The 57671-nt window shown below is 31.9% G+C and carries 59 protein-coding genes, 1 pseudogene, 1 riboswitch and 3 other annotated features (2 of these 64 cut by a window edge); of the genes and pseudogenes, 56 read left to right on the forward strand and 4 right to left on the reverse strand.

The features are described from left to right. The 23 genes from coaE to SH09_RS04715 all read left to right on the forward strand — a co-directional run. A protein-coding gene (gene coaE, locus SH09_RS04605; protein WP_042738451.1) for a dephospho-CoA kinase crosses the window boundary here: on the forward strand, positions 1-538 show its 3' portion. Its footprint begins 83 nt before the window's first position; the window shows 538 of its 621 coding nt (coding positions 84-621); the start codon falls outside the window, past its left edge; its stop codon occupies positions 536-538. A 451-nt stretch (positions 539-989) separates the two neighbouring features. Further along, positions 990-2018 (forward strand): type I glyceraldehyde-3-phosphate dehydrogenase, encoded by a 1029-nt coding sequence (gene gap / locus SH09_RS04610; RefSeq protein WP_042738452.1) that lies wholly within the window; start codon positions 990-992, stop codon positions 2016-2018. A 423-nt stretch (positions 2019-2441) separates the two neighbouring features. After that, positions 2442-2912: a transcriptional regulator NrdR gene (gene nrdR / locus SH09_RS04615; protein ID WP_042738453.1), complete on the forward strand. Its 471-nt coding sequence runs from the start codon at positions 2442-2444 to the stop codon at positions 2910-2912. Further along, the gene (locus tag SH09_RS04620; protein WP_042738454.1) at positions 2913-4310 is read left to right on the forward strand and encodes a replication initiation and membrane attachment family protein; all 1398 of its coding nucleotides are present in this window, start codon (positions 2913-2915) and stop codon (positions 4308-4310) included. Positions 4311-4313: 3 nt separating this feature from the next. Next, the gene (gene dnaI / locus SH09_RS04625) at positions 4314-5237 is read left to right on the forward strand and encodes a primosomal protein DnaI (RefSeq protein ID WP_042738455.1); all 924 of its coding nucleotides are present in this window, start codon (positions 4314-4316) and stop codon (positions 5235-5237) included. 344 nt (positions 5238-5581) lie between these two features. Then, entirely contained in the window at positions 5582-7519 is a 1938-nt protein-coding gene (gene thrS / locus SH09_RS04630; protein WP_042738456.1) for a threonine--tRNA ligase, read from the forward strand. A gap of 62 nt (positions 7520-7581) precedes the next feature. Continuing rightward, a riboswitch (Lysine riboswitch) is annotated at positions 7582-7753 on the forward strand. Between the two features lie 209 nt (positions 7754-7962). Further along, on the forward strand, positions 7963-9450 hold the full coding sequence (locus tag SH09_RS04635; protein WP_042738457.1) for an amino acid permease: 1488 nt from the start codon (positions 7963-7965) through the stop codon (positions 9448-9450). A gap of 62 nt (positions 9451-9512) precedes the next feature. Then, positions 9513-9640 (forward strand) — a sequence feature (ribosomal protein L20 leader region). A gap of 23 nt (positions 9641-9663) precedes the next feature. Continuing rightward, the gene (gene infC / locus SH09_RS04640; protein WP_042739018.1) at positions 9664-10191 is read left to right on the forward strand and encodes a translation initiation factor IF-3; all 528 of its coding nucleotides are present in this window, start codon (positions 9664-9666) and stop codon (positions 10189-10191) included. A 27-nt stretch (positions 10192-10218) separates the two neighbouring features. Continuing rightward, positions 10219-10419: a 50S ribosomal protein L35 gene (gene rpmI, locus SH09_RS04645; protein WP_042738458.1), complete on the forward strand. Its 201-nt coding sequence runs from the start codon at positions 10219-10221 to the stop codon at positions 10417-10419. Positions 10420-10479: 60 nt separating this feature from the next. Then, the gene (gene rplT / locus SH09_RS04650) at positions 10480-10836 is read left to right on the forward strand and encodes a 50S ribosomal protein L20 (protein WP_042738459.1); all 357 of its coding nucleotides are present in this window, start codon (positions 10480-10482) and stop codon (positions 10834-10836) included. Between the two features lie 156 nt (positions 10837-10992). Further along, on the forward strand, positions 10993-11604 hold the full coding sequence (locus tag SH09_RS04655) for an NUDIX domain-containing protein (RefSeq protein WP_042738460.1): 612 nt from the start codon (positions 10993-10995) through the stop codon (positions 11602-11604). Positions 11605-11616: 12 nt separating this feature from the next. Next, positions 11617-12540 carry a hypothetical protein gene (locus SH09_RS04660; protein WP_042738461.1) on the forward strand — a complete coding sequence of 308 codons (924 nt, stop codon included), beginning with the start codon at positions 11617-11619 and terminating at the stop codon, positions 12538-12540. Between the two features lie 176 nt (positions 12541-12716). Next, positions 12717-14027 (forward strand): trigger factor, encoded by a 1311-nt coding sequence (tig, locus tag SH09_RS04665; protein ID WP_042738462.1) that lies wholly within the window; start codon positions 12717-12719, stop codon positions 14025-14027. Positions 14028-14211: 184 nt separating this feature from the next. Continuing rightward, positions 14212-15474 (forward strand): ATP-dependent Clp protease ATP-binding subunit ClpX, encoded by a 1263-nt coding sequence (gene clpX / locus SH09_RS04670; RefSeq protein WP_042738463.1) that lies wholly within the window; start codon positions 14212-14214, stop codon positions 15472-15474. Positions 15475-15684: 210 nt separating this feature from the next. Beyond that, a complete protein-coding gene (gene yihA, locus SH09_RS04675) occupies positions 15685-16272 on the forward strand; it encodes a ribosome biogenesis GTP-binding protein YihA/YsxC (protein ID WP_042738464.1) in 588 nt (195 codons plus the stop codon). A 171-nt stretch (positions 16273-16443) separates the two neighbouring features. Continuing rightward, complete coding sequence (gene hemA, locus SH09_RS04680) at positions 16444-17775, forward strand: glutamyl-tRNA reductase (RefSeq protein WP_042738465.1); 1332 nt, start codon at positions 16444-16446, stop codon at positions 17773-17775. 21 nt (positions 17776-17796) lie between these two features. Continuing rightward, positions 17797-18618 (forward strand): cytochrome C assembly family protein, encoded by an 822-nt coding sequence (locus SH09_RS04685; protein WP_042738466.1) that lies wholly within the window; start codon positions 17797-17799, stop codon positions 18616-18618. Positions 18619-18683: 65 nt separating this feature from the next. Continuing rightward, on the forward strand, positions 18684-19610 hold the full coding sequence (gene hemC, locus SH09_RS04690) for a hydroxymethylbilane synthase (protein WP_042738467.1): 927 nt from the start codon (positions 18684-18686) through the stop codon (positions 19608-19610). Positions 19611-19629: 19 nt separating this feature from the next. Then, positions 19630-20316 (forward strand): uroporphyrinogen-III synthase, encoded by a 687-nt coding sequence (locus tag SH09_RS04695; protein WP_042738468.1) that lies wholly within the window; start codon positions 19630-19632, stop codon positions 20314-20316. Next, entirely contained in the window at positions 20306-21283 is a 978-nt protein-coding gene (hemB, locus tag SH09_RS04700; protein WP_042738469.1) for a porphobilinogen synthase, read from the forward strand. The genes SH09_RS04695 and hemB overlap by 11 nt, the downstream gene beginning before the upstream one ends. Before the next feature lie 13 nt (positions 21284-21296). Next, positions 21297-22580: a glutamate-1-semialdehyde 2,1-aminomutase gene (hemL, locus tag SH09_RS04705; RefSeq protein WP_042738470.1), complete on the forward strand. Its 1284-nt coding sequence runs from the start codon at positions 21297-21299 to the stop codon at positions 22578-22580. A gap of 90 nt (positions 22581-22670) precedes the next feature. Then, positions 22671-23747: an AbrB family transcriptional regulator gene (locus tag SH09_RS04710; RefSeq protein ID WP_042738471.1), complete on the forward strand. Its 1077-nt coding sequence runs from the start codon at positions 22671-22673 to the stop codon at positions 23745-23747. Positions 23748-24098: 351 nt separating this feature from the next. Then, the gene (locus tag SH09_RS04715; RefSeq protein ID WP_042738472.1) at positions 24099-25493 is read left to right on the forward strand and encodes an MFS transporter; all 1395 of its coding nucleotides are present in this window, start codon (positions 24099-24101) and stop codon (positions 25491-25493) included. A 130-nt stretch (positions 25494-25623) separates the two neighbouring features. Here the strand turns inward: SH09_RS04715 and SH09_RS04720 are convergent, their stop codons facing one another. Beyond that, complete coding sequence (locus SH09_RS04720) at positions 25624-26184, reverse strand: DNA-3-methyladenine glycosylase I (RefSeq protein WP_042738473.1); 561 nt, start codon at positions 26182-26184, stop codon at positions 25624-25626. A 59-nt stretch (positions 26185-26243) separates the two neighbouring features. Then, positions 26244-26484: a binding site (T-box leader), on the forward strand. A 42-nt stretch (positions 26485-26526) separates the two neighbouring features. Between SH09_RS04720 and SH09_RS04725 the strand changes: the two genes are divergently transcribed. Both SH09_RS04725 and SH09_RS04730 read left to right on the forward strand, forming a co-directional pair. Beyond that, positions 26527-29157 carry a valine--tRNA ligase gene (locus SH09_RS04725; protein WP_042738474.1) on the forward strand — a complete coding sequence of 877 codons (2631 nt, stop codon included), beginning with the start codon at positions 26527-26529 and terminating at the stop codon, positions 29155-29157. A gap of 83 nt (positions 29158-29240) precedes the next feature. Then, entirely contained in the window at positions 29241-30431 is a 1191-nt protein-coding gene (locus tag SH09_RS04730; protein ID WP_371664061.1) for a bifunctional folylpolyglutamate synthase/dihydrofolate synthase, read from the forward strand. 594 nt (positions 30432-31025) lie between these two features. Here the strand turns inward: SH09_RS04730 and SH09_RS04735 are convergent. Next, positions 31026-31844: an alpha/beta fold hydrolase gene (locus SH09_RS04735; RefSeq protein ID WP_042738476.1), complete on the reverse strand. Its 819-nt coding sequence runs from the start codon at positions 31842-31844 to the stop codon at positions 31026-31028. A gap of 174 nt (positions 31845-32018) precedes the next feature. Here SH09_RS04735 and SH09_RS04740 point away from each other — a divergent pair, with 174 nt between their 5' ends. From SH09_RS04740 to SH09_RS17425, 9 genes are all read left to right on the forward strand, one after another. Beyond that, positions 32019-32999, forward strand: coding sequence for a ketoacyl-ACP synthase III (locus SH09_RS04740; protein ID WP_042738477.1), 981 nt, complete (start codon positions 32019-32021; stop codon positions 32997-32999). A gap of 400 nt (positions 33000-33399) precedes the next feature. Continuing rightward, positions 33400-35742, forward strand: coding sequence for a CDP-glycerol glycerophosphotransferase family protein (locus tag SH09_RS04745; protein WP_042738478.1), 2343 nt, complete (start codon positions 33400-33402; stop codon positions 35740-35742). 6 nt (positions 35743-35748) lie between these two features. After that, positions 35749-36711: an XcbB/CpsF family capsular polysaccharide biosynthesis protein gene (locus SH09_RS04750; protein ID WP_042738479.1), complete on the forward strand. Its 963-nt coding sequence runs from the start codon at positions 35749-35751 to the stop codon at positions 36709-36711. Positions 36712-36790: 79 nt separating this feature from the next. Next, positions 36791-37297, forward strand: a complete 507-nt coding sequence (locus SH09_RS04755) for a GNAT family N-acetyltransferase (RefSeq protein ID WP_042738480.1) — start codon at positions 36791-36793, stop codon at positions 37295-37297. A gap of 769 nt (positions 37298-38066) precedes the next feature. Beyond that, entirely contained in the window at positions 38067-38207 is a 141-nt protein-coding gene (locus SH09_RS16550) for a hypothetical protein (protein ID WP_158001719.1), read from the forward strand. 14 nt (positions 38208-38221) lie between these two features. Continuing rightward, complete coding sequence (locus SH09_RS04760; RefSeq protein ID WP_042738481.1) at positions 38222-38632, forward strand: GNAT family N-acetyltransferase; 411 nt, start codon at positions 38222-38224, stop codon at positions 38630-38632. Positions 38633-38719: 87 nt separating this feature from the next. Continuing rightward, entirely contained in the window at positions 38720-39205 is a 486-nt protein-coding gene (locus tag SH09_RS04765) for a DinB family protein (protein WP_042738482.1), read from the forward strand. Between the two features lie 29 nt (positions 39206-39234). Next, entirely contained in the window at positions 39235-39591 is a 357-nt protein-coding gene (locus SH09_RS04770; RefSeq protein ID WP_042738483.1) for an MmcQ/YjbR family DNA-binding protein, read from the forward strand. A gap of 123 nt (positions 39592-39714) precedes the next feature. Next, the gene (locus tag SH09_RS17425; RefSeq protein ID WP_158001720.1) at positions 39715-40413 is read left to right on the forward strand and encodes a prepilin peptidase; all 699 of its coding nucleotides are present in this window, start codon (positions 39715-39717) and stop codon (positions 40411-40413) included. Between the two features lie 40 nt (positions 40414-40453). Here the strand turns inward: SH09_RS17425 and SH09_RS04775 are convergent, their stop codons facing one another. Next, positions 40454-40933 (reverse strand): GNAT family N-acetyltransferase, encoded by a 480-nt coding sequence (locus SH09_RS04775; protein ID WP_042738484.1) that lies wholly within the window; start codon positions 40931-40933, stop codon positions 40454-40456. A gap of 314 nt (positions 40934-41247) precedes the next feature. Here SH09_RS04775 and SH09_RS04780 point away from each other — a divergent pair, with 314 nt between their 5' ends. The 7 genes and pseudogenes from SH09_RS04780 (at position 41248) to SH09_RS04810 (ending at position 46807) form a co-directional block, all read left to right on the forward strand. Then, entirely contained in the window at positions 41248-41757 is a 510-nt protein-coding gene (locus SH09_RS04780) for a MepB family protein (protein WP_042738485.1), read from the forward strand. A gap of 406 nt (positions 41758-42163) precedes the next feature. Next, positions 42164-42385, forward strand: a complete 222-nt coding sequence (locus SH09_RS04785) for a VraH family peptide resistance protein (protein ID WP_042738486.1) — start codon at positions 42164-42166, stop codon at positions 42383-42385. A gap of 5 nt (positions 42386-42390) precedes the next feature. Next, positions 42391-42618 (forward strand): annotated as a pseudogene (gene elxI1, locus SH09_RS04790) (epilancin biosynthesis-related protein ElxI1); the annotation flags it as partial. A 1181-nt stretch (positions 42619-43799) separates the two neighbouring features. Next, the gene (locus SH09_RS04795; protein ID WP_042738487.1) at positions 43800-44048 is read left to right on the forward strand and encodes a hypothetical protein; all 249 of its coding nucleotides are present in this window, start codon (positions 43800-43802) and stop codon (positions 44046-44048) included. 602 nt (positions 44049-44650) lie between these two features. Further along, positions 44651-44815, forward strand: coding sequence for a hypothetical protein (locus SH09_RS16560; protein ID WP_158001721.1), 165 nt, complete (start codon positions 44651-44653; stop codon positions 44813-44815). Positions 44816-45643: 828 nt separating this feature from the next. Beyond that, positions 45644-46321: a RadC family protein gene (radC, locus tag SH09_RS04805; protein WP_042738489.1), complete on the forward strand. Its 678-nt coding sequence runs from the start codon at positions 45644-45646 to the stop codon at positions 46319-46321. Between the two features lie 204 nt (positions 46322-46525). Beyond that, positions 46526-46807, forward strand: coding sequence for a hypothetical protein (locus SH09_RS04810; RefSeq protein ID WP_042738490.1), 282 nt, complete (start codon positions 46526-46528; stop codon positions 46805-46807). Between the two features lie 206 nt (positions 46808-47013). On the opposite strand, the gene SH09_RS16855 is transcribed toward SH09_RS04810, so the two are convergent. After that, positions 47014-47193 carry a hypothetical protein gene (locus SH09_RS16855; protein WP_082039180.1) on the reverse strand — a complete coding sequence of 60 codons (180 nt, stop codon included), beginning with the start codon at positions 47191-47193 and terminating at the stop codon, positions 47014-47016. Between the two features lie 150 nt (positions 47194-47343). Here SH09_RS16855 and SH09_RS04815 point away from each other — a divergent pair, with 150 nt between their 5' ends. The 15 genes from SH09_RS04815 to secDF all read left to right on the forward strand — a co-directional run. Then, positions 47344-47805, forward strand: coding sequence for a DUF4930 family protein (locus SH09_RS04815; RefSeq protein WP_042738491.1), 462 nt, complete (start codon positions 47344-47346; stop codon positions 47803-47805). A gap of 69 nt (positions 47806-47874) precedes the next feature. Then, positions 47875-48027, forward strand: a complete 153-nt coding sequence (locus SH09_RS16330; RefSeq protein WP_107527229.1) for a hypothetical protein — start codon at positions 47875-47877, stop codon at positions 48025-48027. 281 nt (positions 48028-48308) lie between these two features. Next, positions 48309-49151, forward strand: a complete 843-nt coding sequence (gene mreC, locus SH09_RS04820) for a rod shape-determining protein MreC (RefSeq protein ID WP_042738492.1) — start codon at positions 48309-48311, stop codon at positions 49149-49151. Further along, positions 49151-49669, forward strand: a complete 519-nt coding sequence (mreD, locus tag SH09_RS04825; RefSeq protein WP_042738493.1) for a rod shape-determining protein MreD — start codon at positions 49151-49153, stop codon at positions 49667-49669. The genes mreC and mreD overlap by 1 nt, the downstream gene beginning before the upstream one ends. 35 nt (positions 49670-49704) lie before the next feature. Then, positions 49705-49778 (forward strand) — a sequence feature (ribosomal protein L21 leader region). Between the two features lie 12 nt (positions 49779-49790). Continuing rightward, positions 49791-50099, forward strand: a complete 309-nt coding sequence (gene rplU / locus SH09_RS04830) for a 50S ribosomal protein L21 (protein WP_042738494.1) — start codon at positions 49791-49793, stop codon at positions 50097-50099. Between the two features lie 2 nt (positions 50100-50101). Then, positions 50102-50422: a ribosomal-processing cysteine protease Prp gene (locus SH09_RS04835; protein ID WP_042738495.1), complete on the forward strand. Its 321-nt coding sequence runs from the start codon at positions 50102-50104 to the stop codon at positions 50420-50422. Positions 50423-50433: 11 nt separating this feature from the next. Next, a complete protein-coding gene (gene rpmA / locus SH09_RS04840) occupies positions 50434-50718 on the forward strand; it encodes a 50S ribosomal protein L27 (protein WP_042738496.1) in 285 nt (94 codons plus the stop codon). 130 nt (positions 50719-50848) lie between these two features. Further along, on the forward strand, positions 50849-52141 hold the full coding sequence (gene obgE / locus SH09_RS04845) for a GTPase ObgE (RefSeq protein WP_042738497.1): 1293 nt from the start codon (positions 50849-50851) through the stop codon (positions 52139-52141). 11 nt (positions 52142-52152) lie between these two features. Then, on the forward strand, positions 52153-52608 hold the full coding sequence (locus SH09_RS04850) for an ACT domain-containing protein (protein ID WP_042738498.1): 456 nt from the start codon (positions 52153-52155) through the stop codon (positions 52606-52608). A gap of 12 nt (positions 52609-52620) precedes the next feature. Beyond that, a complete protein-coding gene (ruvA, locus tag SH09_RS04855) occupies positions 52621-53223 on the forward strand; it encodes a Holliday junction branch migration protein RuvA (protein WP_042738499.1) in 603 nt (200 codons plus the stop codon). A 33-nt stretch (positions 53224-53256) separates the two neighbouring features. Continuing rightward, on the forward strand, positions 53257-54258 hold the full coding sequence (gene ruvB / locus SH09_RS04860) for a Holliday junction branch migration DNA helicase RuvB (RefSeq protein ID WP_042738500.1): 1002 nt from the start codon (positions 53257-53259) through the stop codon (positions 54256-54258). A 1-nt stretch (position 54259) separates the two neighbouring features. After that, a complete protein-coding gene (queA, locus tag SH09_RS04865; protein ID WP_042738501.1) occupies positions 54260-55285 on the forward strand; it encodes a tRNA preQ1(34) S-adenosylmethionine ribosyltransferase-isomerase QueA in 1026 nt (341 codons plus the stop codon). Between the two features lie 21 nt (positions 55286-55306). Continuing rightward, positions 55307-56446 carry a tRNA guanosine(34) transglycosylase Tgt gene (tgt, locus tag SH09_RS04870; RefSeq protein WP_042738502.1) on the forward strand — a complete coding sequence of 380 codons (1140 nt, stop codon included), beginning with the start codon at positions 55307-55309 and terminating at the stop codon, positions 56444-56446. Positions 56447-56462: 16 nt separating this feature from the next. After that, entirely contained in the window at positions 56463-56723 is a 261-nt protein-coding gene (yajC, locus tag SH09_RS04875) for a preprotein translocase subunit YajC (RefSeq protein WP_042738503.1), read from the forward strand. 284 nt (positions 56724-57007) lie between these two features. Continuing rightward, positions 57008-57671: the 5' end (the start) of a protein translocase subunit SecDF gene (gene secDF / locus SH09_RS04880; protein WP_042738504.1), read on the forward strand. 1613 nt of this gene lie beyond the right edge of the window; 664 of the gene's 2277 nt are visible here — the first part of the coding sequence; it begins with the start codon at positions 57008-57010; the stop codon falls past the right edge of the window.

Genomic DNA, 57671 nt, shown 5'->3' on the forward strand with positions numbered 1-57671 from the left:
AATTGTCGACGCTGACGTTGCATCACGAAAGGCAGTAGAAAAAGGAACGACAGGTCTCGCTCAAATTCGTGAGCACTTTGGTGAGGAAGCGATTTTAGAGAATGGTGAGATGGATAGACAATATGTTGGAGAACTTATTTTTAATTATCCTGAAAAGAGATTAGAACTCAATGAAATCGTCCATCCAATCGTCCATGAAATTATGGAACAAGAAAAAGAGGCCTATTTAGAACAAGGTTATAATGTAATTATGGATATTCCATTACTTTATGAAAATGAATTGCAGGATACTGTCGATGAAGTTTGGTTGGTATATACATCTGAAAGTATACAAATCGAGCGTTTAATGGAACGTAATGATTTAAGTTTAGAGGATGCAAAAGCGCGTGTCTTAAGTCAAATTTCAATAGATAAAAAGCGTCGAATGGCAGATCATGTAATTGATAATAGAGATACCAAACTTGAATTAAAGCAAAATGTAGAAACATTATTGATTGAAGAGGGTTATATTGATAATGAAATAGAAGATGGACAGTAATTACTTTAGTCATATTAAATAGCATGTATGTAATTGTTATTATATAGGTGCTTAAGTTAATTTTTTTAGCATGTTTAACGAGGATAAAAACACTGATTTATTAAGGCGTTAGCTTCGAAATTTAACGTTTTGAAACGTAGCTAAGTTGTAACGCTTTTAACAATATATGCTAAATAATGAGAGTAACACATTGATACAAATAAAAAAAACGTCAATTCCTATGGCATAAGTTCATTAAATAGGAATTGACGTTTTTTTATCATTTAGTCTCATAAATTAAGATATATTTTGCATTAATAGCCTAATTATTACAGTATTTCGGGATAATAAAAGCTTTATATTACAGCATAAATAAAAAATTGGAATTTCTAAAAGAAAACGCTTTCTTATTCAAAGTTTTATGTTATACTATTTCCATAAAGTATAACACAAAGATGAGGGGTGCTTTTTAATGGCTACAAATATTGCAATTAACGGTATGGGCAGAATCGGAAGAATGGTATTAAGAATCGCATTAAAAAATAAGGACTTAAATGTGGTTGCAATTAATGCAAGTTACCCTCCGGAAACAATTGCTCACTTGATTAATTACGATACTACACATGGTGCATATGATTTAACTGTGGAACCAGTTGAAAATGGTATCAAAGTTGGTGATCATGAAATAACATTAGTTTCAGATAGAAATCCAGAAAATTTACCTTGGAAATCAATGAACATAGATATCGTAATAGAGGTTACTGGTAAATTTAATCATGGCGACAAAGCAGATGCACATATTAAAGCTGGGGCTAAAAAGGTATTATTAACAGGACCATCTAAAGGTGGAGACGTACAAATGATAGTTAAAGGCGTTAACGATGATCAATTGGATATCGATGCATATGATATCTTTAGTAATGCTTCATGTACTACAAATTGTATTGGTCCAGTTGCAAAGGTATTAAATGATCAGTTTGGTATCGAAAATGGCTTGATGACAACAGTACATGCGATTACAAACGATCAGAATAATATTGATAACCCTCATAAAGATTTGAGACGTGCAAGATCTTGCAATGAGAGTATCATACCAACTTCTACAGGTGCTGCGAAAGCATTAAAAGAAGTGTTGCCAGAATTAGAAGGTAAATTACATGGTATGGCCTTAAGAGTACCTACAAAAAATGTATCTTTAGTAGATTTAGTTGTAGATTTAGAGAAATCTGTTACAGTTGAAGAAGTTAACGAAGCATTCAAAGCACATACATTAGGTGGTGTGATTGATACAGAAGATGCACCATTAGTATCTATGGATTATAATACAAATCCACATTCTGCTATCATTGATACACAAAGTACGATGGTAATGGGTGATAAAAAGGTTAAAGTAATCGCTTGGTATGATAATGAATGGGGTTATTCTAATAGAGTTGTAGAAGTAGCGGCACAAATTGGTTCGTTAATTGCAAATCAGACATCTGCCGTGGTTAATTCTTAATATAAAATATAATAATCAATGTAGAGTAAACTATCTCTAATGAGTTAAAACGTCGATTTCTATTGTTAAAAATAGAGATTGGCGTTTTCTTAATTATGTGAAGTTGTTACTATTTAAGCGTATTTAGTATACCTCGGTCAGGAAAATGATAACACCATGTTGAATTGCAACAATAATATATTAACGTTTGAATCGTATTGTGATAAAATGACTTGCCAAATGAGATGGTCGAAATCATTACGCTTTTTCAATATTATATGGCGCATTTTTAATAGGAATCAAGAAAATGGGTGTAAATTATAAATTTTAATATAATAAAACAACTAAAAGTAAAGTGATTTCAGTTGAAGTGTTGCCATTCTTTTGTGGGACTCATATTTATAGTATAATGAAAATTAATCAAATTGAGAGGGTGATAAGACGATGAAATGCCCGAAATGTAATTCGACGCAATCACGTGTCGTCGACTCTAGACATGCTGATGAAGTTAATGCGATTCGTAGAAGAAGAGAATGTGAAAAGTGTGGGACACGTTTTACAACTTTTGAACATATAGAGAAGAGACCATTAATCGTCGTGAAAAAAGACGGAACAAGGGAACAATTTTTACGTGAGAAAATCTTAAACGGACTTGTGCGATCATGTGAGAAAAGACCTGTACGATATGAACAGTTAGAGGAAATTACAAATAATGTTGAATGGCAATTGCGTGATGCAGGTCAAGCTGAAATTTCTTCGCGAGAAATTGGGGAGTATGTAATGAACTTATTGATGCACGTGGATCAAGTATCTTATGTGAGATTTGCGTCTGTCTATAAAGAGTTTAAAGATGTCGATCAATTATTAGAATCGATGCAAGGTATTTTAGCAGAGAATAAACGGAGTGATTCTTAGATGGGATTACAGGCAAATGATTATGGATTGCGACCGCATGATAACTTTAATGTCATTCGTAATTTTGAAATCAATCACAGACATTTGCAAATACTAAATAGATTATTTACACCACTTATAGGTCCTGAGGCAATTGGTTTATACCATTATTTAAACCAATTTGTTGAGCAGTCAGCCGACACAATTGCTACACATTATATTATTATGAGTGAATTAAAGATTAATTTGCTAGAATTTCGAAAACAAATGGATTTGCTAGAAGGTATTGGGCTAATGAAATCCTTTGTAAAGCATGATGAACAACTTTCTTCATTTGTCTATCAATTGGTGCAACCACCATCTGCTAAACAATTTTTTAATGATCCAATGTTGTCAGTCTATCTTTACAGTGAAGTCAGTAAGCAGCGTTACCATCAATTAAAGCAGTATTTCGAAGCAGAACATACTGTAGCAATGCAACACTATCAAGAGGTCACGCGAACATTTACAGATGTATTTAAAGTACCTAATCATCAAGTTAAAGTGGATACGAGTAAAATTCCGAACGACCAACATTATAATGGCATCGAGCTTTCAGATGTAAAGTTTGATTTTGAGACATTATATGACCTATTGCAGACACATTTTATTAGTAAAAAGATTATCAATAAAGATGCAAAACAGTTAATCACACAGTTAGCTACTTTATATGGTTTGACACCAGAATCGATGAAACGCATTATCTTGAAATCGATTACTAGTGCCCAAGAACTTTCTTTTGAAGAGTTAAGAAAGCATGCTCGAACTTATTATTTAATTGAACATGAACAACAGTTACCTAAATTAAATAAAAAGGGTGACGCAGTTTCAAAATCTGCACCAACTCAACAAAGTGAACCAACTCAACAAAGTGCATCAACGGAAAGTAAACAACAACAATGGTTACAGCAACTAGAAGAAACGAGTCCGATTGACATGTTAGCTTCTTGGTCAGAATCTGAACCAACTGCACAACAAAAGTTTATGATTGAAGATTTAATTGAACGAGAAAAACTATCATTCGGTGTCATTAATGTATTACTTCAATATGTTATGTTAAAAGAAGATATGAAGTTGCCAAAGACTTACATTTTAGAAATAGCGTCCAATTGGAAGAAAAAAGGAATTAAGACTGCAGAGCAAGCATATCAACAAGCGATGAAAGTGAATAAGGCACAATCTGAACCACGTAATCATGCTCCAAAGTATAAACAACGTCAATTAGCGTCAAGAGAAATGACGCCAAAATGGTTATTAGAATCTAAGGATCAGGATGATCATCCTGCAACTGCAAACAATGAACCAGAAGAAGATGAAAAATTAAAGGCTGATAGAGAAGCCTTTCTTAAACATTTGAAACAACAATGGAAGGAGGAATAAGCTATGAAGTCTTTTAGTAATATAATGGGCGACTCTAATGATTTATCAAAGCGCATTGCTAAAATTAAAAAAGATGTAATAAATGATCCTGATGTAAAAGCTTTTTTAGAGTCAAATCAGAAGAATCTAACTAATGCTATGATTGATGAAGATTTAAATATTTTGCAAGAATATAAAGATCAACAAAAACATTATGATGGCCATGCATTTGAACAATGTCCGAACTTTGTAAAGGGGCATGTACCAGAGTTATATATTGAACATGGACATATAAAAATTAAATATTTGCCATGTCCATGTAAAATAAAGCATGATGAAGAACGATTCAACTCCCATCTAATTACTTCGCACCATATGCAACGCGATACTTTAAATGCTAAATTAGAAGATATTTATATGGATAAACGTGATAGATTGGACGTAGCTATGGCGGTAAATAAAGTGTGTGAACAAATCACCAATAAAGAGACGGGTGTTAAAGGACTTTATTTATATGGGCCATTTGGTACAGGCAAGTCATTTATAATGGGAGCAATCGCCAATCAGTTAAAGACTAAAAAAATTCCTTCAACTATCGTATACTTACCAGAATTCATTCGAACATTAAAGGGTGGATTTAAAGATGGTTCATTTGAAACTAAGTTATCACGTGTAAGAGAAGCGAATATCTTAATATTAGATGATATCGGTGCTGAGGAAATTACGCCGTGGGCACGTGATGAAGTGATTGGCCCATTGTTACATTATCGTATGGTACAAGAACTACCTACATTCTTCACATCTAACCTGAGCTTCAAAGAATTGGAACATCATCTTTCTGTGACCCGTGATGGTACAGAGCAAACTAAGGCGGCTAGAATATTAGAGCGTATTAAAGCATTGGCTACACCATACTATCTTGAAGGAAAAAATTATAGGAACGATTGAAATATTGAATAATTGTTGTATAATATAGATAAATCTAAATCAATATGAAATTGTCAAAGACATGATGGACCAGTGAATACTTTACAGAGAGCCAAGTGAGATGAGATTTTGGTAAGTATACTTGTTCATTACTACTTTGTAAATGGTGTGCTAAATCACATCCGGCTCAAGACCGTTATCTTAAGTAGAGTAGGCAAAGTTAACTTTAAGTTAGACGATGTCTTATTTTAGGGTGGTACCACGATGACCTCGTCCCTTTTGGGATGGGGTCTTTTTGTTTTTTTAGTAGTGTGTTTGACAGTTCATTATTGATGATAGTACATATGAAAAATAGGAGGGTAATTATGGAGCAAATTAATATAACATTTCCAGATGGCAATTCGAAGGTGTTTGATAAAGGCACAACAACTGAAGATATAGCACAATCTATTAGCCCTGGTTTACGTAAAAAAGCTGTTGCAGGTAAATTAAATGGACAATTGATTGATTTAACACGTCCAATTGAAACTGATGGGGAAATTGAAATCGTAACACCAGGTAGTGAAGAAGCATTAGAAGTGTTACGTCATTCGACAGCACATTTAATGGCACAAGCTTTAAAACGTCTGTATGGAGATGTTTGCTTTGGTGTAGGTCCAGTGATTGAGGGTGGATTCTACTATGACTTCGATATGGAAGAAAGTATATCATCTGATGACTTTGAAAAAATTGAAAAGACAATGAAACAAATAGTCAATGAAAATTATCCAATAGAACGTAAAGTGGTAACTAGAAATGAAGCAAAAGCATTCTTTAGTGATGACCCTTATAAACAAGAATTGATTGATGCAATACCTGAAGATGAAAATGTAAGATTATACTCTCAAGGTGAATTTACAGATCTTTGTCGAGGTGTACATGTTCCAACTACTGCGAAAATAAAAGAGTTTAAACTATTATCTACAGCTGGTGCATATTGGCGTGGTGATAGCAATAATAAAATGCTACAACGTATTTATGGTACTGCGTTCTTTGACAAAAAGGATTTAAAAGCACATTTACAAATGCTTGAAGAAAGAAAAGAACGTGATCACCGTAAAATTGGTAAGGAGTTAGAATTATTCTCTAATAACCAACTTGTTGGTGCGGGTCTACCTTTATGGTTGCCTAACGGTGCTACAATTCGCCGTGAAATCGAACGTTATATTGTCGATAAAGAGGTGAGCATGGGATATGATCACGTGTATACACCAGTTATGGCAAATGTTGATTTATATAAAACATCTGGTCACTGGGATCACTATCAAGATGATATGTTCCCAACAATGAAATTAGACGAAAATGAAGAAATGGTACTACGCCCTATGAACTGCCCGCATCATATGATGATCTATGCGAATAAACCACATTCATACCGTGAGTTGCCAATTCGTATTGCAGAGTTAGGTACAATGCATCGTTATGAAGCAAGTGGGGCAGTATCAGGATTGCAACGTGTTCGTGGTATGACTTTAAATGATGCGCATATTTTCGTACGTCCAGATCAAATTAAAGAAGAATTCAAACGCGTTGTTAATCTTATAATTGATGTTTATAATGATTTTGGTTTTGAAAATTATTCATTCCGATTAAGTTACCGCGATCCTGAAGATAAAGAAAAATACTTCGATGATGATGATATGTGGAACAAAGCTGAAAGCATGTTAAAAGAAGCGGCTGATGAATTAGAATTGGATTATGAAGAAGCAATCGGTGAAGCGGCGTTCTATGGTCCGAAATTAGACGTTCAAGTTCAAACTGCAATGGGTAAAGAAGAAACATTATCTACTGCACAACTCGATTTCTTATTACCTCAAAAATTCGATTTAACATATATCGGAAATGATGGTGAACAACATCGCCCAGTAGTTATACACCGAGGCGTAGTGTCAACAATGGAACGATTTGTTGCATTCTTGACTGAAGAAACTAAGGGTGCATATCCTACTTGGTTAGCACCTAAACAAGTAGCTATTATTCCAGTTAATGTTGATTTACATTATGATTATGCACGTCATATTCAAGATGAGTTGAAATCACAAGGCGTACGTGTAGACATTGATGATCGTAATGAAAAAATGGGCTATAAAATAAGAGAAGCTCAAATGCAAAAAATTCCTTATCAACTTGTTGTTGGTGATAAAGAAGTTGAAAACAATGAAGTAAATGTAAGGAAATATGGTTCTCAAGATCAAGAAACACTTGAAAAAGATGAATTCATTTGGAATCTTGTAGATGAGATTCGTTTGAAAAAACAAAGATAGTCTTGAAAGTCTTTACAAAATAATGTATATTACAAGTTAGTGAAATAAATAAAATTCATAAAATTTGAGTTAGAGGTTGCGTTTTTAATAAGTAAGCATTTTGATGTCGAATGGGTCATATGACGAATGTTGAAAGGTAAAATCGCCGAAACAGACTTTATCCATTTATACTGTTTGTTGGGTCAGTTATCGAAAGAGACTGAACTGTCACATATGTGATGTGCTACCTATATACATGCTATTATTAAATTGGTTGCATATCTATTAGGTATGCAACCTTTTTTTAGGCGTAAAACTATAAAGCATATGCTTCGGGAAAGAGCAAAATTATAGTGACTACTGATGTGGATAATCATAAGCTGTCAGTATGAGACAAACTATAAAGACACTGGCTAAAACATATAGAAAGTTAACCTCTAAGTTTACAAAGAAAGGAAGCTTCTATGGCAAAACAAAATAATCAGAATGATGGTATACAAAGGGGACTTAAAGACCGTCATATTTCAATGATAGCAATTGGAGGTTGTATCGGAACTGGGTTATTTATGACTTCAGGTGGTGCAATCCATGACGCTGGAGCTCTAGGTGCATTGCTCGCCTACGCTATAATCGGTGCAATGGTATTCTTCTTAATGACATCACTAGGTGAAATGGCTACTTATTTACCGGTATCTGGTTCATTTAGTACATATGCAACAAGATTTGTAGATCCTTCATTAGGATTTGCATTAGGATGGAACTATTGGTTTAACTGGGTAATAACAGTAGCGGCAGATGTTACAATAGCTGCACAAGTTATACAATATTGGAGTCCTTTAGCAGGCATTCCAGCGTGGTTGTGGAGTTGTTTATTCTTAATAATTATCTTTGGTTTAAATGCTTTATCAGTTCGAGTTTATGGAGAAAGTGAATATTGGTTTGCTTTGATTAAAGTCGTAACAGTTATTATCTTTATTGCGATTGGATTGTTAACGATTGTAGGTATCATGGGTGGCGAATTTGTTGGCTTTGATACATTTACAAAAGGAAATGGACCAATCTTAGGTGATGGTATTGGTGGAAGCTTATTATCTATATTAGGTGTATTCTTAGTTGCCGGATTCTCATTCCAAGGAACAGAATTGATTGGTATTACTGCAGGTGAATCTGAAAATCCAGAGCGTGCAGTACCTAAAGCGATAAAACAAGTATTCTGGAGAATATTATTATTTTACATCTTAGCGATATTTGTTATCGGTATGTTAATTCCATATGATAGCTCTGCGTTAATGGGTGGAGATGATAGTGTAGCTACATCACCATTTACATTAGTCTTTAAAAATGCTGGTTTAGCATTTGCAGCGTCATTTATGAATGCTGTCATCCTTACCTCAGTATTATCTGCAGGTAATTCTGGAATGTATGCATCAACACGTATGTTATATTCAATGAGTAAAGATAAACTAGCCTTTCCAATTTTTGGTAAAACTAACAAATACGGTGTACCGTATATTTCATTATTCGTAACTGCATTAATTGTAATCGGTATTTTCTTATTACAACATGTAAGTGGAGATGCTTATCAATATATCGTTGCAGCTAGTGGTATGACCGGTTTTATTGCATGGGTAGGTATTGCGATAAGCCACTATAGATTTAGAAAGGCATTTAACAAGCAAAATTATGATAAATCTAAGCTTAAATATACTGCTAAACTATTCCCATTTGGACCTATTTTTGCCGGTATATTATGTGTGATTGTTATCATTGGTCAAGACGTTGATTTCATCAAAACAGGTGACTTTGATTTAAATCGCTTTGTCATTACTTATATGGGAATACCAGTATTCTTAGTGTTCTTTATCTATCATAAATTACGCTATAAAACGAAGAAGATTCCTTTAGAACAAGTTGACTTGCGTCAAGATGTAAAAATGGATGAAATAAAATAATTTAATAAAACTGTTGACTTAGCCAATTAATGTTGATATGATAGGTAACGTTGAATACGAAACGAACCAAGAAGAAGCTCCCGCTTCTCACCTGTAGCGACGCTAATTGCAGTTGGCAGGTCTATATATACATGGATTGTCATGTGTAGAGAAGAGCGGGTATGTTATGTACTCGCTCTTTTTGCTTGGGATAATTTCGTAAAAATCTTGGAGGTGTCAACCATAGCAAAAGATCAAACTCAAGTTAACGAAAAGATTCGCGCAAAAGAATTACGTTTAATTGGCCAAGATGGAGAACAAATTGGCGTTAAAACGAAAAACGAAGCCCTTGAAATGGCTGATCGTGTTGGTTTAGATGTAGTCTTAATGGCTCCAAACGCTAAACCACCTGTTGCTAGAATTATGGATTACGGTAAGTATAAATTCGAACAACAGAAAAAAGAAAAAGAAATGAAGAAGAAACAAAAAACAATTAATCTTAAAGAAATTCGTTTGAGTCCAACAATTGAGGAACATGATTTCCAAACAAAATTGAAAAATGGTCGCAAATTTTTATCTAAAGGCGATAAATGTAAAGTTTCAATTCGTTTCAGAGGTCGTGCGATTACGCACAAAGAAATTGGTCAACGTGTTTTAGAGAAATTTGCAGATGAATGTAAAGATATCGCAACAGTTGAACAAAGACCAAAAATGGACGGGCGTCAAATGTTTATTACGCTTAGCCCATTAAACGAAAAATAATAAAGATATTACAGGAGGAAATGAATCATGCCTAAAATGAAAACACACCGTGGAGCAGCTAAACGTGTTAAAAGAACTGGTTCAGGTAAATTAAAACGTTCAAGAGCTTTCACATCTCACTTATTCGCAAACAAATCTACTAAGCAAAAACGTAAATTACGTAAAGCTTCATTAGTACACAAATCAGACATGAAACGTGTAAAACAATTATTATCTTATAAAAAATAATTGACGCAAAAAGTCAGAAGAACATATTAAGTACGAAGATATTTAGAGGAGGAATTTATTATGCCACGAGTTAAAGGTGGAACAGTAACAAGAGCTCGTCGTAAAAAGACGATTAAATTAGCTAAAGGTTACTTCGGTGCAAAACGCACATTATATAAAGTAGCAAAACAACAAGTAATGAAATCAGGTCAATATTCATTCCGTGACCGTCGTCAAAGAAAACGTGATTTCCGTAAATTATGGATTACTCGTATCAATGCGGCTGCACGTCAACATGACATGAGCTATTCAAGATTAATGAATGGTTTGAAAAAAGCTGAAATCGATGTTAACCGTAAAATGCTTTCTGAAATTGCTATTTCAGATGAAAAAGCTTTCGGTGAATTAGTAGCTAAAGCTAAAGAAGCTTTAAAATAATATTTCAAAATAAAGAGATGTACACCTTTGTACATCTCTTTATTTTATATTTATACTTAAAAGATGGTACATATATGTTGTGTTTAATAAACATTTTGATATATAGCGTTATCATTTGATAAAATGGCTGTAAAGTCAGATTCAAAGGAGTAAATTATGTCTAAGTTTGATGAAATGATAACAGTAGTACCAAGATCTACATTATTTAATGAAGAAAAAAATAAATTTAATGGTTTCTTGGATAAAAATTCAGTGAAAGGTCAAGAAATATTTGATACTTTGACTAAATATGAAGTGAAACGTCGCGGAGATATGGAGGAGGACCCTACATATAAACAACTCATTTCATATTGTATTTTGGAAAATGAGCGTGATGAAATTTTAGTTTACGAACGTTTGTCAGGTGGCGGTGAAGCTAGATTACACGGACAATCATCGATTGGTGTTGGTGGCCATATGAATGATGTTAAAGGTGCAGACTCAATTAATGAAGTGTTAAGAGTTAACGCACAAAGAGAACTAGAAGAAGAAGTTGGATTATCTGCTCAAAAATCTCAAAACTTAGCCTACATTGGCTTTATTAATGATGATACTAATGAAGTTGGAGAAGTACATATGGGCGTTGTGTTTAAAATTAATGTCAATAGTAGTGATGTTGAGGCAAAAGAGACCGATACTTTAAGAATAAAGTGGATGGATCAAGCAAAAATTGACAATTATGATGATTTTGAAACATGGAGTGCTTTAATATTACAAGCATTAAAGTAGAGGTGTATGGTTATGTCTGATATTATCCCTTTTCCGCAATCACAAAAAAAGTTAACACGAGACATCAAAGAATCTTTACACAATGGTCATTTCGATCATGCGTATGAATTGTTTGAGGATTATGAAAGACAATTTGAACTTGATGACGCTTTGGCATTATTGAAATGTTCCATGCTATATCAAATGAAACATTATTTAGAATTACGTGAAGAGGCTATCATTTTATTAAAGCAAGGCATAACAAAGTACGATGAATTAATGGTCTATTATATTAAAAGTTTAAGTGGTTTAGGACAATATTTTGAAGTGGTCGAAGTCATTGACCAAATTATTGATGAGGTCAATGATCATAGAACACGTATGGAGTTGTACCCTTTAAAGGAATATGCTCTCAGTCAACTAGAACAACATAATGAACGTGCGTCACAACAACTACAACAATTTGACGTATTGTCTGTGAGAGAACAGGTCAATACAGTGTTAACTTTAATAGATCATAATCAATATAATTATAAAAAAACGGTGGCAAATCTTATAGAAGCGTTACCGTTAGCACCTAATGTGATAAGCATTATGCTTGAATATTTACGTTTTGCAAGTTACAGTGAGCCAGTACAAATTAAGAAGTACGGGTTTGATTTATTACCGATTCCTAAAGATTTAGCAGGACTGGACCATACAGACATAAAGATACAAGTTATACCAGAAGTGCTCAATCGTTTAGAAGATGACGCTGCACAAATAACAGATGAAGCACATCACTTAATGAATAATCATGCGATTTTATTATACCCACTTGATATTCTTGAGTTTGCACCACTAGCAGTTTGGATAGAAGCATATGTAAACTATTTCAAATCGATGTTGGGGCTAGAGGAAATAGATGAATCAAACGAAGTTACCAAATTACTTGTATCCATCGATATACAGGAATAATTTAATTAAGTTTGTGTAATTTGGGTAAGTAAATATGGTAGTATTAAAAAATCGAATTAATTAAAATTTCAACATGCCAATTGTTTTGTATGTTCCGTGTTTGTGTAGAACATTGACGTATGCTATAATAATGGAGTTGAAAAAATAAAATAGGATAATCATGGAGGTTTTTATACATGACAGCAACTTGGGAAAAAAAGGAAGGTAACGAAGGTGTATTATCCGTTACAGTTCCAGCAGAAAAAGTAGACAATGCAATTGATAAGGCTTTTAAAAAAGTAGTTAAACAAATTAATGTACCTGGTTTCCGTAAAGGTAAAGTACCACGTCCAATCTTTGAACAACGCTTTGGCGTAGAAGCATTATATCAAGATGCAGTTGATATCTTATTACCAGAAGCTTACGGTGAAGCAATTGATGAAACTGGCATTAAACCAGTTGATCAACCTGAAATCAATGTTACTTCAATTGAAAAAGGTAAAGACATGACTTTCGAAGCTACTGTAGTAGTTGAGCCTGAAGTACAATTAGGTGACTACAAAGGATTAGAAATCGAAAAACAAAGTTCTGAATTAACAGACGAAGAAGTTCAAGAGTCTATCGATCACCAATTAGGCCACTTAGCTGAAATGGTCGTTAAAGAAGATGGTGCTGTTGAAGAAGGCGATACAGTAAACATCGACTTTGATGGTTATGTTGACGGTGAACAATTCGAAGGTGGACAAGCTGACGGTTACGATTTAGAAATCGGTTCAGGTTCATTTATCCCAGGATTCGAAGAACAATTAGTAGGTGTTAAAGCTGGTGAAGAGAAAGATGTAAACGTTACTTTCCCAGAAGAATATCACGCTGAAGAATTAGCTGGTAAAGAAGCTACATTCAAAACTAAAGTAAATGGAATTAAATTTAAAGATGTTCCAGAATTGACTGATGAAATTGCTAATGAGTTAGATGCTGAAGCGAACACAGTTGACGAGTACAAAGAAAATTTACGTAAACGTTTAGCTGAACAAAAAGCAACTGAAGCAGAAAATGCTCAAAAAGAAGAAGCGATTAACAAAGCTTCAAACAATGCAACAATCGATATTCCAGAAGCGATGATTAATACAGAATTAGATCGCATGGTTCAAGAATTTGGTCAACGTATGCAACAACAAGGTTTAAATCTTGAAACATACTTCCAAATCTCTGGTCAAGATGAATCACAATTAAGAGAACAAATGAAAGACGATGCTGAAGAGCGCGTTAAGACAAACTTAACATTAACAGCAATCGCTGATGCAGAAGAGGTTGAAGTAACTGATGCTGACATCGATAAAGAATTAGAAAAAATGAGTGAACAATTTAATATCTCAGTAGAAGATATTAAACAAACACTTGGTAGCACAGACATCGTTAAGAATGACGTGCGTATCCAAAAAGTTATCGATTTATTAGTTGATGAAGCAAAGTTAGTAGAACCATCTAAAGATGACACTGAAGCATAACTAAATATAAACTAAGCAAATTGTTTTGTGAATTATATGTTAGTTGTTTAATATAGTAATCCAGTAGCAGATGCATTCATTAATGTATCTGCTACAGTACTTTATGCAAAAAACTTGGAATTGTATAAGTTGCATATTAAAATACTATTTAGTATAGTCTTTAGGGAATAGGGGTGTAAATAGAATGTTTAAATTCAATGAAGGTGAAGAGAATTTAAAATGCTCTTTCTGTGGTAAAGATCAAGATCAAGTGAAAAAATTAGTCGCAGGAAGTGGCGTATATATATGTAATGAATGTATCGAGCTATGTTCTGAAATTGTAGAAGAAGAATTAGCTCAAGCTGAACCAGAAGGTTTAACTGAATTGCCAACACCTAAAGAAATTATGGATCAATTAAACGATTATGTTATTGGTCAAGAAAAGGCTAAGAAATCATTAGCAGTTGCAGTATATAATCATTACAAACGTATTCAACAGTTAGGTCCGAAAGATGATGAAGTTGAATTACAAAAGAGTAACGTTGCATTAATTGGACCTACTGGTAGTGGTAAAACGTTATTAGCACAAACGTTAGCTAAAACTTTAAATGTACCATTTGCTATTGCAGATGCTACAAGTCTGACTGAAGCAGGTTATGTTGGTGACGATGTAGAGAACATCTTACTACGATTAATACAAGCAGCGGACTTTGATGTAGATAAAGCTGAAAAAGGTATTATTTATGTCGATGAAATTGATAAAATAGCTAGAAAATCAGAAAACACATCTATTACTAGAGATGTTTCTGGTGAAGGTGTACAACAAGCATTGCTTAAAATCTTGGAAGGAACAACTGCTAGCGTTCCGCCACAAGGTGGACGTAAACATCCTAACCAAGAATTGATTCAAATTGATACGACGAATATTTTATTCGTACTTGGTGGCGCTTTTGATGGAATCGATGAAGTAATCAAACGTAGATTAGGCGAAAAGGTCATTGGTTTCTCAAGTAGTGAGGCATCTAAATACGATGAAGATGCAATTTTAGAACAAATTAGACCAGAAGACTTACAATCATATGGTCTAATACCAGAATTTATTGGTCGTGTGCCAATTGTGGCTAACTTAGAAACATTAGATGTAGATGCGTTAAATAATATTTTAACGCAACCTAAGAATGCATTAGTTAAACAATATACGAAGATGTTAGAATTAGATGATGTTGAGTTAGAATTTACTGAAGCAGCTCTAGCAGCAATCAGTAAGAAAGCAATTGAACGTAAGACTGGTGCTCGTGGTTTACGTTCTATTATCGAAGAAGCATTAATTGATATTATGTATGATGTACCTTCATCTGAAGGCGTTGCTAAGGTTGTAATCACTGATGAAACAATCACTGAAGAAAAAGAACCTGAGCTATATGATAAAGATGGTAATCTTATTAATAAAGAACAAACATCAGCTTAAATAGTGTTTATGTAAAGTCCTAAGTTGTTATCATATCAACTTAGGACTTTTTTTGTTTTATTGATTTGAAAGTCATTTGTATATATCGTGTTGCAAATTTAAAATTATTTTTAAGCTACAAATTACAAGGCCAGTAAATAGTCGTATTCATATAAGCAAAACTGTAATATAATAGAACAGTCAAATTAGTAGAAAAGAGGGTCGACAAAAATGAAGATAAATCCTAATGAAATAGAATTATTAATCAGCGCAGTAAAACCTGAACAATATCCAGAAACGGGTCTTACAGAAGTGGCGTTAAGTGGAAGATCTAACGTTGGTAAATCTACATTTATTAACAGTATGATAGGTAGAAAAAATATGGCACGTACCTCCCAACAACCTGGAAAAACTCAAACTTTAAATTTTTATAATATCGATAATCAACTTGTATTCGTCGATGTACCAGGATACGGTTATGCCAAAGTGAGCAAGAAACAACGTGAATCATTTGGTAAAATGATTGAACGCTATATTTCAGAAAGAGAATCTTTAAAGTTGGTCATACAACTTGTTGATTTAAGACATAACCCAACTGAAGATGATATCTTAATGTATAATTATCTTAAATATTATGAATTACCGACATTAATCGTTGCGACAAAGGAAGATAAAATTCCAAAGGGTAAAGTACAAAAACATTTAGCAAATATACAGCAAAAGTTAGAAATGGAACCAGAAGACGATATAATTAGTTATTCATCTGTGAAAAATAATAAGCAACAACAAATTTGGGATAAGATAGCACGTTATTTATAATCATTTAAAACTGTAATCAATTTAGATACGAAATTGTCTAATTTCGACTAAATTATGACAACAATTTGAATGTAAATTATAATTCTTCTAATTTAGTTAAGCAACATGCTTAACTACAGCAATAATTGTGTTATAATTTAGTTATTGTAATATGTATGGAGGGCGTTATAAATGCATTTAATTGCGGTAAGCATTAATCATCGTACAGCAGATGTAGCACTTAGAGAAAAAGTTGCTTTCAAAGATGATGCCATACGTTCAGCCAATGTTGATTTATTTGAGACAAAATCTATTTTAGAGAATGTTATTTTATCAACATGTAATCGTACAGAAGTATATGCAGTCGTAGATCAAATTCATACGGGTCGTTACTATATTCAACGCTTTTTAGCACGATCATTTGGATTTGATGTCGAAGAAATAAAGGAAATGACAGAAGTAAACGTGGGGGACGAAGCAGTAAATCATTTATTGCATGTCACTTCTGGTCTAGATTCTATTGTACTTGGTGAGACTCAAATTCTAGGACAAATAAGAGATGCATTCTTTATTGCCCAAGATGAAGAAACAACAGGTACGATTTTTAATCATCTTTTTAAACAAGCTATTACTTTTGCGAAAAAAGCACATAACGAAACTGATATAGCAGATAATGCAGTAAGTGTTTCTTATGCAGCAGTTGAACTTAGTAAGAAAGTATTTGGCAAAATCAACAATAAGCAAGCTTTAATCATTGGTGCAGGGGAAATGAGTGAGTTATCACTTCTAAATTTAATTGGTTCAGGAGTTACTGATATTACGATTGTGAATAGAACACTAAGTAAAGCACAAGATCTTGCAACGAAACATAATGTAAACTTTGAACCAATGTCATCATTACCAAAACTTTTAGCTAAAGTTGATATCGTTATTAGTTCTACTAGCTCTGAGAATTATATCATCACAAATGAAATGATACAGTCTATTGCGAATGAACGAAAAACTGACTCTTTAGTACTTATCGATATCGCAGTACCAAGAGACATTGAGCCAAACATAGATGCCATTCAAAGTATCTTTAATTATGATGTTGATGATTTGAAAGGATTAGTAGATGCTAATTTAAGAGAACGTCAAGATGCAGCTAACGAGATAATGCAACGTATACCATCTGAAATAGCTGCTCATAATGAATGGGTTAATATGTTAGGTGTTGTACCAGTTATTAGAGCTTTACGTGAGAAAGCAATGAATATTCAAGCTGAAACCATGGAAAGTATAGATAGAAAGTTACCAGGTCTTTCAGAGAGAGAACGTAAAGTCATCTCGAAGCATACAAAAAGCATCATCAATCAAATGTTAAAGGATCCAATTAAACAAGCTAAAGAATTGAGTAGTGATAGAAAAGGCAACGAAAAATTAGAGCTGTTTCAAAACATTTTTGACATAGAAGCTGAGGCTGGTTACGAACCACGTAAGAAAAAGAGTGAAGTGACTAATAGTCAAATTCTAAGTTTTGAATAAGCATATTCAAATGGTGATGATATGCAAGAAACTTTATTTATTAGGTTAAATGAACTTATATTAGTATTTTATTTAATCAGTATTGCTTGTTATTTTATCGACTTTGTTAAGAAACATTACATCGTAAGTAAAGTGGGGTTCGTTACTTTGGGGATTGTTTGGGTATTACAGACAATCTCTTTATCTTTTTATATAAACGCAACACAACATGTCCCGTTAAATAATATTTTTGATGTGTTATTTGCACTTGCTTGGTTAATCATTTCTATATCTATTGTCATCAGTGTGATAAAGCAAATTAATATATCGATTTTCTTATTTAATTTAATAGGATTTGTATTTATTGCAGTAAATACGTTCCAACCTATGCACTATCAAAGTTCAATTGGTCAAACGACTGTGATTAATGAACTGTTAGTCGTGCACATTGCATTGGCAACGATGAGTTATGCACTTTTTGCCTTTGCTTTTGTAAATTGTATTTTATATTTCATTCAATATAAAAATTTAAAGCAAAAGCGTTTTAACCAAAAGTATTTTAGAATAGCGAGTGTAGCAACTTTAGAACAAGTTGTTTTTTATAGTACATTAATAGGATTTTCGCTTATTATTTTAAGTATCATTTTAGGTGCACAATGGGGCTTTAACACGCTAGGTGTAAAGATATTAATTGATCCAAAGGTATTTTTATCTACGATTATAACCTTATTATATGGTGTTTATTTACTTTTTAGGGTAAGAAAAAAGATAGAGTCAATTAAACTCATTTACTTTAATGCAATATTATTCTGTCTAAGTATGATTAATTTATTTTTTGCTTCACATTTTTCAAGTATACATTAAATATCGAATTATATAAGCTATTCATGATTTAATGACATATAGTCATTGACACAAGGAGGCACATCATGCGTAAACTAGTCGTTGGTTCTCGTAGGAGTAAACTTGCTTTAACACAAAGCCAACAATTTATAGATAAATTAAAGGCCATTGATGAAAATTTAGAAATTGAAATCAAAGAAATCGTTACTAAAGGTGACCGAATTATCGATAAACAATTATCGAAGGTTGGCGGTAAAGGTTTATTCGTTAAGGAAATTCAAAATGAATTATTCGATCATTCAATAGATATGGCAATTCATTCACTTAAGGACGTTCCAAGTGTTATTCCTGAGGGCTTAACATTGGGGTGTATTCCAGACCGTGAAAATCCATACGATGCCTATATAGCAAAAAATCATGTTCCATTAGATGAGTTACCTGATAATAGTATTGTAGGAACGAGCTCATTAAGAAGAGGTGCGCAAATTCTAGCTAAGCATCCTAATTTACAAATAAAATGGATACGTGGAAATATCGACACACGTCTTAAGAAATTAGAAACAGAAGATTATGACGCCATTATTTTAGCAGCAGCAGGACTTAAACGTATGGGTTGGTCAGATGATATTGTAACTTCTTATCTAGACGAAGATACTTTGATTCCCGCAATAGGCCAAGGTGCATTAGGTATTGAATGTCGATCAGATGATCAAGAGTTACTTGATTTATTACAACAAGTACACAATGCAGATGTTGCAGATTGTGTTACTGCAGAGCGTACATTCTTAGCAGGAATGAATGGAAGTTGCCAAGTGCCAATTGGTGGTTATGCTACTAAAGGTTCTGATGGTTTGATTGAATTCACAGGATTAATTATGTCACCAGATGGTAAGACACGTTATCAACATACAGAACAAGGTACAAATCCTGTAGAATTAGGTGAAAAGGTAACAGATGTATTGAATGCACAAGGTGCATATGAAATAATTAAGACATTAAACGAATCTGAATAAATCGTTTGAGGTGAAATCAATGAGACCAGTTATAGTTATGACACAAACTAGTAAATTTAAGAGAGAGGATGTATGTATACTACACAAACCATTAATTGATGTAGCGCCATTATCCTTTGATACTGAATTACTAGAAGTTAACTATGACTGGCTTATTTTTTCGTCTAAAAAAGCAGTGGAGTACTTTTTACCATATTTTACACAAACACACGTTAGCCATGTTGCAGTAATTGGTAAAAAGACTGCAGAATATTGCCAATCTAAAGGGATTCAAGTTGATTATTGCCCTAAAGATTATTCACAAGAAGGTTTTATTCAAGACTTCCAAGGTGAAAAACATAGTAAAATATTAATTCCTTCTAGCCAAGCTGCTAGGCCATACTTACAATATGCATTAGAAGATCAATCATTTTCAGTTCAGAAAATTGACTTATATCAGCCTATTCCACATACTGAAAATATAAATAATGTTATACAGCTTTTATCAAATAATGCAGTTGATGCAATTACATTTGCGAGCTCATCAGCAGTAGAATTTTTCTTTAATCAAGCCGGTGATATCGACTTTAATCATTATTATGTAATTGGAGATCAAACATTAGCAACAATTAATAAATTTGATATTCAAGCTACAAAAGCCAATATACAAACACTAGATTCACTAGTAAATAAAATCTTAGAAAGTTGGAAAGATAATGCAATTTGATAGACACAGAAGATTACGTAGTAGTAAGTCAATGAGAGATATCGTTCGTGAAACACACGTTCATAAAGAGGATTTAATATATCCGATATTTGTAGTAGAAAGAGATAACGTTAAGGAAGAAATCGTCTCAATGCCTGGTGTATATCAATTGAGCTTAAATTTAGTAGAAGAAGAAATTAAAGAAGCATATGAATTAGGTATTAGAGCCATTATGTTCTTTGGTGTACCCAATGAAAAGGACCATGTAGGTACAGGTGCATATGACCATAACGGAATTGTCCAAGAAGCAACACGCAAGGCTAAATCATTATATAGTGATTTACTTGTAGTAGCTGATACATGTCTATGTGAGTATACAGATCATGGTCACTGTGGTGTAATCAATGAACAGACAAAAGATGTGGATAATGATAAATCATTACCATTATTAGTGAAGACAGCAATTTCTCAAGTTGAAGCGGGCGCAGATATTATTGCACCAAGTAATATGATGGATGGATTTGTTGCTGCGATTCGTGAAGGATTAGATGCTGCTGGTTATCAAAATGTACCAATCATGAGTTATGGTATTAAATATGCATCAAGTTTCTTTGGACCATTTAGAGATGCTGCGGAATCAACACCACAATTCGGAGATCGTAAGACATATCAAATGGACCCAGCGAACCGAAGAGAGGCTATGCGAGAGCTTGAGAGTGATTTAGCTGAAGGTGCTGATATGATGATTGTCAAACCGGCATTAAGCTTTTTAGATATTATAAGAGACGTTAGAAATACAACGAATATTCCAGTAGTAGCTTACAATGTAAGTGGTGAATATAGTATGACGAAAGCTGCTGCATTAAACGGTTGGATAGATGAAAAGGCTGTCGTTATGGAACAAATGATTTCTATGAAACGTGCAGGTGCAGATATGATTGTCACTTACTTCTCAAAAGATATTTGTCGTTATCTAGACGAACAATAAGGAGGATAAATTAATGAGGTATACGAATTCTGAACAGGCGATGCAAAAAGCTGAAACATTGATGCCAGGTGGTGTCAATAGTCCAGTTAGAGCTTTCAAATCAGTAGATACACCAGCAATATTTATGGATCATGGTAAAGGATCAAAAATTTATGATATTGATGGAAATGAATATATAGATTATGTCTTAAGTTGGGGACCGCTTATTCTAGGTCACCAAAATAAACAAGTGATTGATAGTATTCATCAAGTGGTAGATAAAGGTACTAGTTTTGGTGCTTCAACATTACAAGAGAACAAACTAGCTGAGCTCGTTATCGAACGTGTTCCTTCTATTGAAAAGGTAAGAATGGTGTCATCAGGCACAGAAGCAACATTAGATACTTTACGTTTAGCACGTGGATATACTGGACGAAATAAAATTGTTAAATTTATAGGCTGTTATCATGGGCACAGTGATTCTTTATTAATCAAAGCTGGTTCAGGTGTGGCGACCTTAGGTTTACCTGATTCACCTGGTGTACCTGAAGGTATTGCAAAGAATACAATAACTGTACCTTATAATGATTTAGATGCAATTAAAGTGGCTTTTGAAGAGTTTGGTGACGATATTGCAGGCGTGATTGTGGAACCTGTTGCTGGAAATATGGGTGTTGTACCACCAGTAGAAGGTTTCTTACAAGGATTAAGAGATATCACGACTGAATATGGTTCTTTATTGATTTTTGACGAAGTCATGACAGGCTTTAGAGTTGGATATAACTGTGCACAAGGTTACTTTAATGTTACTCCGGACCTAACTTGTCTTGGTAAAGTAATAGGTGGCGGATTGCCAGTTGGTGCATTCGGTGGTAAAGCAGAAATAATGGATCAAATTGCGCCACTTGGTGATATTTATCAAGCTGGTACGCTTTCAGGTAATCCATTAGCGATGACAAGTGGCTATGAGACATTAAGTCAACTTACACCAGAATCATATGATTACTTCAATGAACTAGGAGATATACTGGAAACAGGTTTAAAAGAAGTATTCAGTAAACATAATGTACCTATCACAGTTAATCGTGCTGGTTCAATGATAGGGTATTTCTTAAACCCGGGGCCAGTGACTAACTTTGACGAAGCAAATAGTAGTGATTTAGAATTGTTTAGCCAAATGTATAGAGAAATGGCTAATGAAGGCGTATTTCTACCTCCATCACAATTTGAAGGTACATTCCTTTCAACTGCACACACCAAAGAAGATATTGAACAAACAATTAAAGCATTTGATACTGCATTAAGCAGAATTGTATAATTTTCAACAATGTGCCCGGACAACAGAAGCGTTGAACGGGCATTTTTTATTGCTTGAAATGACAAAGAAAATAACGAAAGTTGTGAAGTCATGAATAAACATTTAAGAAACAATTTAATTGTTTTGGGTTTAGCCATTATACTCAGTTTGCTATTGCATTCAGCACACATTTTACTACCGTTTATGTTTGGCCCGATTATAGCAAGTGTAATCTGTATCAGGTTCTTTCATTTAGATATCAAATGGCCATTTTGGCTTAGTCAAATTGGACTCATTCTATTAGGGGTACAAATTGGAAGCACATTTACTAAGAAAGTAATTTATGATATTAAAGACGATTGGTTAACAATTGTTTTAATTACCATTATGTTATTAGTCTTAGCATTAATAATTGCATATTTCTTTAAGAAAATTGCGAAAGTTAATACCGAGACAGCCATTTTAAGTGTAATACCTGGTGCATTAAGTCAAATGCTAGTCATGGCAGAAGAAGATAAAAAAGCAAATATCATGGTTGTTAGTTTAACACAAACGTCACGTATTATATTTGTCGTTGTATTGGTCCCATTTATTTCTTATTTTTTTAGAGACAGTGGTGGACATGCAGGTGCTGTTTCTACTGCTAGTCAGAAATTAACAGAAGCATTAAACTTACCTAATATAGCTTTATTAATTGTAGCTATTGCTGTTGTTTATTACTTAATGGGTAAAATCAACTTTCCAACTAGACAGTTACTTGCCCCAATTGTAGTATTAATTATTTGGAACATGATGACTGGAATAACATTTACATTAGATAATTACATCATTGCTGCTGCGCAAGTTATTTATATGATTAGAATTGGTGTTCAAATTGCTAATTTATTAAATCAAATGAAAGGTCGTATAGCAGTAGCTATCGCTTTTCAAAATGTAATGCTTATCCTATTAGCATTCGTAATGGTTTATATTATCTCGCTAGTGTCAGATCATTCTATAAATGAGTTGTTCCTAGGTGCTGCACCAGGTGGAATGAGTCAAATTGTGTTAGTAGCTATAGAGACTGGAGCCGATGTAGCCATGATATCTAGTTATCATATCTTTAGAATATTCTTTATATTATTTTTAATTGCACCTTTATTGAAGTATTATCTGCAATATAGAGCACATTCACGTACTAAAAATTAATTAATAATAATAACTCCTAATAACCATTCATTTTGTTATTAGGAGTTTGTTTTTAATTGTGATTGTTTCATGACATTTTATAGAAAAAAATACATTTTGTATTATATAAGTTGATTACATTAAAAACAGGATACACTATTAATCTGGGTGTAAATATACTCATGATATGTTATTTTTTACCGATATAATATTCCGACTTTTCTGACTGTTAAAAAATTTTTAAACGTTTCTAACAACACGCCTCACTGTAAGTAACCGCTTACGCATTGATTTTTATTGTAAAATCAACTGTTGACGTTTAGTTGATACATGCTAAAATGACTTCTTGTAAATAAAAGGAGTGTATATGTCATGAAGTTTAACAAGCATAAAATTAACACCGTAGACATAAATCAGGCAAAGAAAAGTGTATTTGCGACTGGTATCGGTAATGCTATGGAGTGGTTTGATTTTGCTTTATATTCATATTTAGCCGTAATTATAAGTAAAAACTTTTTCAGTCAAGTTGAAAATGATGAAATTAAACTTATATTTACATTTGCCACTTTTGCGATAGCGTTCTTATTACGTCCTGTCGGTGGCATTGTATTTGGGAAAATTGGGGACAAATATGGACGAAAAGTTGTACTAACATCGACCATCATTTTAATGGCGATTTCTACATTTATCATTGGTATTTTACCTACATATGATCAAATTGGAATATGGGCACCAATTATTTTATTATTAGCTCGTATAATGCAAGGTTTTTCAGTAGGTGGAGAATATGCAGGTGCAATGGTTTATATTGCAGAATCGTCACCTGATAACAAACGTATTAGATTGGGAAGTGGATTAGAATTAGGTACTTTATCTGGTTACATTTTTGCTTCGGTATTAATCACTATTATGTTTTGGTTGATTCCATCTGAAAGTATGCAATCTTGGGGTTGGCGTATCCCATTTTTCGTAAGTATTCCAATTGGTTTATTCGGTTTATACTTAAGATCACACTTAGAAGAATCGCCAATATTTGAAAATGACTTAGCAAATCATCAAGAAGATGAACCTGGTTTCTTACAAATCATTAAAGAAAATAAACGTGACATTTTATTATGTGTAGTATTTGTTGCTTTCTTCAATATTACAAACTATATGTTACTAGGATATATGCCTTCATACTTAGATGAAATTGTCGGCATAAAAGATACAATCAGTACACCGATTACAGCAGTTGTACTAATTATTATGTTACCATTTGCTATTATGTTTGGTCGCTTAGGCGATAAGAGTGGTAACAAGAAAATTATCAGCGTTGGTTTAATTTTAGGTATTGTCTTCTCTATCATTTCGTTCCAATTTTTAAATGGCGGAAATTTAGGTTTCTTATTTATTGGTTTATTAATGATTGGAATTGTCTTATCCGTATATGAAGGAACAATGCCAGGAACATTGCCAACATTATTCTTTACAAATGTGAGATATAGAACATTATCATGGACGTTTAATATCGCCGTTTCAATATTTGGTGGAACAACACCATTAGTTGCTTCTTGGTTAGTACATGTTACAAATAATAACTTAGCACCTGCGTTTTACTTATTAGCAGTAAGTATTATTGGTTTATTGGTTGTATTGTTCTTATTTAAAGATACATCAAAACAATCATTAAAAGGTTCTTATCCAACAGTTGCTACAGAGAAAGAATTTGAAATGGCCGTAGAAAATCCAAAAGATTCACTATGGTGGAAATCAGAAGTTAAATAATCAATATAGTTAATGTTTATCAAGAATTAAGTAGAGCAGACCTGAAATTTTATTTCGGGTCTGCTCTTTATTGTATACTTATTATATTGTAGAAACGGTTGTTACGTATCTTGTTTAATAGCTAAATTGATTATAGATATTTAGGGTTATTAGGGCATGATTGTAGATGTGCATTATACAAACCCGCAGCTTCAAGAAATGAAAATACAGTGACTGGTCCTAAAAACTTAAAGCCATAACGCTTTAAATCCTTAGATAATTGTCTTGCTCTATCGTCTACAGTAATACGATCAGAACTGTGTTTGTAGTTAAAATCAATAGGTTGATGATCCACATATGACCATAAGAAATCACTGAAATTACCAAATTCATTTTCTATTTTCAAAAAACCCTTAGCTTGCTCAACAATAGCTTCTAATTTTTTACGATGGTGAACGATATTTGGAAAGTCCATAAGGTTATCTATATCTTTAGATGTCATCTTTGATACGATTACTGGATCAAAGTTATGAAAAGCAGCTTCATATGCTTCTTTTTTCTTTAAAATAGTTAGCCATGATAAACCGGCATGTTGAGATTCAAGTGCTAACAATTTGAATAATGCATGACTATCGTATAGCGGTTGTCCCCATACTTCATCATGATATTGTATGTAAATTGGATCCTTTGTGCCAAAAGCGCATTCATTCATAAATTTTCCCCCTAGTGCATTGACTTATTGCTCTATCCATTATACTATAATTAAGGAAATAAATATTGTCTTTTGGGAAGAGTAAATAGAGTTAGATTTGACAGAGAGTACACGGTAAGCTGAAAGTGTATAGTTTAACTTATTGAAGGTAGCCCACATTGAACTTTTACTGAAATACGGCGTTTGTCGTTTGTAGATTAGGTTAAAGCGTGTTTGAGCGTTAATCATATAATGAGTGCATGGATTAAGTATAACTTGATTCATGAATTTAGGTGGTACCACGGAATATCCGTCCTATATTATTAGGGCGGATATTTTTTATTTTAAGGAGGATTTTATCAAATGGAAATGAAACCAAAATATAATCCGAGCGAAGTTGAGTCAGGACGATATGACCAATGGGTAAACAATGGATATTTTAAAGCTGCAGAAGATAATTCAAAGGAAACATATACAATCGTTATTCCACCACCAAATGTAACGGGTAAATTGCATTTAGGACATGCATGGGATACGACATTACAAGATATCATCACACGTATGAAACGCATGCAAGGTTACGATACACTGTATCTACCAGGAATGGACCACGCAGGTATTGCAACACAAGCTAAAGTTGAAGCGAAGTTAAATGAACAAGGTTTATCTAGACATGATTTAGGTAGAGAAAAATTCCTTGAAAAAGCTTGGGAATGGAAAGAAGAATACGCAAGCTTTATCCGTAACCAGTGGTCTAAATTAGGATTAGGTTTAGACTATAGTAGAGAAAGATTCACTTTAGATGAAGGTTTAAGTAAAGCTGTTAAAAAAGTATTCGTTGATATGTACAATAAAGGCTTAATTTATCGTGGCGAATATATTATCAATTGGGATCCAGTTGCACGTACTGCGTTATCTGACATCGAAGTAATCCACGAAGATGTACAAGGCAAATTCTATCACTTTAAATATCCATATTCCGATGGTGAAGGATACATTGAAATTGCTACAACAAGACCAGAAACAATGCTTGGTGATACAGCAATTGTTGTAAACCCGAATGATGATAGATATAAAGATGTTATCGGTAAAAAGGTCATCCTACCAATTATAGGTAAAGAATTACCAATATTAGCTGATGAATATGTTGATATTGATTTTGGTAGTGGCGCAATGAAAGTAACGCCTGCACACGATCCAAACGACTTCGAGATAGGTAACCGACATGATCTTGAACGCATAATTGTTATGGATGAATCTGGTAAAATGAACGATAAAGCTGGAAAATATGAAGGCATGGATCGTTTTGAATGTCGTGAACAATTAGTTAAAGATTTGGAAGCAGAAGGCTTAGTAATTAAAATTGAAGAGCATGAACATTCAGTAGGTCACTCTGAGCGTTCTGGTGCAGTTGTTGAACCTTATCTATCAACGCAATGGTTTGTAAAAATGAAACCTTTAGCTGAGCAAGCATTAAATAATCAAGATACTGATAATAGAATTGATTTTGTACCAGCACGTTTTGAAAAAACTTTTAACCGTTGGATGGAAGAAATCAGAGACTGGACGATCTCTAGACAATTATGGTGGGGACATCAAATTCCAGCATGGTATCATAATGAAACAGGTGAAATTTACGTAGGTGAAGAAGCTCCTGACAATCCAGAAGAATGGACACAAGATGCTGATGTATTAGATACATGGTTCTCAAGTGCTTTATGGCCATTTTCAACTTTAGGTTGGCCAGACGTTGATGCTGACGATTTCAAACGTTACTTCCCAACCAATGCATTGGTTACTGGGTATGATATTATCTTCTTCTGGGTCGCACGTATGATATTCCAAGGCTTAGAATTTACAGGTGAGAGACCATTTAATGATGTATTATTACATGGCTTGGTACGTGCTGAAGACGGCCGTAAGATGAGTAAATCATTAGGTAATGGCGTCGATCCAATGGATGTTATTGATGAATATGGTGCTGATAGCTTGAGATATTTCTTAGCGACAGGCTCATCACCTGGTCATGATTTACGTTATTCTACGGAAAAGGTTGAATCAGTTTGGAATTTCATCAATAAAATTTGGAATGCAGCAAGATTTAGTATCATGAATATAGGTGAATCATTTAATGTTGATGATGTTGATCTTTCAGGCAATTTATCATTAGCAGATAAATGGATCTTAACACGCTTAAACGAAACAATTGCCAATGTTACAGAACTTAGTGAAAAATATGAATTTGGTGAAGTTGGGCGTGCATTGTATAACTTTATTTGGGATGAATTCTGTGATTGGTATATTGAAATGAGTAAAATACCAATGAACGGTGAAGATGAAACTCAAAAACAAGTGACAAGATCAGTATTAACTTATGTATTAGATAATACAATGAGAATGCTACATCCATTTATGCCATTTGTTACTGAACAAATTTGGCAAAACTTACCACATCATGGTGAAACAATTGTCAATGCAGCATGGCCAACAGTTGACGAATCACTTATTTTTGACGACAGTAAAGAAACAATGCAACAACTTGTTGAAATTATCAAATCTGTAAGACAATCTAGATTAGAAGTAGATACACCGTTATCAAAGGCTATTCCAATCTTTATTCAAGCAAAAAATGAAAACACAAAGGAAACATTAGTCAATAACTCTAATTATATCGACAGATTCTGCCATCCAAGCGAACTAACGATTGAAACTTCAATTGAAATACCTGAAAAGGCAATTACATCGATTACAACAGCTGGTGAAGTTGTATTGCCGTTAGAAGGACTCATTGATATGGATAAAGAAATTGCTCGTTTAGAAAAAGAGCTAGATAAATGGCAAAAAGAATTAGATCGTGTAAATAACAAATTGGCAAATGAAAATTTCGTAAACAAAGCACCTGAGAAAGTAATCAATGAAGAACGAAATAAACAAACAACTTATCAAGAAAAATATGATGGTGTTAAGTTACGAATTAAACAATTAAAATCATAGGAGTCCTAAACATGAATTACCTTGACAGCTTATATTGGATACATGAACGAACTAAATTTGGTATCAAACCAGGCGTTAAACGTATGGAATGGATGCTAGAACGACTGAACAATCCACAATTTAATATAAATGGTATTCATGTTGGTGGGACAAATGGTAAAGGTTCTACAGTGGCTTATTTAAGATCAGCGTTAGTTGATAATGGATATGAAGTTGGAACCTTTACTTCACCATTTATTGAAACGTTCAATGAAAGAATTAGTTTGAATGGTGTTCCAATCAGCGATGACGAAATTGTTGAACTTGTTCAAAGGGTTAAACCTGTTAGTGAATTATTAGAAGTTGAGACGGATTTAGGAACGGCCACTGAATTCGAAATCATTACTACGATGATGTTTTTATACTTTGGCGAACTACATCCCGTCGATTTCGTAGTAATAGAAGCAGGGCTTGGAATAAAAAATGATTCAACAAATGTATTTAAACCAATATTATCAATTTTAACGAGTATCGGCTTGGACCACACGGACATTTTGGGTGACACATATGCAGATATTGCAAGAGATAAAGGTGCAATTGTTAAACCTGAAACACCTGTTATTTATGCCGTTAAGAATGAAGACGCATTGCATATTATTCGTGAATTGGTTGAACAGCAAAGTGCTGACGGTATTGAATTCGAAAGAGATATAAGTATTATTTCAGAAGACGAAGAATTTACTTACCGTTATAAAGACTATGAACTTGAAACATTGATGCTTAATATGTTAGGTGAACATCAAAAGGAAAATGCTGCACTTGCCATTACTGCTTTAATTGAATTAAATGAAGCGGGTATTGTTGATTTAGACTTTAACAAAATGATCGATGGTATAGAATCTGTAACTTGGACAGGTAGAATAGAACAGGTTAAAGAATCACCATTGATGATTGTTGATGGCGCACATAACAATGAAAGCATTGAAGCATTGATTGAAACGATTAGAAATTATTATCATAGAGATAAACTCGATGTATTGTTTGCCGCAACTAAAGGTAAGCCAATCACTTCTATGGTTGATCAATTGAAAGAAATCACAGATACTTTTTATGTTACGGACTTTGACTTTCACAAAGCGTTAGACAAACAAACAATTTTTGATGAAATTAAGGTAGATGATAAAGTATTAGTTGATGATTGTGTACGCTTTATTGAAAATTATGAAGGGGAAGGCCTGTTGATTACAGGTAGCCTTTACTTTATAAGTGAAGTTAAAGCAAAAGTGACATTTTAATTTTAAGTATTTAAAGCGAAATGCTAGTTTAAAGACTAAAATTTGTTCAAAACAAATAACTAAATAACTAGAGTCCAGAACATAACGTTTTTGGATATTTGAAAAATGGCAATTTCTATTTTAAATAATATAGGAATTGTCTTTTTCATTTTTAAAATTATGACTAGTTTGTTGCACTATTACTTTTCATATATTAAATATTATGAAAATAATGGCAGTTTAATTTTTGACTTTGTTTATAGCTCGAGTCGATATTTAAATCAAACGCAAATCACTGTATAAAGCCAAAGCTTTTGTTTAAATTAGGTTTTGAAATATACTTAGTTCAAAATGCTGACTATTTTTTTAAAAATAATTTTATTGTGAAACATAATTATTTGGAAGTATTTTGACGAGATGCTTAATGTAGCACTAACAGTCGATGACCGAGATAGAGAAATACTCTAAGGTAGTGAGCGAATAATTCAAAATATATATAAAGCACTCAGATAAATTGAAAACAACTATCTGAGTGCTTTTTTCTAGGAATCATGTATATGTTATTGTTGTTAAATTTGAAATAGACTATGTCGTTGCATCTTTGTATAATATCTTTCATTCTGTTAATCTTTGTAAGAAATTATCTATAAACAATTTGTTAAAATCATATAGGTCTATAAAGAAATTGTGTCCCGCATCACTAAAGACGGTATAACTTGATTTAGGAAATGACGTAAAGAAATCTACTTGATCTTGATAACCAACGACATTATCATATTTACCTAGTAATAAAGTGATAACAGTATTGTTGGCAATATTTATGTCATCTTCAAAGCTAAATTTGTAATATTTATCATTGTCTCTTCTAATATTATCCATAAACGGTTCGTCAGCGCTTTGATATCCAGGCACTATCGTATTTATATAATAATCCCACGTTTTTTGATTGATTCTTGTAGTCGTATCGAGGTAGTCAGCTAAATAATCACTTTCTTCTGGTAAATCAAAATGTTGATCAATGATCTGCTTTCCTTCTGGTATGCGTCTTTGTTTATCTTCTGCATAGACTACTGGACACGTTAAATATAATCCCGCAACTTTTTCCTGTAATTTATGTGCTAAGCCAATACTTAAATAACCACCATAAGAATGACCGATTAATGCTAAAGGCTCAGTTAAATTTAAAGCATCAATAAACTTCATTATGTACGCTAACATTTCATCAGAATTTGTAATATTAGGTGTGGATGGGGATTCGCCCATACCAGGCAAATCTAGGTAGATTCTTTGAAATTGTTGACTGTCCTGTAATAATGGTTCATAAATCTTATCCATACTATCAATGTTAAGTGCATTACCATGAATGAATAATAAAGGTCGACCTTCGCCATATATTTTATAGTTTAATGATATATCGTTTATTTTAATTTTCATCAAAGTCCCCCTTTAAAGTAGTTGATTATTAAGCATTATAGCACTTAGAAATAATTTGCAAAACAAAATAGGTTTTAATATTTTGAAAATTCAAAATATAACATCATTAAATTTGAATTAAAAAGAAATATCTATACAATAAGAGATACTTAAAATATATAGGTAGGTGCAAATATGAAGTCTATGGCAAAAATAACGGCACAAGGTGCTTATGTGCCTGAAAAGGTGTTGACTAACTCAGATTTTGAAAAAATAGTTGAAACTACAGATGAATGGATACAACAAAGGACTGGTATTATTGAACGTCGTATAACAGCTGATGATGAATACACGAGTGATTTAAGTTATAAGGCAGTGCTTGATCTACAACAACGTTATAATGTAGACCTTTCTGATGTTGATTTAATAATTAATGCAACGATGACACCAGATTATAAAACACCTAGTGTTGCTTCATATGTTCAAAGTAAATTAGGTCTAAAAAATTGTGGTGCGATTGATATTAATGCGGCATGTGCAGGATTTACATATGCATTAAACTTAGCAAATGGTATGATCACATCTGAACAAAATAAAAAGGTACTAGTCATTGGTGCAGAGTCATTATCTAAAGTTACAGATTATAGTGATAGAAGTACTTGTATTTTATTTGGAGATGGCGCAGGTGCATTTCTAGTTGAGTTTGATAGTGAAACATCAAGCTTTATAACTAGTAAATCAGGTTCCGATGGAGATAAAGCATTGAATCTATATTGCTCTGATTTATCACAAGAAATGTTTAATGAGTCGTTGGATAATCCAGAATACATTGTACAAAATGGTCGTGGTGTATATAAATGGGCTGTAGGTAATATACCTAACATAATTGAACAAACTATGATGCAGGCCAATTACAATATTAATCAGTTAAATTGGTTTGTGCCACATAGTGCAAATGCACGTATGATTGAATCGATTTGTAATCGTGCCAATATACCATTAGATAAGGCCTTAATGAGTTTACAATATTTTGGTAACACTTCTTCAGCAACCATACCCTTAGCTATTGATTTAGCTGTAAAACAAGAGAAAATTAAAAAAGATGATTTACTCTTATTAGTTGGTTTTGGTGGAGGTTTGTCTTACGCTTCAACATTAATAAAATGGACACTTTAACAAATAATAAATTTAGCTAGCTTATTCATTAACATAAAACGATATCTTATAATATGAGGAGAGATAATTGGCTGTTGTTGGACCAATTATCTCTTTTTTAAATGCTATTATATGCTTTCTTAAGAATTTCTTGTATATGTATAAAAACAAATTGTTTCGTTCTTTAAAATATAATTTACAAAAATGTAAACTAATTTTAAAAATGTCGTTTATTTTTTATAAATTAGGAAATAAAATATATAAAAACTAATTATGGCAACCTAAATTTATACTTTGTTTATTTATATAGATTAAATAAATATTATATAGTATTATATAATTAGTCGATGATAATAATTGATAATTGGGGAATTAGTTATAACTTGAGAAATTGTAAATTTTAAAGGGGAGTTTTTAACAGATGCGGATAAACATACTCGGATACAATATTTTCTCTAAAGGTGGCACATCGAGAAGTAATATAAACTTAATCAAAACCTTTTTAGAAAAAGGACATATAGTACAGTACTTTAACAGTCAACCATTTGAAGATAGTGATATAACAAGACTGATTATTCATGAAGATATAAGTTCAGCAAATTTCACAATATTTAGTAGTCAATATGAAGCTAAATTATCGACAGGGGACGTTTTAATCATTACGCGTGAAGATTTATTTAAATATTCACGAATTATAAAACAACATAATAAAGAAATTAAAATTGTAGGCGAGATACATGGCCCACTTGAATACATAAACGACGAAATTGATTTGGCATTAGATTCAATAGATTGTATCAGAGTGAGCACTGAATCAATAAAGAAAAAGTTTCAAGAAAAATATAATTATGATGCAGTATTTAATAAATATGTAAATGCACAACATATTGATATAAATTGTAAGCCTGCGAATACCAAGCGCAATTTGTTGATTAAGTCTCGTTTTGAAGATGGTATTAAAGATATTTCGTATGTTATAAAACTAATTAATTATATTAAGAAAAATACATATAAGACAGACATTCAATTATATATTGTTGGGTACGGACCATCTGAGAATTTATATAAAAATTTAGTAGCATACTATAACTTACAAGATAATGTGCATATTAATGAAAAGGAACCCCTAAATTATGTATATGTTTCAACATCTCCTTATGAAACATTAGGGTACTCTATATTGGAAACAATTGGAATTGGTAACCAAGCCTTGATATATGCAGGTAATGATAACGTATTAAAAGAAATATATGAAAAATATCATGGTATATCATTTTTAACCAAACATTTTCAAAAAGATAGTGAAAAGTTAATAGCTGTGTTAGATGGTAAGTATACGAAAGAGCAACGAAATGAAGATATAGAAAACTTGAAACTTGATTTTACTAATGAAAATTACGCAGATGATTACTTGAAAAAAATTAGCAAAATGAAGGTTAAACAGGCAAAAGAACATAAATTACCAATTTATAAATTTAAGAAAAAAAGAACTCATGTCAATAAAATACAAAAGTTAGATCGAAAGCGTGATTTGTATGAACAATTAAAGAAAACAGCGATGTTTAAATTATTATTAAATAATAATATCTTCTTTAATAGAATGAAAAAAATGTATAACTTTAGAAAAGAACGCTTAGAACGCAAGTTAATGGAAGGTATTGAACCAGATAGTAACAAAGTGTTCATTGAATCATTCCATGGTAATAACTTTAGTGGTGATCCTAAATTTTTAGCTTTAAAAATTAAAGAGCAATACAAAAATAAAAAAATCTATGTTAGTTCAGTTAATTCTTTAGTAGATATTGAAGTTAGAAATGCAGGTCTCATTCCGATTCGGTTCGGTAGTACAATTTATAAAAAAATTTTCCGATCATGTAAATATGTCTTTATGAATGGAAATTCCTTAGACAAAGTTTATAAACATAAAAATCAAGTTTTTATACAAACTTGGCATGGATTTCCATTAAAGAAAATGGTTAACGACTTAGGAGATAAGAAAGAAAAACAATTGCAACTTAACAAATTCATTCCACGTATGAAAAAATGGGACTATTTAATTACTGCCTCGAATTTAAACACATTATTATTAAAATCTGCCTTTAAATTAGAGAAAAATGAAAATTTAACAGTATTAGAATTAGGGTCTCCACGCAACGAATACTTGATTAATCACAATACGGAGATGGAATGGCTACGAATTCAACGCAAATATTTATTTACAAATGATAAAAATATAAAATATATCTTATATTGTCCTACTTGGAGACAAGGCGAGAGAGAGAGTCTAACGCAAATTGATTTAATTGAATTATTAAATCAACTACCAAAAAATTATAAAATTATTGTCAAACTTCATCCGAATGAAGCGCGATTAAGAAATAAATATAATGCATTAGATGCAAGGATACATTGTTTTTACAATGAGTTTGTAGATATCCAAGAGTTATATATTTTATGTGCTGCCATGATTACTGATTATTCATCGACAATTTTTGATTATGCACATTTAAATAAACCCATTTTCTTATTACAAGAAGATAATTCACAGTATAAGCAAGATGTTGGGTTTTATTTTGATATTAATGAAGTAGGCCGTTTTCCTGAAGCGGCATTAAATGAAACGAAATTAGCAACTCAGTTAACTCGTGTAGGTGCTATTGATTATAGTCAAATGATTAGTCGATTAATGAAAAATGATAAGTCTAACAGTTCGGAAAATATATTAAAATATATCTTCACGGATAATATTGAAAAAAGTGGGTAAATCATCATGATAGAAAATAAAATTTTCAATTTAAATGATAAGATACCATTTAAGAATCAAAAGCGTATTATGATAGACACAGGTGATGCTGAAAATTATATACAAAAAGCAAGAACTTCAGCTGAAATATATGGAAAATATATTGAATTACTTAAACAAGATTATATTTTGTATTTTCATGAACATACTGTTTCAAAGTTTTATAAGCGTACACACGTTGAAGCACTATTTCAGCGCAAAGATTTGATTAGGCATCATGATATTTTCTATACATTAGATGCGCCTCAAGGTAGAAAATGTAACAAATTCGAATCCGAGAAATTATTAGTATTATTTACATGCATGCCAAACGCACAGAATTACGATAGTTCATTAATACCAAAACGTATGTTTCCTAAATTCTTTGATGGTATTGAACGAAATTTAATGAAAAATATAAATACCATGCGTATCATGGATTTAAATGCATCTCATGGCTCGCATTATATCAATACTGTTAATAATGACACATTTGAAGATGATATAGTCAGTGCAATTCGTCAAGTACAGAAGGAACTAGATATTTCAGATGAAAACACTGTATTATATGGGGCTTCAAAAGGTGGTACGGGTGCATTGAATTATGGTGCAAGACTAGATTTAAAGTGTTTAGCAGTTGATCCGATTATTAGTACAGAAGAGTATAACGTGTCTGATGAACATTTTTTAAAACATATTAGAGAAGAAGATTTGAGTAATAAAATAAATCAATATTTGGCCAAGGGGAGTAATCAAAGTAAATATGTAATCAGTTCAGAGAATGTAGTATTTAACTTTGCAAAAGCTCAAGAAATAAAGGGTGATAATCTACAGTTAATTAATAAGAAAGACACACATATTACAGCTCACCCCGAGGTATCAAGAAATACCGTTCCAGAACAAATGACAATTTTAAATATGCTTTTTTCTGGAGAAACATTGATAAAATAATAAAAATGAGCGCCGCAGTGATAATGACTGAGGCGCTTTAGTTTAGTTGTAATTTAAGCAACAAGTAAGAGGTGTTAAAATGTTAGAAACTGATAGATTACTCATTGTAAAACCATCATTTCAGTATACGCAAGAACTATTTGAAATCCATTCCAATATTTCCAGTACATTATATACTCCAGCCGGTAAACATAATACAATTAATGATACTAAGTTAATGATAGAGTACTGGTTAGCAGATTGGAACAATTTTGGATACGGCTACTTTTTATTTTTAGATAAAGCTTCAAATGAATTGATTGGTAGTGGAGGTATTAAAAATATCCATTTAGATCAAAGTAAAGTACTCAATTTATATTATCGACTACATCCCGAATCAACGGGTTACGGATATGCTTATGAAGCAATGCAATCAATTATTGAATGGATATATAGTATAGTTTCAAAAGATTTAACAATGCTCATTAGAACAGATAAACACAATCATAAATCAATAAAATTAGCTGAAAAATTAGGATTTATCAATGATAAAAAATATGATGGTTATATAGCCAAAGATGATATTTTTTATTTTAGAGATAGATGAATATAGCATTTTATAACAAAATCCATAAAGTTTGTAGCGATATATTTAATAATGATATACAATATTAATATAAAGTTATTAAAATAACTGTAATAGAATGAATAGTATTATAGAATGCTTGGTTATTAAACTTTAGTAATATTATAAATTATCAATAAAAAAGTTGTTGATGATGTTCAACGACATAAAGAAAAGAAGGTATTAGCTTGAATAGCTATAGTTGGGCAAACTTATTTCCTGTATTATGTTTAATAATTACGATAATTATACTGATTGTAAATATCATTATTATTAAATATTTAAATCATTAAATGATGTATATTTTAGATATGCTATGGACTATTCAGTAGCTAGTTAATATCATTCTTCATTAATTTATAAAAGTTAAAACAATATTCAACTCTAGTATGATTTATGATACTTTCGATTGATAGCAAATAGTAGCTTAAATAAGCATTAATTATTTTAAAGGCAGAAAATGATAAGTAATAATAACTAAAATAATTAAAACAACAGAGAATAGTGCGCTAGGGAGTGAAATAATGAGCGTAACATCAATAATCATAATAGCCTTTATTTTGACAATTTTAATTAAAGTATTGAAAACTATTCTACACTTTTTAATTACTATTATTTTTGCTGTTTTCTACATATATTTTCTAGTGAAAGTTATGACTTGGTTAATCGTTAACTCAAGTTGATATTTACGAATTGATAGCAATTACAATGACATCTAACATTAGAGATTACAATAATAGGAGTTTTGAAGATGAAGAAAGTTATAGGTTCGATTACATGGATGGTTGTATTAGCTTTAGGAATGACACTATTTCTTGGGTTCCCCATTGGAACGATAATAGGGATAGTTTTAGGCGCAATGATCAGTAAAAAATTTACCAAAGAAACATAGGTTAGGGTGATTTAATGTATTATGAACAAAATAAAGTTCCGACCGAAAAAGAATTAAAGGAATTATATCATTCTGTAGGTTGGTTTAATTATTTAACAGATGAATTTACATTAACAACATTACTGAATCAATCAAGTTTCTTTATAACAGTTAAAGATAATGAACAATTAATAGGATTGGTACGTGTGATTACAGATGACATTTCAATTGTATATATCCAAGATTTAATTGTGTTACCTGCATATCAACGCCATGGTATTGGTAGTGAGTTATTGAATCAGGTATTGAATAGCTTTCAACATATAAGACAAATTGTATTATTAACGGATAATGAACAAACCAAAAGAAAATTTTATGAAAAATCAGGATTATTTGAAGTGTCGCAGAATAATTGTTTGGGTTTCATGAAATTAAATACAATTTAAATATTTCATAAGTCAGACCATCAATAACACACTTATTGAAGGTCTTTAATTTTTATAGTTACATTTAAACAATTTGGAGGTTAAATGATGAATGAACAAGTTTATGCATGGGTAAAAATAACTCGAGATATAATATTAAATCAATGTTCTCAATTGACTGTTGATGAGTTAAATAAGGAATTTAATATTGGATTAAAAAGCATTAAACACACATTAGTTCATATAGCAGGTTGTTATCATGCATGGTTAGGTTCTTTTATCCTTCGAAACACAGATACGCCATTATTTTCATTGCAGCAAATTAATGATTTGAATTTTGATGATATTCTCAGTTATTTTGAGCAAGCTGATACTTATGTAGATCAAATATTAAATTTTAGTCATCACGACTTATCAGAAATAGTTATGAAACAAGTACCTTGGAAACAAGATGACACATACCATGAAAATTCGGCATATCAATTATTTGTACATTCAGTAACACATGAGTTTCATCATAAAGGACAAATTGTGTCCATGTTACGTTTGTTAGGATATGAAGTGGAAAGTACGGATATTCTAAATATTAGATAGGGTTAACTAGTAAAGAAAGAAGGTTTATTATGGTTAAGAGAATAGAAGTTTTAGATTATATTGCAACTAAATATCAAATCGATCCTGATTATCCATGGAACAGATATAAAAATTATGCAGTGTGTAGACATAATAGTAATAATAAATGGTTTGTATTAATTATGGATGTTACAGCGGATAAAATCGGATTAAGTGTGGATAATAAGATAGATATATTAAATATAAAAGTTGAGCAAGCATTTATTGGTTCACTGAGACGCAAAAAAGGAGTTTATAAAGCCTATCACATGGATAAGTCAAATTGGGTATCAATTAACTTAAGTGAAATAGCTTCAATAGATGAAATTGCTAATTGGATTGACGATAGTTTCGATTTAACTTGTTAATGGTTGAGTAATTATAAAAATATTAAATATTTCTATATGTTTTGATGATATATTCAATAACTGAGAATTTTCTTAACCCAAGAAGGACAACATGCTATATTCAAAGTAGGGGGGAATAGCTTGTTGTATCAATTCATACTTTGTCCAATATTATTTAGTTTTTTATATCAACTGTGCCATATAGACTCGCTGTCATTTAAATATTTCAAATCAAGATCCCGTTGCGATTATTGTAATAAAGTATTAGACTTTTACTGTTTAATTCCGATAATAAGTTATATTTTATTAAGAGGTAAGTCGCGGTGCTGCAAACATCGATTGAGTTTAACATATATCATAGGAGAGTTACTCTCTCTGTCGCCATGCATTCTACTTACTTCCTCTCATTTGCCAATCACTTTAACTACTTATTTATTAAATTTCATTTTTCTATTAGTTTTGTCGATTTGTGATTACGACAATTACGCTATACCATTACATGTAGTTGTAATATATATCATTTGTGCCATTTTTCTTTGTGAAGGGCATTTCATAAACTTTTTGATTATATCTATTATTTTACATTGTTTATTCTTTATTTTTAAAAAAGCAATAGGGTATGGAGACATCTTAATATTTTCTCTGCTATCATTTATACTGCCATTTCAAGTGTTTTTTCTAACATTACAGTTAACTTTTATAATAGCAGGTATGCTAACGTTGATATTGATGATGCTTCAACGACGTAAGATTTATAAAGTGCCCTTGATTCCTTATATTTTACTTGGTTTTATTACTGCTAACTTAGTTCCTTCATTTTTCAAGATTTCCTCTATATTTTAATACTCAAATATTGTTTAATTGTGCGATTGATTTTAATGGTTTAATCCAGACATTTTTGCAAAAGTCTTTGCTTAACTCTGTGCTTAGTAATTACTACACCTGTATCTTTAAATCCTAATGATTTATAAAGTTTATAGGAAACATCGTTACATTCATTCACAACCAATGCAATATGATGCATATTTGGATAATTCCTTTTTATATACATATTTAAAGACTTTAAGCATGATTTTGCATACCCTTGTCTTAAATAGCGCTTGTCAGTGGAAAATGCTCTAAAAAAAATCGTTGAATGATTTTCAGTAGTAAAGTGTTGAGCATATTCACTTTCATATTGTAAAACAAAGAATGAAACAAGTTGTTTATTTTGATTGAAAGCCATGATACAGTGCAGATTGTTATTCGTTTTTGCCTTCTCTATATGATATAAAGGTGACTTTGGGAAGTGAATATGATCTTGTTGTAATTGAAAGTTTCGAATAATAGATAAATAGTTATTGTTATATTTGATTAACTGCATAAAAATCGCTCCTTAAGTAAAATGAAAAATGGTATTCAAGCTAATAATGTTGGAGAATAAATTGTATACTTTATAAATAGAGGGAAAATTCAGATAATACAAACACTAAAGCATCAGTTGTCTATGATGAACATGATTTTTAAAATATATTAATTATAACTATAAATGCATATAAATACAATGGACTATTTCAATATTTTAATGTTGGAGAATAAATTATAAATTTTGAAAGCGAATAAAGTACTTGTGTGAAGTAAAATGAATGATAAAGTAAAATGAGTATATGTTAATAAATAATGAAATGAGGTGTTATCGTGAGTGAACTAAATAGCATTGTACTATTTAAAGAAATCGACAGAGCTATTTCATCATTCAATGTACAGGAAATACATGAAGAATATTGGAATAAAGAATATGAAGCAATAAATTTATCTATAAATAAAATATCTATCAAAAGTCGCTTAGCAAAGAAAACACCTAAAAAGAGGGGCTATTTTCTAGCTTTATGGAAAAAAGCGCAAGAAAATATTAATGTGCCATATCATTATGAGGAATTTAAAGACTTGCTAATCGTAAATATATTAGATGAGCAGTATAAAGGCCAATTTGTATTTCCGAAAGCAGCATTGGAAAAACACAATGTGTTGTGTACCAATAAAGCCAAAGGTAAAATGGCATTTCGAGTTTATCCTTCATGGGAAGAAAATTTAAATACTTCAGCAACTAAAACACAAAAATGGCAATCTCCATATTTTATTGACTTAACACATAGCATAGATAAAGGTAAAGTGAATTATTTATACTTCGGTAGCAAGGAAAGTTAAGCCATTTTGTAATATTACTTATATTCTGAAAAAACTATTATTTAAATTTTCTGATATTTAATATAAAATAAATAATGTAAGTAAGTATGGGAAACTTACTTGCGTTAATTCTCAGACATTCTATTTATAAACATATCTGCATTCATAATTTTATCCATACCGTTTTATGATTAATGAAAAAATTTATGTTTAAAAGCTGTAAGTTACTCAGGCTTACAGCTTTTTTATGTCTTATTATATTGGAAAACTTATTAATCTATTTTATAATTAAATTGTGAAACTGATTAACAGATTAAATATTATATTTTGTGATAAGTGCAAATTTTTTTAATTGAGATAACACTTTTACTTAATAAAATTATTTGTAAAATCATACATATTTTTATTAAAAGAATAGGTGATATATATGACCATAATTGATATTAAAGAAAAATTGTTAAATAAGAAATGGGATATAACAGATTTAATTTTTCTATTGCTATTTATTGTATTGGCTTGTACTTTTCTGACACCAATTTTGGGTGTACCAATTGGTATTATTGTTTATTTATTGCTATTTTTAGATGATGAAAACGATATTACTGATGAGATTGAAACAATGAATCAACAAAAAGATAAAAAGGACTGAAAAAATTGACTCAATTAACTAAACTATTGGATGGAATGGCGTGGCTTTGTATGGCTTTACTCTTTTCTAAATATGCGATTCATTGGGCAAATTTGATGTTTGATTGGCATTTACGATGGTATTTCTTAGAGAATATACCATATTTAGCACTAATTCTATTTATCTTAATGTTTATATTTGCTATTCCTTCTGAAATGATAAAAGATAAGCAAAAAGAGAAAAATGATAATAGTTATGAAGCACTCAAAAATAAACTAGATCATGTAATCTGTGGAGATGAAAAAACAAAACAAGAAGCTAAAGAAAATCGAACAACACCAGAGGCAGTAAAAGCAGCAAGACATGCACAAAAAGCGAAACCCGAATAAAAATTTAGGGTTATTAATTGAGTAGCTAAAAAACAATGAAATCACATGTAAAATTAATTATGTATTTTGACATAAATCATAGTTTGGTAATGTTTAACAATAAACAAGGATATTATAAAGATAGGCAACTACTAGATTAATAAATCTTAGTAATTGCCTATTTCAGTGTTTATACTTATTTTCACGAACAGTATGTCATAAATATATTTTGATACTAATAACCTATTTTTTTAATTATTCAAGACTGCTAATAATCAGATCATTAATTTTTTGCATTCGCATTAAATGTTCTAATCCTTGTGTATGTCCGTGTCCAAGATAAATTAATCAGGTATTAGATAAAAGCTCCTACCTTGGAGCAGGGAAACATGAACATTTAGAATTTATCGTTGAATATGTTGTTTCTGGAAATTTGGGTATGATTTATAATTGGCTTGAGAACAATGAAACTATAGATGATACTGAAATAGCATCACTTTCATTAAAAATGGGAGTGAATAGTGGGTTACGATTATTAAAATAATTTGTGAGCATTAAAAAATATTAATTGTCGCACTTAAAAATGTTATGAATAAATAAAGAGTCTATTTATAACTTTTAAAAATTAATTGGAAATGACATATATTTATTATATAATTAAGTTAGGTTATTAACATATTGCATTTGTTTACGAAAATACAGGAGGTATTTGTATGTCACCCAAAATATTAATTGTACTTTTAATCATATTTTATCCAATTATAATTAAAAAGGCTAAAAGCCGACAAAATAGCACATTTTCTGACTTTCCAAACAAAAGAAATTAATTATTCACTCTTAAGTAATATAAAATAGAATATACATATTGATTTGGAATTGGAAATGGCTTTTCGAAGTGAAATGTCTGAAAATTATAAAAATAAGACCAAGTGAAAGACTTACTTCCTTATATGAATATGAAGAATCATAATATCTTTGCTTTTTATATTGTAGGAAGTTAATTTGCTTAATTCATATTGATTTGAATTTAATTTCATCAATGAGGTATTCTACAAGGGGTTTTAATCTTGAATAAACGTGTATTAAGTGGACTTAAAGTGGGGTTAACAGTGCTACTTTGTGTGATTCTAGTAGTACTAATTTTAAATTATATCGGTGTTGATATAGATCATAATAGGATATGGAACAACTTAGGAGATTTAGGTTTAATTAATATTTTTGTGAATAAGGAATTAAATGGTCTAATTATTTTAGGGCTTATTTTAATTATCTTATCCTTTGCATTTGGATACAATTATCCAAGTAACAAGAATTAATTATATAGGATAGTAATACTTATATTTGGTACATATGTAGTTTAAAGTTTCTTAAATGACAGGAGAATTAGCATCAATTTAAAATACAGATTATTAGAAGAAAAAGTTGCATCAATGATTGTATTAACGCATGCGCTTATTTGGATATTTATGCTCTTCTTTTTGCCAAATGATATCGTTATGCAAAAGAAGAGTGATAGTAGTATTTCATACATGCTACCAAAACAAATAGCAGCAATATTTTGTATAATCATCGCAATCATAGTTTACATATTATGTTTGTTACCTAAAGTGGAACACGGAAAAGTTACGAATAATTATCAAGACCACTTCGTCATTATTTCTATACAGATAATGATGCTCATCGTCAGTGTTTTTATAATTATAAATGCGCTGATACATTGATACATATTGTTTTATGTTGTGATGTATTTGGTTTTTTAGATAATATTTTTCAATTAAAGCAAATAATCATAAATGATTTTAAGGAATGAATCAAATGAAGATATTTTTATTTATATTAATATGTGGTGTACTTAGTTACTATAAATTGCAATCAAAGAAATCAAAATAACTTTACTTATGCATAAGGGAGGGGTTAGATGGTAAAGTATATTAGTTGGATCCCATATATGTTGATTTTATTGTTAGGTTTTTGTTACTCACACGGATTAATTACTGGTATTGCAATTTCAGTTGTGGTTGGATCTTTAATAGGAACAACTGTTGATATGGATAAAAAAAGAAAGTTGAGAAACGTTAAATAAGAGTAGGACTGTTTTTAAGTTAAATAAGAGTAGGACTATTTTTAACTTTTGTGAACTGTATTGATTTAATAAAATTATTTTAAACTGAGTTAATGAAATATTTGATGTAATAACAAATTTTGAAAGGCTTAATCACGACGATTAAGTCTTTTTTGTTATGCGATAATATAAAAACATAAACAATGTTTAAGAATAATTGAATCTGAGGAGTACGATTATTGGATCGTGAATATATATGTTTAAATGATTTAGAATATGAAGAATTGGTTTCTATTATGCGTTTTGCAGCAGTGTTTATTTATGCAGCTATTTTTTAGCTTAACAATATTTTTTGACCTATTAAACATACACTAATTAATATCATCCGTTTAACCTCCTAGGTGTTTGTTTTTTAAAACGCTTTTATATTAACCATTATAGTATAGATTCTATAAACATATAGTATATAATTTTAAATCAATGTTTTGCATAAATAGAATAGCGTTATTCATATTTTTAATGCATGAAATTTTAAATTAATAGTTATCTGAATTTAAAATAATCACTTTTACCACTGTGTTAAAAGTTTAAAAGTGATATTTCTCTCTTAAATTTGTTGTGCACTTGTTATAATTAGTTTATACAGCAATAAAATTTCACAATGTATTTATTTTATAATCGCGCGCTGTTAGGCATTTGATTTTCATCTCCTTTAATTTCTTCAAATTTATAATATTCCTCATAGAAAGATCGTACATCTATAATCAAATTTAAGCTTTTTATAATATCTAGTTTGTTTACACATCACTTCTATATATCATCTATTTTTCCTAATGGAGGTCTAATTATTTGAAACTTAATGAATTAGCTACTACACAAAAGCCTAGAGAACGCATGTTAAGTGCGGGGGCTGCTTACTTATCTCATGCAGAGTTACTGGCCATATTGATTAATACAGGAAGAAAGGGTGCGTCTAGTCTTGATATTGCCAATGAATTATTGAAATCGGTCAGTAATTTAAAGGAATTAAAGTCATTATCTATAAATGATTTGAAGAAAGTCAAAGGAATGGGTATTTATAAATCGCTGATATTAAAAGCGGCGTTCGAATTGGGAGAACGTATGCATTCGGGTAGTGTGGAAGAGAAGATTCAAATTAATTCACCTAAGGATGTTGCAAATTATATGATGGCGAAAATGGAACATTTAAAGCAAGAGCAATTTGTAGTACTGTTTCTAGATTCTAAAAATATCGTATTTAAGCAACAGGTGATTTTTATTGGTACCTTAAATTCATCAATAGTTCATCCGCGGGAAGTATTTTCTGAGGCAGTTAAGATTGCCGCTAATGCAATCATATTATTGCATAACCATCCTTCGGGGGATGTCACACCATCTCGTGAGGACTTAATTACGACTGAGCGTTTGCGTGAGTGTGGTGATATTATTGGTATCGATGTATTAGACCATTTAATTATTGGTGATCATTGTTATTTAAGTATGGTGGAAGCGGGTTACTTTGAGTAATTGATTTTTAATTTGAGTATTTTTATTTTTGATGCGTATTGTACAATTTTAATCGTTCCTCGCTTGTGATTTGAAGTTTTATTAAGAGGTTGTTTCATATGTAATTTTATTTACTGTTATTCAAATGTACGTATATATGATAAATCTTTCTCGTTATTAAAGATTAAGGTATACTTAAATTGAATTGTGAGGAGGATTGCAAATATGGGGATAATTTTAATCATAGGTTTATTGTTACCGATGATTTATGTAATGCAATTAACTAAAAATAAGCAACAAATTACTTGGAAAAAGACGAGTGTAGCTATTATATTAGCTGTCATAGGTAATTTAATCGTTACATTGATATATCAGATTATACAACAATCTGGTGTTAATATATGGTTGGCACTCGGTAGTTCTATTATAGTTGCCATTGTATGGGCATTACTCTTATGTGGGAGTTATGCAGCATATCAAATATTGTCAAATAGTATTAATAAATAGTGTTAAATATAGCTGTATATAAACCTTTTGTAAACAGTATATCTATAGTAATGGCATTAGTAGCACACATGTTTCAGTGTTTAGCATGAAGTTCAAGATGATATTAAGACTAATTTTGTTAGTATTTCTTTTTCACTAAACACATAACAACAATTTCAAAGAAAAATAGCGCTTAATTGACCATTGTCAAACTAAGCGCTAAAATTTTATTTTATGAAATTAAAATACATATTAAAGTTATCCATCAACCAAAGGATACCTTGATAGCCTAAGTATATACATAAGATGATGATACCGACATATATGATAAATCTTAGTAAGGATAATCCAACTCTAAATAGTAGAATTACTAAGAGCGCTAATAAAATAATTGAAATAAGACTCATAGATATATTCACTCCCTTTGTAACTTATTGTACTACATAATATATGCGTGTTGCATCGGTCTATAGTAAAGTTTTAAATACACCTATAGACTGATGTTTAAAGGTGTTAGATGGATTTATAATGTAAGTGTTGAAGTAGGAGGATGGTTCATGCGGTTTATATTTAGTCTGATAAAAAATATTATAGCTGTCATTGCAATAATTATAATTGTGTTTTTCGCATTGAAATATGCCCCTTTTTTAAAGGATCAAGAATGGAATCCTGTCCATAATAATAGACCTCCTATGAGTGAAAATGCACCACCTGAAGGTCAATTAAATGGTGGGCAAAGGTATACGTTAGAGGAGAATGATTTATTAAATAACGTGCCGCTTAGTCAAACTAAAAATATGTTTAATTGGATTAATAAAAAGGAATTTATGTCTGTATCTGGTATTGGCAGAATGGGATATAATGATAAATATTTAGCTGGTCAACGTGGTGACCAATTTATTATTTATAAATTTGGCTCTGATAGTATAAGAGTTTATAAAACAGAAATCGAGATGCAACAAGATTTAAATAAACTTGGACAACATATTGAGTTACGTCCACCGTCAAGTTTCGAGTAACACGTTTGAATTCTGTCATGAAATGCGTTAGCCTTATTATGAAAATAGTTAAAGGTTGGTGTATAAATTATGAGTGAACAATCTAAAGAAAAGAAAGCAGACGAACAAGCGAAAGCACAAAACTTGTTTGCACGTTGGCGTAAAGAGGAAACACTGTATAAAGAAGATGAAAAAGAAGAAAAAGCATCAGCTGAAACTGAAGATTCTGATGATAAAGCATAATTTCAAAATAAATTGATACGTCTCTATGGTTAGAGGCGTATTTTTTATGCTTAAAATTAAAAGTAGTCTTATTACAAGTCTATTGAATTTAGTCATGTTTTATATTGAATATTTCAGGGCACTATTTAATAGATATTGTTGTTTGAAATGTTATTTATTGTTTAATAGAAACTGGAATAAATTTTTATTCTACAATATTAGGGTTCGCGCTTTATTTCAGGCTATTTGTAATATAAAATGATATCAGAACATAAAATAGTAGGTTAATAGAGGTGTTTAGGTTGTCAAAGTTCTTTAAAAATAACAAAGCGATTGTTATTTTATGTGCAATCATAGTGTTTATAGCCTTGATTGGCGTATCTTTGCGCTCTCAATCGCAATCACCTGTAGAACAATATGTAGGTGATTCGGTCTCATTTGGGCAAAGAGTAGTAAGTTATCCTGTTCAATTTGTAACAGGATCTATTGGGAATTTGTTCTCTGGCAATAGTTCCGAGGAGCAAAGTAGTAAAATTAAGAAATTGGAAGCGGAGAACGAAAGGCTTGAAGGGGAGAATAAGAAATACAAAAAGGAATTAGATATTGATGATATTTCTAAATTTGATCCTATTTCAAGCACCGTTTTATCTAGGAATCCAGATCAATGGATGAATACCTTAGTTATCAATCAAGGTTCGAAAGATGGAATAGAAAAGAACATGGCTGTATTAACTTCTGAAGGTTTAGTAGGGCGCATCTCTAAAGTAAATCAATTTTCATCTCAGGTTGATTTGATATCCACGAACACACGATCTAACCGATTGTCTGTTAATATCCAACATAAAGGTAAAAATGTATTTGGACTCATAGACAATTATGATGAAAAAACAGACGAACTTGTGATTACGGATATCGATAATAAAGATAGTGTTAAAAAAGGAGATAAAGTAGTTACAAGTGGATTAGCTGATCAGCTTCCTAGCGGTATTTACATAGGTGAAGTGGAAAAAGTTCAAAAAGACGAATATGGTTTATCTAAAGAGGTCAAAGTGAAAACTGCAGCAAATTTGACTGATTTAAATCATGTATACGTTGCTAAGAGAAATCCTTCCACAATACCAGATAATGAAAGCGGTGGTAATTAATGCGTTCACTGTATTACTTTCTAATTGGTATTGTGCTATTTTACATCGATACTGTAATCGGATTAGTAATTCCGATGCAAATTGGACAAAAGGATATTATTTTTGTTCCACATCTTACATTGATGTATATATTAATCATCTGTGTATACAGAAGTTTTAATGTTGCTATGATATTAGGTGCTGTACTCGGTTTGATTACGGATATTTATTTTGGAAGTTTCTATGGCTTGTATTTATTTGGTTATATATTACTCGTTGTGTTGATGGATTTTTTCTTTAGATCATTTTATCGAGACAAAGTCATGTTATTTATAGCTACTTGGGCTTCAATACTAGTGCTAGAAATTTATGTCGCTATCATATATGCAACTTTAGGATTGATACATTTTAATTTAGTGGATTTTGTATTATTTAGAATTTTACCAACATTATTATTAAACTTTTTATTATTATTAATTGTATTTCCATTAATTACAAAATTTTTGAGAAAAGTTCAAATCAAGATTGACAGTAAATAGTTGTGATGCTAAAATGCAGTAGTTGAGTAGTTTATAGCTACATACAACCGCTCAGATTCAGGTTCAAGTACAAGATTGTCACCTGTCTTTGGCGTGACTTAAATTATAGGAGGTGCAAAGTATGTTTGCTATTATTGAAACAGGTGGAAAACAAGTTAAAGTTGAAGAAGGTCAAGAAATCTTCGTTGAGAAATTAGAAGCAAATGAAGGAGATTCATTTACTTTTGATAAAGTCTTATTCGTAGGTGGAGACGCAGTTAAAGTTGGTGCGCCAACAGTTGAAGGTGCTACTGTTACTGCTACAGTTGAAAAACACGGTCGTGGTAAGAAAATCACTGTATTCACTTACAAACGTCGTAAAGACTCTAAACGTAAAAAAGGTCATCGTCAACCTTACACTAAATTAACAATCAACAAAATCAACGCATAATAATGATTTCAGTTGATGTTACACTGAATGATGCAGGTCAAGTTACTGACGTAGTTATGGATGGTCATGCTGATCATGGTGACTATGGTCACGATATTGTTTGTGCCGGAGCATCTGCAGTGCTATTTGGTAGTGTGAATGCTATTATGGGATTGACATCTGAGAAACCAGATATCAATTATAATGACGATGGCGGGCATTTTCATATTAGAAGTGTCGATACCAATAATGAACAAGCGCAATTAATTCTTCAAGCAATGTTAGTATCTTTACAAACAATTGAAGAGGAATATAAAGAAAACATTAGACTAAATTATAAGTGAGGTGCAACCAAATGTTAAAATTAAACTTACAATTCTTCGCATCTAAAAAAGGGGTAAGTTCTACAAAAAACGGACGTGACTCTGAATCAAAACGTTTAGGTGCTAAACGTGCTGACGGTCAATACGTTACTGGCGGTTCAATCTTATTCCGTCAACGTGGTACTAAAATCTACCCTGGTGAAAATGTAGGTCGTGGTGGCGACGATACATTATTCGCTAAAATCGACGGCGTTGTTAAATTCGAACGCAAAGGTCGCGACAAAAAACAAGTTTCTGTATACGCAGCAGCTGAGTAATTTTGTCAACGTTAACACCAGAAGTGATTACTTCTGGTGTTTATTTTTTGTCTTTATTTCTAGTTTTTTGAGATAATGCTATAATATATAAGAATTAAAAAAATAAAATGAATGAAAAAGAGGTGAAATCATGTTTGTCGATCAGGTTAAGATATCACTCAAAGCAGGTGATGGTGGTAACGGTATAACTGCATACCGTAGAGAGAAATATGTTCCGTTTGGTGGACCAGCAGGCGGTGACGGCGGTGATGGTGCTTCAATAATATTTGAGGTAGATGAAGGTTTAAGAACTTTATTAGATTTTAGATATCAAACGCATTTTAAAGCTAAACGTGGCGAAGGTGGCCAAAGTAGTAACATGCATGGTAAAAATGCTGAGCATTTAGTATTAAAGGTTCCACCTGGTACAATTGTTAAAAGTGTTGAAACTGAAGAAGTATTAGCGGATTTGGTAGAAGATGGTCAACAAGCTGTTGTGGCTAAAGGTGGCCGCGGCGGACGTGGTAATTCACGTTTCGCTTCTCCAAGAAACCCAGCACCGGACTTTAGTGAAAATGGTGAACCAGGTGAAGAGATCGAAGTAACGCTAGAGTTGAAATTATTAGCAGATGTCGGTTTAGTTGGATTTCCAAGTGTTGGTAAATCTACATTATTATCTATTGTGTCTAAAGCAAAACCGAAAATTGGTGCGTATCATTTCACAACGATTAAACCTAATTTAGGTGTAGTTTCTACAAAGGACCAAAGAAGCTTTGTATTAGCAGACTTACCAGGTTTAATTGAAGGTGCGGCTGAAGGTGTAGGCTTAGGTCATCAATTTTTAAAACACGTTGAACGTACAAAAGTAATTGTTCATATGATTGATATGAGTGGTTCAGAAGGGCGTGATCCTTTCGAAGACTACAAGGTCATTAATGACGAGCTGAAAGCATATGAACAACGTTTGGAAGATAGACCTCAAATTGTTGTGGCAAATAAAATGGATATGCCGGATGCTGAAGATAATTTACAATTGTTTAAAGAACAAGTCGATGATGACAGTGTGGAAATCATTGCAATTTCAACATTTACAAGAGAGAATATAGATCATTTATTATATGCTATCGCAGATAAACTAGAAGAAGTGAAAGATGTCGATTTCAATAAAGAAGACGAAGATTTAGGTGTTAACCGGGTATTATACAAACATACACCAAGTCAAGATAAGTTCACAATTACTAGAGATGATGATGCGGCATATGTTGTAAGTGGTAAAGCAATTGAACGTATGTTCAAGATGACTGATTTCAACAGTGATCCTGCAGTACGACGATTCGCACGTCAAATGAGGTCTATGGGAATCGATGATGCATTAAGAGCGCGTGGTTGTAAAAATGGCGATATCGTAAGAATTCTTGGTGGAGAATTTGAATTTATTGAATAGGAGTGCTTGAAATGGACGAAAAAGATTATAAAAAGTTTTATTTAATTAGGGAAGATGTGCTACCAGAATCGGTCGTGAAAACTCTTAAAATTAAAGATCTTTTAAAGAATGATCCTTCTATGTCCATTTTCGAAGCAGTTAAGAAATTCGATTTATCTAGAAGTGCTTTTTACAAATATCGAGATACTATTTTTCCAATTGATGAAAAAATGGAAGAAACGCGTGAGTTTACTTTGATATTATATGTAAATGATATTGTGGGGATGCTTGCGGGTGTATTGAATACGATTTCTCAATTGAGTTTGTCGGTGCTAACAATACACCAGAGTATTCCAATGGAAGGTAGAGCAACCATTACGCTCTCATTAGATGCAAAAGGTACAAATTTAGAAGTAGATGATGTTATTCAGGCATTGAATAAAGTTGATCAAGTTTCTAAAGTGGATTTAATTAGTATGACCATATAAGGAAGTGTAAATGTGTACGCATATATTAAAGGTATATTATCAGAATTGCACCCAACTCATGTTGTGTTAGAAACGGCGGGCATCGGTTATGAAATTCAAACACCTAATTCATATCGTTTTCAAAAATATTTAGAACAAGAAGTCATTATCCACACTTCTTTAATAGTTAGAGAAGATGCACAATTATTGTATGGATTTATGAATCAAGAAGAAAAGGATATGTTCTTAAGTCTAATCAAAGTAACAGGTATTGGACCTAAATCTGCATTGGCGATTCTTGCCAGTAGTTCTCCAAATGAGGTTAAAATTGCTATCGAAAATGAAAATGATGCATATTTAACTAAATTCCCAGGAATTGGTAAGAAAACTGCACGTCAGATTGTTTTAGACTTAAAAGGTAAAGTGCAAATTAACGATATTGATGAACGACAACAATTAGACTTAGGTGTAGAAGACGATAGTGCTTCACAAGTTATAAAGGAAGCTTTACTAGCACTTGAGGCACTTGGTTATTCTAAGCGTGAATTAACTAAAGTTGAGAAAGCTTTAAATAAAGATACATTTGAATCAGTGGATGAAGCAGTCAAACGTGGTTTACAGTTATTAGTTTCCTAGATATGAATTTATAAATTTAGAGGGGGGATAAATGTGGATGAAAGAATGGTAGATCAATCAATGCATGAAGATGAAACGTCATTTGAATATTCTTTAAGACCGACTAAACTAAGGCAGTATATAGGCCAATCAGCGATAAAGTCGAATTTAGAGGTGTTTATCAAGGCGGCAAAACTACGTCAGGAACCATTAGATCACGTATTGTTATTTGGTCCCCCTGGTTTAGGAAAAACAACTTTATCTCATATTATTGCAAATGAAATGGATGTAAATATTAGAACAGTTTCGGGACCTTCAATCGAGCGCCCTGGCGATTTAGCTGCAATATTATCAGGATTACAACCTGGCGATGTTTTATTTATTGATGAAATACATAGATTGAGCAGTGTTGTTGAAGAAGTATTATATCCTGCAATGGAGGATTTCTTTTTAGATATCGTAATCGGTAAAGGTGAAGAAGCAAGAAGCATTCGTATTGACTTACCACCATTTACATTAATTGGAGCTACAACAAGAGCAGGTAGCTTATCTGCACCCTTAAGAGATAGATTTGGCGTACATTTAAGATTAGAATATTATAAAGAAACTGAATTAAAGGAAATTATTATTCGAACTGCTGAAGTACTTGGAACTTCCATTGATGAAGAAAGTGCAATTGAATTGGCAAAGCGTAGTAGAGGTACACCGCGTGTTGCAAATAGATTGTTAAAACGAGTTCGTGATTTCCAGCAAGTGAATAATGATGAGATTATTCATATTGATACAACGAAGCATTCGCTTGAGTTATTGCAAGTTGATGATCAAGGATTAGATTATATTGACCATAAAATGATGAATTGTATTTTACAACAGTATAGTGGAGGTCCGGTTGGATTGGATACGATTGCTGTATCAATAGGTGAAGAACGAGTTACGATTGAAGATGTTTATGAGCCGTTTTTAATTCAAAAGGGCTTTATTGAAAGAACACCTAGAGGTCGTAAAGCAACGGCATATGCATATGAACATTTTGGAAAGAATGAAAAGAGGGACTAAGTTGGATATTGAAGCGTTTGATTACCATTTACCTGAGTCACTAATTGCTCAAACACCATTGAAAAATAGAGATGAGAGCAGACTTTTAGTGTTGGGTAAAGATTCTGGAGACATTGAACATAGACAATTTAAAAATGTGATTGAATACCTAAATGAAGGAGACACGTTAGTCTTAAATGACACGCGTGTAATGCCAGCAAGGTTATTTGGTTTGAAAGAAGATACTGGAGCCAAAGTTGAAATGCTTATGCTGACACAAATAGAAGGCAATGATTGGGAAGTATTATTGAAACCTGCAAAAAGAATTAAAGTAGGTAATAAGCTATCCTTTGGTGACGGGAAAATTGTTGCAGAGTGTATGGAAGAGCTTGACCAGGGTGGACGTATAATGCGATTGCATTATGAAGGTATATTGCAAGAACGTCTAGATGAACTTGGTGAAATGCCTCTACCGCCATATATCAAAGAACGTTTAGATGATCAGGAGCGTTATCAAACAGTTTATGCCAAAGAATCAGGGTCTGCAGCCGCACCAACAGCAGGATTACATTTTACAGATGACTTATTACAACAAATCAGAGATAAAGGTGTTAACATTGCCTTTGTTACACTACATGTAGGTCTTGGAACGTTTAGACCTGTTAGTGTGGATAATATAGATGATCACGAAATGCATAGTGAATATTATCAAATTAATCAAGAAACTGCAGACTTGTTGAATGCTACAAGAGCACAAGGTAAACGTATTATTTCAGTTGGAACAACGTCAACTAGAACATTGGAAACAATCATGCAGTCCAACGAATCGTTTGTTGCGCAAAGTGGTTGGACAGATATTTTTATTTATCCTGGTTTTGAATATAAGGCAATTGATGGATTAATTACTAACTTCCATTTGCCTAAATCAACGCTAGTGATGTTAGTATCTGCTTTTAGTTCACGTGATTATATTATTAATGCATATCAAAAAGCAGTTGAGTTAGAATATAGATTCTTTAGTTTTGGAGACGCAATGTTAATTATTTAAGGGAATTGAGAGGAGATTATTATGCCAGCAGTTACTTATGAACATATTAAGACTTGTAAGCAATCTGGTGCGAGATTGGGTATTGTTCACACACCGCATGGCTCTTTTGAAACACCAATGTTTATGCCAGTAGGAACAAAAGCAACGGTAAAAACAATGAGCCCTGAAGAGTTAAAGCAAATGGAAGCTAAAATCATCTTAGGAAACACATATCATTTGTGGTTACAACCAGGAAATGATATCATCAGAAAGAGTGGGGGCTTGCATCAGTTCATGAACTGGGATGGTCCGATACTGACTGATTCTGGTGGTTTCCAGGTGTTTAGTTTGAGTAATTTAAGAAATATTACTGAAAAGGGCGTTGAGTTTCGTCATCATACTAATGGTTCTAAGTTATTCTTAAGTCCAGAGAAGTCGATGGAAATTCAAAATGATTTAGGTTCAGATATTATGATGGCTTTTGATGAATGTCCACCAATGCCAGCTGAATACCAATATGTAAAGGATTCAATTGAACGAACAACAAGATGGGCTGAGAGATGTTTAAAGGCACATAAGAGACCTGAGGATCAAGCTTTATTTGGTATTATTCAAGGTGGGGAATACAAGGATTTAAGACAACAAAGTGCTGAGGAATTAGTTGCTTTGAATTTCCCTGGATATGCAATCGGTGGTTTGTCAGTTGGTGAACCGAAACCTGTTATGTATGATATGGTTGAGCATACAGAACAATTCATGCCTAAAGATAAACCGCGTTATTTAATGGGAGTAGGATCTCCGGATGCATTAATTGAATGTAGTATTCGCGGTATGGATATGTTTGATTGTGTGTTACCTACACGTATTGCACGAAATGGGACATGTATGACATCCGAAGGCCGATTAATTATCAAAAATGCTAAATACGCAGAAGATTTGCGACCACTTGATGAGAATTGCGACTGCTATACATGTAAGAATTATAGTAGAGCTTACATAAGACACTTAATCAAAGCAGAAGAAACTTTTGGTATCCGTCTTACTACTTATCATAATTTACATTTTCTGCTTAAATTAATGGAAAATATACGACAAGCTATTCGTGAAGATCGTCTTCTTGATTTTAAAGAAGAATTTTTTGAGCAGTATGGGCTTAATGTAGAGAACCCAAAAAACTTTTAAAGAGGAGCAATAAACTATGCAATTTACTTCATTGATATTACCAATTTTATTATTAGTATTAATGTGGTTCTTCTTAATCAGACCACAACAAAAGAAAGCCAAAGAGCATCGTGAAATGATTAGTCAAGTAACAACTGGTCAACACGTAACAACAATTGGCGGTATTAAAGGGACTGTACGTAGTGTAGATGAAACTACAGTAGTACTATCATTAAATAGTAATGGTACTGAAATTACTTTAGAGAAACCAGCAATTAAACAAGTGGATCCATCATAATTTGGATTATTTAGAACCGATGCCTGACATCGGTTCTTTTTTTATGATTTATAGCTAATCGTTTCGTAAGAGGGTATGGAAATAGATAAAGGTGTAAAGGGTTTGTTATATAAACGCTTACAATATGTTTTTTAATTTACAAATAGTTGAGTTGGTTTTTCCTATGGTTGTAATATGTTAAGATATATAAGGTCATACAGTTAGATTTCAAAGCTTTATAAGACTTGCAAACAAACGTTTTAATCAAGTATTCTTATAACATAAGCTAACAATGAGGTGTTTAAGTGAAAAAAGGTAGTAGAATAGTTGCATTCTTATTACTTGTAGTCCTTCTTTTTGCAGGAATGGGACTTACATATAAGAATGTAGTTAAAGATGTCAACCTTGGTTTAGACCTCCAAGGTGGTTTTGAAGTCTTATATCAAGTTAATCCTTTGCAAAAAGGTGACAAGATAGACGATAAAGCGGTAAAAGCAACCGCTAAGACACTAGAGAACCGTGTCAATGTTCTCGGGGTTTCAGAACCTAAAATACAGGTCGAAGATAAGAACAGAATTCGTGTTCAACTTGCTGGAATTAAGAATCAATCACAAGCAAGAGATATCTTATCATCACAAGCTAATTTAACGATTCGTGATGCTGACGACAATGTTAAATTAACAGGTAAAGATATTCAACAAGGTTCTGCTAAGCAAGAATTTAAACAAAATACGAACCAACCTGCAGTTACTTTCAAATTAAAAGATAGTGATAAATTTAGAAAAGTAACAGAAGAAATTTCTAAAAAAGATGAAAATGTAATGGTCGTATGGTTAGATCATCAAAAAGGAGATACGTATCATAAGGAAAAAGATAAAAAAGATCCTAAATACGTTTCTGCAGCATCAGTCGATAAACCTATCAACTCAGATAGTGTAGAAATTTCTGGTGGTTTTAACGGCGAAAAAG

Source organism: Staphylococcus gallinarum, from assembly GCF_000875895.1.
Lineage (GTDB): Bacteria > Bacillota > Bacilli > Staphylococcales > Staphylococcaceae > Staphylococcus > Staphylococcus gallinarum.

Coding starts and splice junctions, on each gene's coding strand:
- SH09_RS16330 (WP_107527229.1), top strand. CDS start 47,875: ATGAGTGAACAATCTAAAGAAAAGAAAGCAGACGAACAAGCGAAAGCA.
- SH09_RS04695 (WP_042738468.1), top strand. CDS start 19,630: ATGAGACCAGTTATAGTTATGACACAAACTAGTAAATTTAAGAGAGAG.
- yihA (WP_042738464.1), top strand. CDS start 15,685: ATGAAGATAAATCCTAATGAAATAGAATTATTAATCAGCGCAGTAAAA.
- rpmI (WP_042738458.1), top strand. CDS start 10,219: ATGCCTAAAATGAAAACACACCGTGGAGCAGCTAAACGTGTTAAAAGA.
- SH09_RS04715 (WP_042738472.1), top strand. CDS start 24,099: ATGAAGTTTAACAAGCATAAAATTAACACCGTAGACATAAATCAGGCA.
- hemC (WP_042738467.1), top strand. CDS start 18,684: ATGCGTAAACTAGTCGTTGGTTCTCGTAGGAGTAAACTTGCTTTAACA.
- SH09_RS04775 (WP_042738484.1), bottom strand. CDS start 40,933: ATGCAGTTAATCAAATATAACAATAACTATTTATCTATTATTCGAAAC.
- hemL (WP_042738470.1), top strand. CDS start 21,297: ATGAGGTATACGAATTCTGAACAGGCGATGCAAAAAGCTGAAACATTG.
- SH09_RS04770 (WP_042738483.1), top strand. CDS start 39,235: ATGGTTAAGAGAATAGAAGTTTTAGATTATATTGCAACTAAATATCAA.
- thrS (WP_042738456.1), top strand. CDS start 5,582: ATGGAGCAAATTAATATAACATTTCCAGATGGCAATTCGAAGGTGTTT.
- SH09_RS16560 (WP_158001721.1), top strand. CDS start 44,651: ATGGTAAAGTATATTAGTTGGATCCCATATATGTTGATTTTATTGTTA.
- tig (WP_042738462.1), top strand. CDS start 12,717: ATGACAGCAACTTGGGAAAAAAAGGAAGGTAACGAAGGTGTATTATCC.
- SH09_RS04745 (WP_042738478.1), top strand. CDS start 33,400: ATGCGGATAAACATACTCGGATACAATATTTTCTCTAAAGGTGGCACA.
- SH09_RS04660 (WP_042738461.1), top strand. CDS start 11,617: ATGTCTGATATTATCCCTTTTCCGCAATCACAAAAAAAGTTAACACGA.
- SH09_RS04720 (WP_042738473.1), bottom strand. CDS start 26,184: ATGAATGAATGCGCTTTTGGCACAAAGGATCCAATTTACATACAATAT.
- rplT (WP_042738459.1), top strand. CDS start 10,480: ATGCCACGAGTTAAAGGTGGAACAGTAACAAGAGCTCGTCGTAAAAAG.
- rplU (WP_042738494.1), top strand. CDS start 49,791: ATGTTTGCTATTATTGAAACAGGTGGAAAACAAGTTAAAGTTGAAGAA.
- dnaI (WP_042738455.1), top strand. CDS start 4,314: ATGAAGTCTTTTAGTAATATAATGGGCGACTCTAATGATTTATCAAAG.
- nrdR (WP_042738453.1), top strand. CDS start 2,442: ATGAAATGCCCGAAATGTAATTCGACGCAATCACGTGTCGTCGACTCT.
- SH09_RS04735 (WP_042738476.1), bottom strand. CDS start 31,844: ATGAAAATTAAAATAAACGATATATCATTAAACTATAAAATATATGGC.
- SH09_RS04765 (WP_042738482.1), top strand. CDS start 38,720: ATGAATGAACAAGTTTATGCATGGGTAAAAATAACTCGAGATATAATA.
- tgt (WP_042738502.1), top strand. CDS start 55,307: ATGCCAGCAGTTACTTATGAACATATTAAGACTTGTAAGCAATCTGGT.
- mreD (WP_042738493.1), top strand. CDS start 49,151: ATGCGTTCACTGTATTACTTTCTAATTGGTATTGTGCTATTTTACATC.
- SH09_RS04685 (WP_042738466.1), top strand. CDS start 17,797: ATGCAAGAAACTTTATTTATTAGGTTAAATGAACTTATATTAGTATTT.
- hemB (WP_042738469.1), top strand. CDS start 20,306: ATGCAATTTGATAGACACAGAAGATTACGTAGTAGTAAGTCAATGAGA.
- SH09_RS16550 (WP_158001719.1), top strand. CDS start 38,067: ATGAAGAAAGTTATAGGTTCGATTACATGGATGGTTGTATTAGCTTTA.
- SH09_RS04810 (WP_042738490.1), top strand. CDS start 46,526: ATGGGGATAATTTTAATCATAGGTTTATTGTTACCGATGATTTATGTA.
- obgE (WP_042738497.1), top strand. CDS start 50,849: ATGTTTGTCGATCAGGTTAAGATATCACTCAAAGCAGGTGATGGTGGT.
- SH09_RS04725 (WP_042738474.1), top strand. CDS start 26,527: ATGGAAATGAAACCAAAATATAATCCGAGCGAAGTTGAGTCAGGACGA.
- SH09_RS04635 (WP_042738457.1), top strand. CDS start 7,963: ATGGCAAAACAAAATAATCAGAATGATGGTATACAAAGGGGACTTAAA.
- yajC (WP_042738503.1), top strand. CDS start 56,463: ATGCAATTTACTTCATTGATATTACCAATTTTATTATTAGTATTAATG.
- hemA (WP_042738465.1), top strand. CDS start 16,444: ATGCATTTAATTGCGGTAAGCATTAATCATCGTACAGCAGATGTAGCA.
- gap (WP_042738452.1), top strand. CDS start 990: ATGGCTACAAATATTGCAATTAACGGTATGGGCAGAATCGGAAGAATG.
- SH09_RS04655 (WP_042738460.1), top strand. CDS start 10,993: ATGTCTAAGTTTGATGAAATGATAACAGTAGTACCAAGATCTACATTA.
- SH09_RS04835 (WP_042738495.1), top strand. CDS start 50,102: ATGATTTCAGTTGATGTTACACTGAATGATGCAGGTCAAGTTACTGAC.
- SH09_RS04710 (WP_042738471.1), top strand. CDS start 22,671: ATGAATAAACATTTAAGAAACAATTTAATTGTTTTGGGTTTAGCCATT.
- SH09_RS04815 (WP_042738491.1), top strand. CDS start 47,344: ATGCGGTTTATATTTAGTCTGATAAAAAATATTATAGCTGTCATTGCA.
- SH09_RS04740 (WP_042738477.1), top strand. CDS start 32,019: ATGAAGTCTATGGCAAAAATAACGGCACAAGGTGCTTATGTGCCTGAA.
- SH09_RS16855 (WP_082039180.1), bottom strand. CDS start 47,193: ATGAGTCTTATTTCAATTATTTTATTAGCGCTCTTAGTAATTCTACTA.
- SH09_RS04755 (WP_042738480.1), top strand. CDS start 36,791: ATGTTAGAAACTGATAGATTACTCATTGTAAAACCATCATTTCAGTAT.
- SH09_RS04730 (WP_371664061.1), top strand. CDS start 29,241: ATGGAATGGATGCTAGAACGACTGAACAATCCACAATTTAATATAAAT.
- SH09_RS04760 (WP_042738481.1), top strand. CDS start 38,222: ATGTATTATGAACAAAATAAAGTTCCGACCGAAAAAGAATTAAAGGAA.
- clpX (WP_042738463.1), top strand. CDS start 14,212: ATGTTTAAATTCAATGAAGGTGAAGAGAATTTAAAATGCTCTTTCTGT.
- SH09_RS04785 (WP_042738486.1), top strand. CDS start 42,164: ATGACCATAATTGATATTAAAGAAAAATTGTTAAATAAGAAATGGGAT.
- rpmA (WP_042738496.1), top strand. CDS start 50,434: ATGTTAAAATTAAACTTACAATTCTTCGCATCTAAAAAAGGGGTAAGT.
- SH09_RS04750 (WP_042738479.1), top strand. CDS start 35,749: ATGATAGAAAATAAAATTTTCAATTTAAATGATAAGATACCATTTAAG.
- SH09_RS04850 (WP_042738498.1), top strand. CDS start 52,153: ATGGACGAAAAAGATTATAAAAAGTTTTATTTAATTAGGGAAGATGTG.
- SH09_RS04620 (WP_042738454.1), top strand. CDS start 2,913: ATGGGATTACAGGCAAATGATTATGGATTGCGACCGCATGATAACTTT.